The sequence below is a fragment of the Clostridium sp. AM54-37XD genome (genome assembly GCF_003478225.1).
In the GTDB taxonomy this organism is placed as follows: domain Bacteria; phylum Bacillota; class Clostridia; order Lachnospirales; family Lachnospiraceae; genus Coprococcus; species Coprococcus ammoniilyticus.
In genome coordinates this window covers 1-57,671 of record NZ_QUEV01000014.1, presented here as the reverse complement: position 1 = coordinate 57,671, position 57,671 = coordinate 1, and the positions used below count along the sequence as shown (strand labels likewise).

Annotated in this window: 50 protein-coding genes, 2 tRNA genes and 1 riboswitch (1 of these 53 running past the window's edge); of the genes, 45 read left to right on the top strand and 7 right to left on the bottom strand. The window is 42.4% G+C overall.

What is annotated here, in order from left to right:
• The 18 genes from DXA07_RS11795 to DXA07_RS11710 all read left to right on the top strand — a co-directional run.
• Positions 1 to 922, top strand: the 3' portion of a protein-coding gene (locus DXA07_RS11795; RefSeq protein WP_117808570.1) for a hypothetical protein. 38 nt of this gene lie to the left of the window's left edge; the window shows 922 of its 960 coding nt (coding positions 39–960); its start codon lies off the left edge, out of view; its stop codon occupies positions 920 to 922.
• A gap of 50 nt (positions 923 to 972) precedes the next feature.
• A complete protein-coding gene (locus DXA07_RS11790) occupies positions 973 to 2,133 on the top strand; it encodes a CpaF family protein (protein ID WP_117808571.1) in 1,161 nt (386 codons plus the stop codon).
• Between the two features lie 18 nt (positions 2,134 to 2,151).
• Entirely contained in the window at positions 2,152 to 2,895 is a 744-nt protein-coding gene (locus DXA07_RS11785) for a type II secretion system F family protein (RefSeq protein WP_117808572.1), read from the top strand.
• A 3-nt stretch (positions 2,896 to 2,898) separates the two neighbouring features.
• Positions 2,899 to 3,531, top strand: a complete 633-nt coding sequence (locus DXA07_RS11780; RefSeq protein ID WP_118484735.1) for a hypothetical protein — start codon at positions 2,899 to 2,901, stop codon at positions 3,529 to 3,531.
• A gap of 65 nt (positions 3,532 to 3,596) precedes the next feature.
• Positions 3,597 to 4,214: a type II secretion system F family protein gene (locus tag DXA07_RS11775; RefSeq protein WP_118484734.1), complete on the top strand. Its 618-nt coding sequence runs from the start codon at positions 3,597 to 3,599 to the stop codon at positions 4,212 to 4,214.
• A 57-nt stretch (positions 4,215 to 4,271) separates the two neighbouring features.
• A complete protein-coding gene (locus DXA07_RS11770) occupies positions 4,272 to 4,442 on the top strand; it encodes a Flp1 family type IVb pilin (protein WP_117784748.1) in 171 nt (56 codons plus the stop codon).
• An 18-nt stretch (positions 4,443 to 4,460) separates the two neighbouring features.
• Positions 4,461 to 5,849: a DUF5702 domain-containing protein gene (locus DXA07_RS11765; protein ID WP_021943397.1), complete on the top strand. Its 1,389-nt coding sequence runs from the start codon at positions 4,461 to 4,463 to the stop codon at positions 5,847 to 5,849.
• Positions 5,850 to 6,102: 253 nt separating this feature from the next.
• A complete protein-coding gene (locus DXA07_RS11760; protein WP_118484732.1) occupies positions 6,103 to 6,855 on the top strand; it encodes a TadE family protein in 753 nt (250 codons plus the stop codon).
• 39 nt (positions 6,856 to 6,894) lie between these two features.
• Positions 6,895 to 7,368 (top strand): hypothetical protein, encoded by a 474-nt coding sequence (locus DXA07_RS11755; protein ID WP_117808574.1) that lies wholly within the window; start codon positions 6,895 to 6,897, stop codon positions 7,366 to 7,368.
• Positions 7,352 to 8,725, top strand: coding sequence for a DUF6382 domain-containing protein (locus DXA07_RS11750; protein ID WP_117808575.1), 1,374 nt, complete (start codon positions 7,352 to 7,354; stop codon positions 8,723 to 8,725). The genes DXA07_RS11755 and DXA07_RS11750 overlap by 17 nt, the downstream gene beginning before the upstream one ends.
• 41 nt (positions 8,726 to 8,766) lie before the next feature.
• The gene (locus DXA07_RS13115) at positions 8,767 to 13,365 is read left to right on the top strand and encodes a prealbumin-like fold domain-containing protein (protein WP_173783998.1); all 4,599 of its coding nucleotides are present in this window, start codon (positions 8,767 to 8,769) and stop codon (positions 13,363 to 13,365) included.
• Positions 13,366 to 13,610: 245 nt separating this feature from the next.
• On the top strand, positions 13,611 to 15,350 hold the full coding sequence (gene dnaX / locus DXA07_RS11740; RefSeq protein ID WP_117822531.1) for a DNA polymerase III subunit gamma/tau: 1,740 nt from the start codon (positions 13,611 to 13,613) through the stop codon (positions 15,348 to 15,350).
• A 40-nt stretch (positions 15,351 to 15,390) separates the two neighbouring features.
• Positions 15,391 to 15,741: a YbaB/EbfC family nucleoid-associated protein gene (locus DXA07_RS11735; protein ID WP_008400312.1), complete on the top strand. Its 351-nt coding sequence runs from the start codon at positions 15,391 to 15,393 to the stop codon at positions 15,739 to 15,741.
• Entirely contained in the window at positions 15,741 to 16,337 is a 597-nt protein-coding gene (recR, locus tag DXA07_RS11730) for a recombination mediator RecR (protein WP_021944222.1), read from the top strand. Before DXA07_RS11735 ends, recR begins: the two co-directional genes overlap by 1 nt.
• A gap of 50 nt (positions 16,338 to 16,387) precedes the next feature.
• On the top strand, positions 16,388 to 17,461 hold the full coding sequence (locus tag DXA07_RS11725; protein ID WP_021944221.1) for a 6-phosphofructokinase: 1,074 nt from the start codon (positions 16,388 to 16,390) through the stop codon (positions 17,459 to 17,461).
• Between the two features lie 89 nt (positions 17,462 to 17,550).
• Positions 17,551 to 18,051, top strand: coding sequence for a hypothetical protein (locus tag DXA07_RS11720; protein WP_021944220.1), 501 nt, complete (start codon positions 17,551 to 17,553; stop codon positions 18,049 to 18,051).
• Positions 18,048 to 20,387 carry a hypothetical protein gene (locus tag DXA07_RS11715; protein ID WP_118484728.1) on the top strand — a complete coding sequence of 780 codons (2,340 nt, stop codon included), beginning with the start codon at positions 18,048 to 18,050 and terminating at the stop codon, positions 20,385 to 20,387. The genes DXA07_RS11720 and DXA07_RS11715 overlap by 4 nt, the downstream gene beginning before the upstream one ends.
• Positions 20,300 to 20,719, top strand: coding sequence for a hypothetical protein (locus tag DXA07_RS11710; RefSeq protein ID WP_147352514.1), 420 nt, complete (start codon positions 20,300 to 20,302; stop codon positions 20,717 to 20,719). Before DXA07_RS11715 ends, DXA07_RS11710 begins: the two co-directional genes overlap by 88 nt.
• A 125-nt stretch (positions 20,720 to 20,844) precedes the next feature.
• On the opposite strand, the gene DXA07_RS11705 is transcribed toward DXA07_RS11710, so the two are convergent.
• Positions 20,845 to 21,015 carry a 4Fe-4S binding protein gene (locus DXA07_RS11705; RefSeq protein ID WP_004852414.1) on the bottom strand — a complete coding sequence of 57 codons (171 nt, stop codon included), beginning with the start codon at positions 21,013 to 21,015 and terminating at the stop codon, positions 20,845 to 20,847.
• Positions 21,016 to 21,264: 249 nt separating this feature from the next.
• Here DXA07_RS11705 and DXA07_RS11700 point away from each other — a divergent pair, with 249 nt between their 5' ends.
• Positions 21,265 to 21,486 carry a DUF1858 domain-containing protein gene (locus DXA07_RS11700; RefSeq protein ID WP_021944218.1) on the top strand — a complete coding sequence of 74 codons (222 nt, stop codon included), beginning with the start codon at positions 21,265 to 21,267 and terminating at the stop codon, positions 21,484 to 21,486.
• Positions 21,487 to 21,586: 100 nt separating this feature from the next.
• Here DXA07_RS11700 and DXA07_RS11695 read toward each other — a convergent pair whose 3' ends face one another.
• On the bottom strand, positions 21,587 to 22,444 hold the full coding sequence (locus DXA07_RS11695; RefSeq protein ID WP_117784703.1) for an adaptor protein MecA: 858 nt from the start codon (positions 22,442 to 22,444) through the stop codon (positions 21,587 to 21,589).
• A 582-nt stretch (positions 22,445 to 23,026) separates the two neighbouring features.
• On the bottom strand, positions 23,027 to 23,833 hold the full coding sequence (locus tag DXA07_RS11685; protein ID WP_021944216.1) for an N-acetylmuramoyl-L-alanine amidase: 807 nt from the start codon (positions 23,831 to 23,833) through the stop codon (positions 23,027 to 23,029).
• A 110-nt stretch (positions 23,834 to 23,943) separates the two neighbouring features.
• A riboswitch (cobalamin riboswitch) is annotated at positions 23,944 to 24,091 on the top strand.
• 76 nt (positions 24,092 to 24,167) lie between these two features.
• Between DXA07_RS11685 and DXA07_RS11680 the strand changes: the two genes are divergently transcribed.
• The 4 genes from DXA07_RS11680 to DXA07_RS11665 all read left to right on the top strand — a co-directional run bounded on the left by DXA07_RS11680 (position 24,168) and on the right by DXA07_RS11665 (position 31,707).
• Positions 24,168 to 29,525: a DUF4430 domain-containing protein gene (locus tag DXA07_RS11680; protein ID WP_118484724.1), complete on the top strand. Its 5,358-nt coding sequence runs from the start codon at positions 24,168 to 24,170 to the stop codon at positions 29,523 to 29,525.
• 110 nt (positions 29,526 to 29,635) lie between these two features.
• A complete protein-coding gene (locus tag DXA07_RS11675; RefSeq protein ID WP_118484723.1) occupies positions 29,636 to 30,973 on the top strand; it encodes an Ig-like domain-containing protein in 1,338 nt (445 codons plus the stop codon).
• A 163-nt stretch (positions 30,974 to 31,136) separates the two neighbouring features.
• A complete protein-coding gene (locus tag DXA07_RS11670; RefSeq protein WP_117808581.1) occupies positions 31,137 to 31,490 on the top strand; it encodes a hypothetical protein in 354 nt (117 codons plus the stop codon).
• Positions 31,474 to 31,707, top strand: coding sequence for a hypothetical protein (locus DXA07_RS11665; RefSeq protein WP_118484721.1), 234 nt, complete (start codon positions 31,474 to 31,476; stop codon positions 31,705 to 31,707). The genes DXA07_RS11670 and DXA07_RS11665 overlap by 17 nt, the downstream gene beginning before the upstream one ends.
• Positions 31,708 to 31,826: 119 nt before the next feature.
• Here DXA07_RS11665 and DXA07_RS11660 read toward each other — a convergent pair whose 3' ends face one another.
• The 3 genes from DXA07_RS11660 to DXA07_RS11650 are packed head-to-tail and all read right to left on the bottom strand — an operon-like array spanning position 31,827 to position 34,968.
• Complete coding sequence (locus DXA07_RS11660) at positions 31,827 to 32,888, bottom strand: hypothetical protein (RefSeq protein WP_021944213.1); 1,062 nt, start codon at positions 32,886 to 32,888, stop codon at positions 31,827 to 31,829.
• Positions 32,881 to 34,302 carry a HAMP domain-containing sensor histidine kinase gene (locus tag DXA07_RS11655; protein ID WP_117808582.1) on the bottom strand — a complete coding sequence of 474 codons (1,422 nt, stop codon included), beginning with the start codon at positions 34,300 to 34,302 and terminating at the stop codon, positions 32,881 to 32,883. Before DXA07_RS11655 ends, DXA07_RS11660 begins: the two co-directional genes overlap by 8 nt.
• 12 nt (positions 34,303 to 34,314) lie before the next feature.
• Positions 34,315 to 34,968, bottom strand: a complete 654-nt coding sequence (locus tag DXA07_RS11650; RefSeq protein WP_117784708.1) for a response regulator transcription factor — start codon at positions 34,966 to 34,968, stop codon at positions 34,315 to 34,317.
• 539 nt (positions 34,969 to 35,507) lie between these two features.
• Here DXA07_RS11650 and bioB point away from each other — a divergent pair.
• The 5 genes from bioB (at position 35,508) to DXA07_RS11630 (ending at position 38,511) form a co-directional block, all read left to right on the top strand.
• Entirely contained in the window at positions 35,508 to 36,503 is a 996-nt protein-coding gene (gene bioB / locus DXA07_RS11645; RefSeq protein WP_118484719.1) for a biotin synthase BioB, read from the top strand.
• A gap of 157 nt (positions 36,504 to 36,660) precedes the next feature.
• Positions 36,661 to 37,236, top strand: a complete 576-nt coding sequence (locus DXA07_RS11640) for a hypothetical protein (RefSeq protein ID WP_021943113.1) — start codon at positions 36,661 to 36,663, stop codon at positions 37,234 to 37,236.
• Positions 37,237 to 37,255: 19 nt separating this feature from the next.
• Complete coding sequence (locus DXA07_RS11635; protein WP_118484717.1) at positions 37,256 to 37,597, top strand: hypothetical protein; 342 nt, start codon at positions 37,256 to 37,258, stop codon at positions 37,595 to 37,597.
• Between the two features lie 35 nt (positions 37,598 to 37,632).
• Positions 37,633 to 37,773 carry a hypothetical protein gene (locus tag DXA07_RS13110; protein WP_182427543.1) on the top strand — a complete coding sequence of 47 codons (141 nt, stop codon included), beginning with the start codon at positions 37,633 to 37,635 and terminating at the stop codon, positions 37,771 to 37,773.
• A 21-nt stretch (positions 37,774 to 37,794) separates the two neighbouring features.
• The gene (locus DXA07_RS11630; RefSeq protein ID WP_021943115.1) at positions 37,795 to 38,511 is read left to right on the top strand and encodes a response regulator transcription factor; all 717 of its coding nucleotides are present in this window, start codon (positions 37,795 to 37,797) and stop codon (positions 38,509 to 38,511) included.
• 68 nt (positions 38,512 to 38,579) lie between these two features.
• On the opposite strand, the gene DXA07_RS11625 is transcribed toward DXA07_RS11630, so the two are convergent.
• Positions 38,580 to 41,177 (bottom strand): GH25 family lysozyme, encoded by a 2,598-nt coding sequence (locus DXA07_RS11625; protein WP_118484715.1) that lies wholly within the window; start codon positions 41,175 to 41,177, stop codon positions 38,580 to 38,582.
• Positions 41,178 to 41,401: 224 nt separating this feature from the next.
• On the opposite strand from DXA07_RS11625, the gene DXA07_RS11620 reads away from it, so the two are divergent.
• The 17 genes from DXA07_RS11620 (at position 41,402) to DXA07_RS11540 (ending at position 57,538) form a co-directional block, all read left to right on the top strand.
• Complete coding sequence (locus DXA07_RS11620) at positions 41,402 to 42,310, top strand: hypothetical protein (RefSeq protein ID WP_021943117.1); 909 nt, start codon at positions 41,402 to 41,404, stop codon at positions 42,308 to 42,310.
• A 41-nt stretch (positions 42,311 to 42,351) separates the two neighbouring features.
• Positions 42,352 to 44,088 (top strand): pyruvate kinase, encoded by a 1,737-nt coding sequence (pyk, locus tag DXA07_RS11615; RefSeq protein ID WP_021943118.1) that lies wholly within the window; start codon positions 42,352 to 42,354, stop codon positions 44,086 to 44,088.
• 174 nt (positions 44,089 to 44,262) lie between these two features.
• Entirely contained in the window at positions 44,263 to 45,645 is a 1,383-nt protein-coding gene (locus tag DXA07_RS11610; RefSeq protein WP_021943119.1) for a C40 family peptidase, read from the top strand.
• A gap of 311 nt (positions 45,646 to 45,956) precedes the next feature.
• Entirely contained in the window at positions 45,957 to 46,484 is a 528-nt protein-coding gene (gene raiA / locus DXA07_RS11605; protein WP_021943120.1) for a ribosome-associated translation inhibitor RaiA, read from the top strand.
• Positions 46,485 to 46,770: 286 nt separating this feature from the next.
• Complete coding sequence (secA, locus tag DXA07_RS11600; protein WP_021943121.1) at positions 46,771 to 49,344, top strand: preprotein translocase subunit SecA; 2,574 nt, start codon at positions 46,771 to 46,773, stop codon at positions 49,342 to 49,344.
• A gap of 45 nt (positions 49,345 to 49,389) precedes the next feature.
• A protein-coding gene (gene prfB, locus DXA07_RS11595) for a peptide chain release factor 2 (RefSeq protein ID WP_117822541.1) occupies positions 49,390 to 50,503 on the top strand; the annotation gives its coding sequence in 2 pieces (ribosomal slippage) (positions 49,390 to 49,464 and positions 49,466 to 50,503; 1,113 coding nt in all).
• A gap of 36 nt (positions 50,504 to 50,539) precedes the next feature.
• Positions 50,540 to 51,754, top strand: coding sequence for a homoserine dehydrogenase (locus DXA07_RS11590; RefSeq protein WP_021943123.1), 1,215 nt, complete (start codon positions 50,540 to 50,542; stop codon positions 51,752 to 51,754).
• Positions 51,755 to 51,853: 99 nt separating this feature from the next.
• Positions 51,854 to 52,333, top strand: a complete 480-nt coding sequence (locus DXA07_RS11585; protein ID WP_021943124.1) for a dCMP deaminase family protein — start codon at positions 51,854 to 51,856, stop codon at positions 52,331 to 52,333.
• The gene (tsaE, locus tag DXA07_RS11580; RefSeq protein WP_021943125.1) at positions 52,330 to 52,761 is read left to right on the top strand and encodes a tRNA (adenosine(37)-N6)-threonylcarbamoyltransferase complex ATPase subunit type 1 TsaE; all 432 of its coding nucleotides are present in this window, start codon (positions 52,330 to 52,332) and stop codon (positions 52,759 to 52,761) included. Before DXA07_RS11585 ends, tsaE begins: the two co-directional genes overlap by 4 nt.
• 4 nt (positions 52,762 to 52,765) lie before the next feature.
• Positions 52,766 to 53,476: a tRNA (adenosine(37)-N6)-threonylcarbamoyltransferase complex dimerization subunit type 1 TsaB gene (tsaB, locus tag DXA07_RS11575; RefSeq protein WP_021943126.1), complete on the top strand. Its 711-nt coding sequence runs from the start codon at positions 52,766 to 52,768 to the stop codon at positions 53,474 to 53,476.
• Entirely contained in the window at positions 53,469 to 53,972 is a 504-nt protein-coding gene (gene rimI, locus DXA07_RS11570; protein WP_021943127.1) for a ribosomal protein S18-alanine N-acetyltransferase, read from the top strand. Before tsaB ends, rimI begins: the two co-directional genes overlap by 8 nt.
• A 108-nt stretch (positions 53,973 to 54,080) precedes the next feature.
• Positions 54,081 to 54,299 carry a hypothetical protein gene (locus DXA07_RS11565; RefSeq protein ID WP_021943128.1) on the top strand — a complete coding sequence of 73 codons (219 nt, stop codon included), beginning with the start codon at positions 54,081 to 54,083 and terminating at the stop codon, positions 54,297 to 54,299.
• Between the two features lie 94 nt (positions 54,300 to 54,393).
• Positions 54,394 to 55,302 carry a ribonuclease Z gene (locus DXA07_RS11560; RefSeq protein WP_021943129.1) on the top strand — a complete coding sequence of 303 codons (909 nt, stop codon included), beginning with the start codon at positions 54,394 to 54,396 and terminating at the stop codon, positions 55,300 to 55,302.
• Positions 55,303 to 55,332: 30 nt separating this feature from the next.
• Entirely contained in the window at positions 55,333 to 56,364 is a 1,032-nt protein-coding gene (gene tsaD, locus DXA07_RS11555; protein ID WP_117808589.1) for a tRNA (adenosine(37)-N6)-threonylcarbamoyltransferase complex transferase subunit TsaD, read from the top strand.
• Positions 56,365 to 56,491: 127 nt separating this feature from the next.
• Positions 56,492 to 57,193, top strand: a complete 702-nt coding sequence (gene ispD / locus DXA07_RS11550; RefSeq protein ID WP_021943131.1) for a 2-C-methyl-D-erythritol 4-phosphate cytidylyltransferase — start codon at positions 56,492 to 56,494, stop codon at positions 57,191 to 57,193.
• Between the two features lie 123 nt (positions 57,194 to 57,316).
• Positions 57,317 to 57,402: transfer RNA gene (locus tag DXA07_RS11545), tRNA-Ser, on the top strand.
• A 47-nt stretch (positions 57,403 to 57,449) separates the two neighbouring features.
• A tRNA-Ser gene (locus DXA07_RS11540) sits at positions 57,450 to 57,538 on the top strand.
• Positions 57,539 to 57,671: the final 133 nt, after the last annotated feature.

Genomic DNA, 57,671 nt, shown 5'->3' with positions numbered 1-57,671 from the left:
AAACTATGTGATCGGGTTGATGAATTACATTAATGCAGATAAAAGAAATCCATTCTTCGCAATGGCATTTTCGACAGAAGAACGATTGGAAAATTATCTGAAGGAGCACACATTAGATGCGCTGTTGTATGAAGAAAGCATGATGCCTGTGATCGTAGGACTTCCGGAAGGAAAAAATATTTGTACGATCAAGCTGGCGGAGCAGGCACCGGATAAGACGGAGAAAGAAGCAATTTACCGGTATCTGAGTGTGGAAGAAATACTGAAGCGGGTGTTGAGGATCATAAAAGCGGAGGAGGCAGAAGGAAAATGGGAGTTATTTGCGACTTATGCAGTTATCTCCCCAATCGGCAGGTCGGGTAAGACCAGACTGGCAAAAAGCATCTGCCTGATGGACGAGGTACGTGGTGGGCTGTATATCGGGATGGAAGCATATGGAGAAAGGAAGCAGGAAACTTCGGAGACAGTAACGGATAAGACTTGTGGTATGTCTGAGCTTGCATATTTGATCCGAATACAATCAGGGCAGATTTTTGAATATCTGGATAAAAGTGTGGTTGTGGAAGGAGGGATTAGCATGATCGCGTCACCGGAAGTATATCTGGATATCAGAGAACTGAACCGGTCGGATGTGAGCTGGTTCATAAAGAAGCTGATTGCATATGGACGATACACAACGATCGTATTTGATATTGATGGCAGCGTGCTTGGAGATATTACGATACTTGGTGAGTTCGATCATGTATTTGTTCCGGTTCTGGATGGCGGGTATGCAGAAGAAAAGGTTGCGGCATTTCAAAGATTGTTGGAGAAACAGGAATTACAGAAGGTAGTCATGCGGATGCAGCAGGTCGTTGTACCGGATCATGCATATGACAGTGCGGAGATGATGCAATTGGCGGGAAGGCTGGTGGGGATATAAGCCCAGAGGACAGAAAGAAATTAAAAGAGCACGTTCTGGAAGAACTGGATATGTCTCAGGAGATCATAGATGAGAAGGTTCTGGAACTGATCGACCGATCGCTTCTGGAACATCCGGATATCGGATATGTCAGTCTGGAAGGACGGATTCGGTTGAGAAAGGAATTGTTCAATGCGGTCAGACGGATGGATGTGTTATCAGATTTGTTAGAGGATGACAGCATAACGGAGATCATGATCAATGGGTACGATCAGATCTTTGTAGAGAAAGATGGACGTATTCAGTCCTTTTCCCAGAGCTTTGAGAGCGAAGATCGTCTGGCATCGATTATTCAGCAGATCGTAGCCGGATGTAACCGCTTAGTGAACGAAGCAGTCCCGATCGTAGATGCCAGACTGCCGGATGGTTCCAGAGTGAATGTGGTGCTGCCACCGGTCGCCCTTGATGGACCGACCATGACGATCCGTAAGTTCCCAAAAGAGAAAATGACGATGGAAAGGCTGATTGAACTTGGGGCTTTAGATGAGGAAACTGCCGGATTCCTGAAGCTGCTGGTAAAGGCAAGATACAACATATTTGTATCAGGAGGAACGGGAGCAGGAAAGACGACATTCCTGAATGCGCTGTCGGATTATATACCAAAGACCGAACGGATCATCACGATCGAGGATTCGGCAGAACTGCAGCTGCGTGATGTGGAGAATCTGGTACGGATGGAAACCAGAAATTCCAATGTGGAAGGCGAAAATGCGATCACGATACGGGATTTGATCAAGGCAAGTCTTCGTATGCGGCCGGACCGGGTGATCGTAGGTGAAGTCCGGGATTCGGCAGCGATCGATATGCTGACAGCAATGAATACCGGGCATGATGGAAGTCTTTCGACCGGCCATGCAAACTCAGCATATGACATGATCACAAGGCTGGAATCTATGGTGCTGATGGGAATAGAACTTCCGATGGAAGCTGTTAGGCGGCAGATCGCTTCGGCTGTGGATATTATCATTCATCTGGGAAGACTCCGGGATGGATCCAGAAAGGTAACAGAGATCTGTGAAGTAACAGGAATAGAGAATGGACAGGTTCAGTTGACGTCACTTTATGAATTTGAAGAACAGGCAGAGAAAGGCAGGAAAACCGTTCAGGGATATTTGAAAAAGAAGGCAGCTTTGCAGAACAAGGAGAAATTGAAACGGGCAGGGCTGGAATAGGAAAGGAGGGGCCAGGATGTGAAAACAGATTATACACGATACCGGTTATCTTTGATGGAAAACATTGTTTTTGGAATGGGATATCTGGTTGCGGCAGCAGTGGTATGCATTATATTTTATGATTCATTTCTTCCGCTGATTCTGATGCTGCCCACGGGTGTATATGTGCGAAGGCTGTTTGAAGAATACAAAAGGAAGAGGAGGCAGCAGGAATTATATCTTCAGTTTAAGGATATGGTGCAGGCACTTGCCGCCAGTCTCAGCGTCGGATATTCATTTGAGAATGCTTTTATAGCAGCACATGAGGAGCTGACACGGACATACGGAAAAGATGCGCTGATCGTCCGGGAGCTTGTATTGATCATGCATGAGATCCGCTTACATAAGAACATAGAAGATGTTCTTGCGGATTTTGGAGAACGCTCCGGTATCCGCGAGATCCATAATTTTTCCCAACTGGTTGCTGTGGCAAAAAGGACAGGCGGCAATATGGTACAGATCATGAAAACGACTGCGGCTGGAATTGCCCGAAAGGTAGAAGTGGAAATGGAGATTGCGACTATGATCGCAGCAAAACGGTATGAACAGAGGATCATGCTGGTCATTCCTTTTCTGATCATTGGATATCTTCGTATGGTGAACCAGAGTTATATCTGTATTTTATATGAAGGAGTGGCAGGTCGGATCGTGATGACATTATGTCTGCTGGCAGGAATCATTTCATATTTCTGGAGCAGAAAACTGATCAATATTGGAGTGTGATGGATGATGAGAGAATTAAAAAGACCGGTTGGCAGCTTTCTGTACCGGAAGATACATAGGTTTTTGAATATGAGAACGATCCGGGAACGGATGCGAAAGATCCATGTTGTACCGGAGGATGAACTGACTCGGTTATGTGAGGAATATTGTATCCGAATCCTGTCGAACAGTCTGCTGGTATTTTTTGGAACATTGGTCTTATCCGTTGGTCTGGCAGTATATATGAACCGGACAAAGACTTCGATTGTATTGAACAGGGAATCCTACGGTGGAGATGAAACAGTCACGCAGTTGGAAACAGAGATCAATGGTGAAAAGCAGATGATATCTGTGGATGTGCTTCCGTTGACCTATGATGCAGAGAGCATTGAAGAGGCTTTTGATAAAGGATTTGCTTACATTGATTCCGTATATTTGGGAACAAACGAGAATGCAGATCATATTACGGAGGATCTGGAGCTGATCGATTCTGTTGATGAACTGGGACTCCGGGTTTCATGGGAGATTGAAGATGAAAGCGATATTGTTGATTACCGAGGCGAGATCATTGATCATCGGCTGGATGAACCGGTTCTTGTAAATCTGGTGGCAACTCTGTCTTATGAAGATTTTTCGGCATCCAGAACTATCCTGTAAAGGTTGCAGGCAGGGAAAAGAATGAGACGGAAAAGGCAATAGAGACGATTCAGGAGGCGTTAGATATGCTACAGCGTAAGTCAGATACTTCATCATTGGTTCTTCCGGAGACAGTTGCGGGATATCATCTGCAGCATACCGGTACGATGCGGCTTCCGGTACTGGTATTTGTTCTTGGAGGGATATTCAGTATTTTGCTCGTCTATAAAGAATATTCGGATATACGGACGAAGGAGAAAAAGAGAAATGAGGAGTTGCTTATGGCGTACCCATCTTTTGTGGATCTGATGAGCCTTTATATGGGAGCCGGATTAACGGTGAAGGGGTCTCTGAGTAGAGCTGTGGTGCAAAGTGACAGCCCGGTTCTGGCAGAGGAGCTGAATTATACATTGAATGAGATACAGTCGGGAATTCCGGAAACAGAAGGCTATTACCGGCTGAGCAACCGGCTGGGCCTTCCGGTTTATCAGAAGATATTTACTCTTTTGTCACAGAATATCAAAAAAGGGACAAGGGATATCCTGAATCTGCTGGCAGAAGAGGAGGCTGCTGCATTGCAGTTAAAAAAGGAGCTGGCAAAACGAAAAGGAGAAGAGGCGGGAACAAAGCTTTTATTTCCGATGATTCTTCAGTTAGGAATTGTAATGATCATAGTGATAGCCCCGGCATTGCTGGGATTTTAAAAGAACAAAAAGAAGGAGGAAACGGCAGTGGAATAGTCATTGCTGACAATAAAGAGTATGAGAAATGTGAAGAATTTTTTATTAGATGAAAGTGGAATGGGAGTTGTAGAGATCCTTTTGATCACAGTTGTATTGATCGCCATGGTACTTATCTTTCAGGAGAAGATTACAAGTCTTGTGAACAAGATCTGGACCTCGATCGGTAAGAGTGCGAAGAAGATTTATTAGTAAGGAGACTCTGCAGATTTGAAAAATAACGGACAGATTACAGTATTTTTAAGTCTGGTGCTGGTCAGCCTGCTGGGATTATTTCTGGCAGCAGTTGAGATTACAGGAATCTACATGAACAGGGCACGGGTGGCAGAAGCTGCCCGTGGTGCATCCCTCCATATACAGGCAGAGTACCAGTCCCGGATATTTGATCGGTATCACTTGTTATTACTGGATAAAAGCTATATGGGTTATGGTGAAGGAATGCTGGAGGAACGGGTATCTGATTATATGGACTATACACTCTCCGGCTATGGATTTGCTGTAGAGGATGCCTGCCTGACAGATGTGAGAACGGTGGTTGCTGATGATTGCTATGACTTAAAAAAACAGATAGAGGAATATATGACGCTGTATTTGGAAACAAAGGCACTGGAAACGATAAGTGAAGATCTGGCATATGACAATGCGGATGCTGAAGAGGTAGCAGAGGAGATACGGAATGGAAAGAGCGAGGAAACAGAACAGGAAGGTAACTGGCAGGGAGAGGATCCCAGAAAACTGTTGGAACAGGAGCTTGGGATCGGATTGCTACAGCTCGTTCTTCCATCCGGAAAATCTGTATCACAAACGAAAGTATCCATGCAGGATGTACCATCGACTGCATGTGGAAAGGAAAATGTTCAGGAGAGCATGGACACTTCTTTTTCGGATATTGACCGGTTGGAAGCAGAGCTTGGAAAGGTTCGTGGGACAGGAAAATCGGAATTAGGCACGGATATCAATGGGATTCTTTACGCGATGGAGTGCTTTAAAAATGTTACGGACGCGGAGCTGGATAACTGCGTATTCCAGTGTGAAGTGGAATATCTGATCGCAGGGAAGGACAATGACTATGATAATCTGACCTGTGTTGTAAACCAGATCATACTTCACAGACTTCCGGTTAATATGGCGGTACTGTTATCGGATGCAGAGAAAATGGCGGAAATAAGCAGTATGGCAGCGACACTTGCACTTGTACCGGGCATTACATATGGAGCAGCAAAATATCTGCTTGCAGCCTGTTTTTCCTATGGAGAAACGATACTTGAGATACGGACATTGTTGGCGGGAGGAAAGATTCCCCTGATCAAGAAGGCAGCAGACTGGAAGCTGGATCTTGCGCATATAGGGAATCTCACCAGTGTAGAGCCGGCATCCGGTCAGACAGAAAAAGGACTGGATTATGAAGCGTTTCTGATGCTGTTATTAGCAGAGAAGAATAACAGAATGTACTATCGGATGTGTGATCTGATCCAATTAAATACTGCACTTGTCCAGGATGGATTTCTTATTACAAACTGTGTGGATGCATTTACGATCGATATTGATATTACAAAAGGGAAACGGTCGTATGCAACTTCGGTCAGTGCAGTTTATTAAATATAAAACATAGAAATATCAGATGGAAAGGATGGTGTTATATGCTCTCTTATTATATATTTTGGCTGCAGTCTATTATCCATGCGGTGGCATATTCCATTTCCAAAAATAATAAAATCAAAAGAATTTCTCCGTCTCTCCAAGACCTGAACAGAAAACATTTGAGCAGACAGTATGGTAAGAGAGTGTATAAGACCATTCCTTTCTTTCAGAGGATATTTTGTATATGGAACAGGCAGGAGGGTAGTGCACGGTGGAGGCAGCCCTGATCCTGCCGCTTTTTATCATGGCAGCAGTTGTGTTTTTCTGGATGGGAAATCTGTTGCAGACACGGTTGATCGTCTATGATGCCATGCAGGACACTGCGCAGTGCCTGGCGGAATATCAATATGCGTATTCATATGTACAGGATGAAAAAACAGTGGATTTACCGGGGAACGGTGTCAATGTTCTGACAGCAAAAGAAAGACTGCAGCATTATCTGGATATATCCCCGGTGGATGCTTCCTGTATTGTGGGTGGAACCGGAGGGATTCTGGTTACAAGATCAGCTTACAGTGAAGCAGATGGCTGCATTGATCTTAAGCTGCGATATAAACTGCAGATCAATGTCCCATTTTTTGGAGAACTGACTTGGAAGGTTCAGGAACAGATCCGGCAGCGTGCATTTATCGGTATGCAATTAGAAAATAATGAGACAGAAGAAAATAGATACGTTTATATCACGGAGACCGGAGAGGTCTATCATACCAGCAGAACCTGTTATCATATAAAACTTACGATCCGGCAGATTCCGGATGGAGAGCTTTCTGATAGGTATCAGAATCTGTCTCCTTGTGAGCGGTGTGCGGAGGGCAGGACGACGGATGGAACGGTATATATAACGGAGACGGGAGACCGATACCATCTCTCTGTTTCCTGTTCTGGATTAAAACGAACGGTTATGCGTGTCAAACAAAAGAATGTTGGAAACATACCACCATGCAGCAACTGTGGTAACGGATGAAATTCTTGTAAGGGTGCAGGAACAGGAAAGGTGAAAGATATGAATTCTGGGAAAAAGGATGATCGTGGAACGATCGTGATCGAAATGTGCATTATTATGCCAATCGTGATCACTGTTATATTTGTTGTTATCAATATGATGATTGTGCAGTTGAATAACGGAATTGCAACCGGCGAGGCATATCATGTGGTCTGTAATCGGGAACGATATATGTCTGGAAGTGGAAACAGCGCAGAGGATACATTGAATCAGGCGTTAGATCAGATGGTCAGGCCATCCATGCAGCATCTGGATGAACTGGAAACAAGCGTGCGCTTTCGTCCTTCTGGAAATGCGTTACTTTCCGGTATAACAGGAACCATAGATGCAGTTATCAAATATGAAGAGCTGCACCCGGGAATTGGACTGCTGACAGATAAAAAGGCAACACAGAGAAAAGTAAAGATTGAGAAAGAAATCCGGGATATCAGCAATAATCTCAGGAGGTGGCAGTTGTATGGAAAAACATTATGACACTGATGGGATAAATGTATATCTGATGCTTACCGACACCGATTATCAGGTCTCCTATGAAACCAAAATGCTTCAGAACAACTTCATCCCATATGTTCTTCCATTTAACGTGATGTTCATAGATGGAGATGCGATTCCTTGTTATGAGGTTAACGGACTGACAGAATTTGCAGTAATAGAGCAGACGATCACGATAACTCCGGTGCTTATATTACAACTGTTTCAGGAACTGGTTATGGTATTTCACCAGCTTGGCAGATATTTGCTGTCCGTTAATAATCTGATCCTGGTGGAAGATTGTATCTTTTATGATATAGCGCAGAAATGCTTTGGTTTTATCTATCTTCCGGGATATCAGAGTGGGGTCCGGGAGCAGATGCGGAGGCTGTTAGATCAGATGATATGCAGGATGGATCATGCAGACCGGGCGGGCAGTGACCGGGTATATGATCTGTATCAGAAGATCATGGATGCAAATTATGATCTTGAAAAGCTGGTAGATTTTTTTACAGAATTCCGCACGGAAGAAAGCGGCGATACAGATGGTACGGGAAATACAGATATATATAGAACGGAAGAAACGGGCAAAACTGAGGAAGAGGAAGAGGCAGCAGGACTGGCTGCATTTTTGAGAAAAGAACCAAACCGGAATAAATGGAAGAAATCGAACCGGAACAGGACGATAGTACAGAGTGACATTGACGATGATAAGACATCGGTTCGGACGATCGTGTATAAGACGGTCGTTATTGCCTGTATGCTTGCAACGGCGTTGTTTGGGATCAGCTATGGATGGATGCAGTACCGGGCAAATGGACGGATCCAACATATGAAACCTTTATTCGGTGTATGCATCTTACTGGCAGTGGAATTATTTGTCTGGATGGAGCTGTTCTTAACAGATCAGACTGAAAAAGAAGAGGAGGTTGTTGAACCTTGTATACAGGAACAGGATATAACTATATTTCCGGCAGCAGCGGATGGAAATGGACAACCCACAGCCGGTGATACACAACAGGAGACAACCATACTTCCGGCAACCGATCCGGTATGCATGTTAGTTCCGGTTGGAGGGCAAGCGGAAGCTACATCGAATCCGGTGATCTGTCTGGATACACTTCCAAGATTGATTGGACGTGGGGATATGGCAGATTTTTGTATTTCCGATAAGTCTGTGAGTCGGGTTCATAGCAGGATCCGATATGTCGATCATAAATATGTACTGGAGGATATGGGTTCGACAAATGGGACATATGTAAATGGTTATCCACTGCGAGTGGACTATCCGGCAGTGGTATTGCCCGGAGATATTATTTCATTTGGGAATATAGAATATGAGCTGCGGGCTCAAATATAGGAAGGAGGAAACAGCTTTTTCTGGGAAGCTGACAGAAATATATGAAACAATACGGAAATAAAATTTTACTGATCGTACTGGTGGGAATTCTTCTGCTGATAAATCTGCCATTCCATGCGATCCTTCAGACAGCATCCATGGGAGGAGATGCGGAGCAGGCGGTAACGCAGTTGTTTGAAAAGAATGCGACAGCAACGGATACGGATGCAGACAGGGCAACTCCGGAGGATGCAGACAGAGCAACTGTGGAAGATGCAGATGGGGTGGCTGCGAAAGCTGTAGATGGGGTGGCTGCAGAAGATACCGACAGAGCAACCTCGGAAGATGCAGATGCGATGACCACGCAGGATATAGCATTATCATATGAAGATCAGGCAAAACAGATCGCTACGATCTCAGATGCTATATCGAGAGATGTATATACTCCGGATATGAAAGTAGAAATAAAGAAAGAGAAAAAGTCGTATATATTTAATATAGATGCATTGGCGACGGTAATGTCCTTTCCGATGTTATATTCAGAATTTGTCGTTGGATACAGACTGGGAAGAACAAAAGCGGGAGATACCTGCAGAGATTTCCGGATCTTCAGGTATCATAGTATTACGGATTGTGAGAAGCTGTTTTCCGTATATTGTGGAGACAAGGAGCTGGATGTTCCGTGGTATGGAGAATATGTTTCGGATGGAAAGCATTTGCAGGGAACAGCAGCAACTGTATACAGTGATGATACGACAGATGGTTATATACATGCAGGCAGCGGACTGTTAACAGCCGATATCCGGAAAGCATTGTATCAGGGATATAAGAACAGGCAGTCTCAAAGCGCATTACAGGATAATCTGAATGCTATCCGGCATCATGGAAAAAGCATGAGCGGAGAAGTTCCATATACGAGAGCACAGGCAGAGATCCGGATCGGAACAGAAACTCCAAAGACAGAGCAGATTGATATATCACCGGGGCAGCCGGAGACGCGATGGAAATACCGGTATACCATACACATGGAAGAAGAGAGTTTGTTAAGCACTGTGTCTCCGGATGGAGTATATGCAAAAAGAACGAAGATGCGTACGGTCACAGGAGGTCAGAATGCGTTTCGTATCATAGTGCCGGATACAGATATTAAACTGTGGGTATGTACGGACTGGAAAGGTTCGATTGCAGATACGGACTGGAAAGCATACCGGTCAGGAGAAGAAGCTGTATTAAAGGCAGGAAGCAGATATTTCTTTACTGCCGGTACGGATAAGAAGGGTGTGAGCAGACTGTCAAAGACCTTTGCCGAACGGGATGGGTTTACAGCTTATGCTGTCTGCCCGGACAACAAAGAGATTCAGACCTGCTTTGCAGGTGTGCTTTATGAATATGCAATGGAGATGGTGATTAACTGGGGAAGTGAATTAAAAACCGGAAAACTGCATCTGACAAAGCTTGGTGATGGTTCCTTGAATAATCTGAAAGGAATAAAATTTTACCTTTATAAACTGGACGAGCCATTTGCAGATCTGTCAGAGGGGAAAGCGGTAAAGATCGGAACATATACGGTTAATTCCAAAGGAAAAGGTGTGCCAACTTATATTACGGAAAAAGGCAGATTTTATGGAGCAAAAAGTAATTATGCCGGAGAGGATATAGATGGATCCACATGCCGGAATATCTACAATCTGCCACCGGGCTATTATATGCTGCATGAGGATGCTGAACTGGCACTGGCAAGAGGATATCTGCCCGCGATAGACCATTATTATGAAATTACAGATAACCAGCTGGAATATGAGTTTGTCATTCAGAATGTCCGGGGCGGGCTCAGTCTTCAAAAAACCAGTGACTCTCCGGAACTTACAGGAGCAGATGGCAAAACGGATGCATATAGTCTGCAGGGAGCCAGATATAATGTGTATAAGGTTGGGAAAAAGAATGATACATCAACCGATGCTTATGTCTGCACCTTTACAACCGATGCATCCGGAAAAGGAATTGTTACAAAATATAATTCGGATGCAGGATATTATCCGGTATATGGTTCTGATAACCGGATATATGAAGTGCGCGGAGTTCCGGTTGGTTGCTGGTATTACATTGCGGAAACAGGGAAAAAGAAAGGGTGGAATGGAAATGAATATTCCTATGCCGGAGGTTATATTGTAAATAAAGAGGATAAAAAAGCGGCTTCCTACTATCAGAAGTGGATCTATCTGGATAAGGAGGATGGTGGAATCGGAGTTTCAGAAAATTTGGAGAAATATCCCAAGCAGCAGATCGATGTACTGGAATCGCCGATTACGATCGGAATTCAGCTTCATAAAAGCAGTGCGATGAAAGAAATTTCCGATATGGGTGGATATACATTTGCCGATATTCAGTATCAGGTATACATGGCGGACAAGAATGGAAGGCCGGGAACCGGAAATCTCTATGTAGGTACATTTACAGTGCAAAAGGATGGAACGGGAATTGTTACAGATATAAACACGAAATTTATTCCGACCGGAGGAAATAAAACGATCGTTTCGCTTAAGAAAAAAGGGACAGATACGATCTCCGGACTACCATGTGGAAGCTATTATGCAAAGGAAACAAAAACAAACCGCTATTACAGGCTGAATACAGATCCGGTAAAAAAAGAATGTCTGTCCAGTGGCGGAAGAGAAACAGGAAAAAAAGAGATCGAGCATGTGATCGAAGTTACAGATCAGCCAAATACCGGAGAACTGTATCTGGAAAAGAAGAGCGCCGGTGAAGAATGGACGGATGAAAATACAGCATATTCGTTATTACATGCAGAATATAGTGTTTATATGGTGTCAGGAAAGAATGCTCCATATAAAGAAGAAAATCAGGTTGGCATATTTACGACAGAAAAAATGAATGCGGCAAATACCGTGATCGGAATACCGGAGATTAGGAATTCCTGCGGAACCGGAAATGCATTCCGAATGATATCAGGAGAGGTCGTTTCCATTCAGGCAGATAAGAGTAAGCATTGTTTTACCGGATTGCCATTTGGCTGGTATGCAGTAAAGGAAAAGCGTGCTCCAAAAAATTACAAACTGGATGCGGATGTGCATTATATTTGTATATCCCCGGATACGGTGGAAAACAAGATTAATGCAACCATGCAGCTTGCAGAGAAAGAAATGGTATATCAGGGAAAACTGTCACTAACAAAATATGACAGAGAGAATGGAACCGGAACTGTAAAATATGGAGCATCTCTTGCGGATGCAGTCTTTCAGGTGCGGTATTATAAGGGACTCCTGCAAAAAACAGAATTGGCAGCATCTGCTGCATACCGAACCTGGTATATTAAGACAGTATATAACGAGCAGACCGGAAGTTATGAGGCAAAGCTGGATGCAGCTTATCTTACCGGACAGAGTGATCCTCTATTTACGGATAAAAAGACAGGTGCAGTAATTCTTCCGGCTGGAACCGTGGTCATAACAGAATACCAGCCACCAAAGGGGTATATGCTGCCGGGACATGGACAGGGGTATATCGAAGTAACCGGACTGACAGGAGAGAAACAGCAAATTACCGGAAATGAAATTGTACTTCATCTGGATGCAGGAAATCCGAATAAAGAGCTGCAGACTTTTTCTGTGGAGAGTGGGAATGTCATAGAAGCGGAACTGATAAAGGTGTACGAGCAGGCAGAACGGGTGGATATTGCATTTGACAAGATCAATGCAGGAACCAGAGAATCCATGCAGGGAATCGTATTTCGTATTTCGTTGCTGGATGAAGCAGGAAATCCTGTTGAGAGCCATATTGCGGTAACCGGAGCAAATGGACGTTTTGATTCGGCCGGACGCAAGGAAAGTGGTAAATTCAATATCAATGATGTTATCTATGAATACAACCAGACGCAGGAAGAAAGTGCATGGAAGGAATATGATATGACAGCCGGGATCTGGTTTTGTGGAGATGAGAGTACACAGAGGGAAGTTTTCGATGAAGATATTATGGCAGACGGAGCTACAAAAAGCGAAGAAAACACATCCATAAGAGAAGCTTCAGAAACAGAAAAAGCGGATCTGGGAGCGTTGCTGCCGGGAACTTACATGATCGAGGAGCTGCCTTGTAAAGGTAACCGGGGATTTGTAATAATGCAGCGTCAGATCGTGGACATTGATAATGCAGAGACAATCCGGGAGCTTGGTACATATGAAAATCAGTCTTCGGAAGATACAACAGAACAGACGACAACCGAAACCACGACCGGGGACACAACGGAGACAACAACCGAAGCTACGACCGGGGACACAACGGAAACCACAACCGAGTCTACAACCGAACAGACGACGGAGATCACGACCGAATTGACAACAGAAACCACAACTGGGGAGACAACCGAGATTACGACCGAGGACACAACGGAAACCACAACCGAGTCTACAACCGAACTGACGACTGAACAGACGACGGAGATCACAACAGAAACTACAACAGAGCTGACGACCGAACCGGACACCGGGGACAGGAAGAAACCACCGGTCAGAACCGGTGACTCGTCAGGAGTGATCCTGTTTTCATATATCGGGTTTGGAGCAATGCTTGGCGCAGTAATTCTTGTGATCATAAAAAGACGGCAGGGAAAACATGGAAAAGATAGACCGGGAAACAGGGAACATTGACAGAATGAAAACGGTACTTTTAAAATTATATAATATGGCTCGTTCGTGAACTTCATGTTCATCTCCAATGCCGGATGCCTGAAACAGAGGCGTCCGGCATTTTTACTATATAGAAAAGGCTGCCCTGTAAAGTAAATAAGTGCGCTATTATGGATATATTATTTAAAAGAGGACAAAAACTAATAATTGCTATCAATCACCATTTCGGATATAATATCTTTAGTTGTATTTTGGAGGAAACCGTCATGTCTTATATGGCATTATATCGTAAATGGAGACCGGATACTTTTGAAGAAGTAAAAGGCCAGGATCATGTTGTAACAACACTAAAGAATCAGATTATAAATAACAGGATCGGACATGCATTTCTCTTCTGCGGAACAAGAGGAACCGGAAAGACATCGATAGCAAAGTTGTTTGCAAAAGCAGTAAACTGTGAGCATCCGGTAAACGGAAGCCCATGCAATGAATGTGCGGCATGTCGTGCGATCGCAGATGGATCATCTATGAATGTGATCGAGATTGATGCAGCATCAAACAATGGTGTGGATAATATCCGTCAGATCCGGGAGGAAGTACAGTATTCACCATCAGAAGGAAAATATAAGGTATACATTATAGATGAGGTTCATATGCTGACACAGGGAGCGTTTAATGCTCTGTTAAAGACATTGGAGGAACCACCGTCTTATGTCATTTTTATACTTGCAACAACAGAATCCCATAAGATTCCGATCACAATATCTTCCAGGTGTCAGAAATACGAGTTCCGGCGGATCTCGGTGGAAACAATCAGTGACCGTCTGATGGAGCTGCTTGGAAGAGAACAGATTGCGGCAGAGAAAAAAGCAATTGATTACGTTGCCAAGGCTGCAGATGGATCAATGCGTGATGCACTCAGTATTCTGGATCAGTGTATCGCATTCAACATTGGCAAGGAGCTTACTTATGAAAATGTACTGGATACGATCGGAGCAGTTGATATCGATGTATTTGCCAGATTGTTAGATTGTGTGATTCGGCTGGATGTTGTCGGTGCCATCGATCTGGTGGATGAGGTAGTATGGCAGGGACGGGAATTGTCCAGATTTGTATCAGAATTTACATGGTTCCTTCGAAATGTATTGTTGGTGAAGGTTTCACCGGAGGCTGATCAGAAGCTTGATATGTCGGCGGAGAATCTGGAACGGTTAAGACAGCTTGCTGCACAGCTCGAAACAGATGCACTTATCCGGTATATCAATATATTTTCGGATACCTCTGCAAATATCAAATATGCAGTACAGAAGCGTATTGTTTTAGAACTTGCAGTGATCAAATTATGCAAGCCTGAGATGGAAACCGATTACAGCGCGCTTCTTGACCGGGTCAGAGTTCTGGAACAGAAGTTAGAGAATGGAGCCGCCGGATCGGTGGTTAGCGGGAATAATAACGGTGAAGGAAGCTCGGCATCGGCAGGCGTTACAGCATTGGCAGGCGAGGCAGTGCAGGGAGCCGGAGCAGTATCACAGGAACTGCTGGATCAGATCTGTGCAAGACTGAAGCAGGAAGGAATGCAGATAGGAAATGCACCTGCGATGGGAGGTGCAGAGATAGAAGCGGCATCGAAGAAGCTGTCCGAGCAACTGAAAAAAGAACTTCCGGAAGCAAATTACAATGAATTAAAAGAATTCGTAGAACAATGGGATATCATTATGGAAGGATATCAGAATATTACGAAGAAGTTTCTGGAAAAAGCAAGGATCAATATGAACGAAGCCAGAGATGGTCTGTATCTGGCATATGTCCAGAATGAAGAGAACAAGCAGGCAATCGCTTATTTTGAAGGAAAAGAGCGGATGGCGGCATTGCGAGAGCACATCGAACAGGTGACCGGCAGACAGGTGAAGATCGAACTGAAGGTCGTGTCGAAGAATAGTGAAGCGGCACAGGAGATCGAGGCGAATGACTTGTCGAAGATTAATTTTGCTATTCAGTATGAATAAAAATATAAAAAAGAGCTAAGAATCAAGGAGGATATATAAGATGGCTAAAAGAGGCGGCTATAACATGGGTATGATGCCTGGCAATATGAACAACTTAATGAAGCAGGCACAGAGAATGCAGAAGCAGATGGAGACAACAACCAAGGAGCTGGAGGATAAGATCTATGAATCTTCCGTTGGTGGCGGCGTTGTAACAGCAAAGGTTTCCGGTAAGAAAGAACTGATGGAGATCAAGCTGGATCCGGAGGTTGTTGATCCGGATGATATCGAGACATTAGAGGATCTGATCATTTCTGCAGTAAATGAAGCATTCCGTATGCAGGATGAAGATTATCAGGAGAATATGAATAAGATCTCCGGCGGTATGGGTCTTGGAGGCTTACCGTTCTAATGGATATATATGGTGGAGAAGTAAACCGTCTGATCGAAGAGCTTGGCAGACTTCCCGGTATCGGAGCAAAGACAGCACAAAGGCTGGCATTTTATATCATCAGTATGCCGGAAGAACGAGCACAGGCACTTGCCGATTCAATCGTAAATGCAAAGAAGAAGATTCGATACTGCAATAACTGTTATACGATCACAGACAGTGATCTTTGTCCGATCTGCAGATCTGCAAATCGGAATCATAAGGTGATCATGGTGGTAGAAACACCGAGAGATCTTGCAGCATATGAGCGGACGAATCAGTACGATGGTGTATATCATGTTCTTCATGGAGTGATCAATCCGGCACTCGGAATCGGACCTGCGGATATCAAGATCGCAGAACTGATGAAGCGGTTGCAGGGGGATGTGGATGAGCTGATTATTGCAACAGGCTCCGGTCCGGAGGGAGAAGCAACGGCGATGTATATATCAAAGCTGGTCAAACCGGCAGGGATCAAGGTCAGTAGGATCGCAAGCGGTGTACCGGTTGGCGGAGATCTGGAATGTATTGATGAAGTGACACTGCTCCGGGCATTGGAAGGACGCGTATATTTATAGGGACAATTAAATAGCATTTTACATAAAAAAGAAGAAAGAGGTGTTTAGGGATGTTGCGAGTTGGATTACTTACCAGTGGTGGCGATTGTCAGGCACTGAATGCAACCATGCGTGGTGTAGCAAAAGGATTGTACGAGTTATTTGATGAAGTAGAGATCTATGGTTTCCTGAATGGATATAAGGGCTTGATGAGAGCACAGTATATCAAGATGATGCCGGATGACTTCTCAGGCATTATGACAAAGGGTGGAACGATTCTTGGAAGTTCCAGACAGCCATTTAAGCTTATGGGTGAGCCTACAGAGGATGGTCTTGATAAGGTGAAATCCATGAAGGACACATATAAAAAACTCAAACTGGACTGTTTATGTGTATTAGGAGGAAATGGTTCCCAGAAGACAGCAAATCTGTTAAGTGAAGAGGGCTTAAATGTAATTGGTCTTCCAAAGACGATCGATAATGACCTCTGGGGAACCGATATGACATTTGGTTTCCAGAGTGCGGTAGATGTGGCAACACAGACGATTGACTGTATCCATACAACAGCAGCATCCCATAACCGTATCTTTATCGTAGAGATTATGGGTCATAAGGTTGGCTGGATCACATTACATGCCGGTATTGCAGGTGGAGCAGATGTTATCCTGATCCCTGAGATTCCGTATGATATCAAGAAGGTATACGAGGCAATCGACAAGAGAACAAAGAATAATAAAGGATTTACGATTGTTGCAGTAGCAGAAGGAGCAATCTCCAAAGAGGTTGCAGAGCTTCCAAAGAAGAAGAGAAAAGAAGCAATTGCAAATTCTCCGTATCCATCTGTTGCATATGAGATGGCGGACAAGCTCAAGGAGTTCACAACACAGGATATCCGCATTGCGATTCCTGGTCATACACAGCGAGGCGGAAGCCCATGTCCATATGACAGAGTGATTTCATCCAGATTCGGGGCAAAGGCAGCCGAGCTGATCAAAGCAAAGGATTTTGGAAAACTCGTTGTATTCAAGGACAATAAAGTAACTGCGATTCCGTTATCAGAGTCAGCAGGAAAACTCAAATATGTATCTCCGGACGATGATACCGTTCTTGCAGCAAAGACATTAGGTATCTCATTTGGTGATTAATTTCAGTTCAAATAAGAAATGGCAGTAACATAATCTCTCTGTCTGCATATATACTATATAGGAATAAGAATGCAGGCAGGGAGATTTATATGCAGAATGAATTTAAATACATTCCATATGACAGAAAGGATACGAATATCCGTGGATTGATAAAAAATGGAAATGTATATAATCTGACACGGAGCATGTCGGGGCTTTTGCTGCCGGATGATCCAAATGAGGAACAGTCAAGAGCAGAAAAGGACTGGGCCTATCTGAAGGAAATGTATCCGGAACGGGTACGGCGTATCAGTGCAATGGTGGAAGAAGAATGTGATAAATTAGAATATGCAGGAAGCCCGATGTTTGCGGAATATCCAGATCCGGAGGTGATCCGTAAGATCGCACGGGATGTCTATGCAGAGCTTCCGGATCCATATGTAGATATTCATCTGGATATGGAGGCTGCGCCATCTGAACCACCGTATGTTCCAAAAGGAAAAGGCTGTGGTAACTGCATGATGCGGAATCTGATAGAAACATTGATCTGTAATGAATTTTACTGTAGACGGGAACGCTACAGAAGATGTAGGAGACGATTTTACCTGTGAAGAAAATAGGAACACTTGTTATAAGAATAATAGTAATGGCAGTTTTCTTTGTGATTACTATTTTTTTAGTTGATAAATTTCAGAATAGACAGTATAAGAATCTGGCAATGGAGATGGAAAATGCCACCTTGCCTTTAGTATATGTAGACTATGAGGGCAGATATATCAACTGCCTTCATGGCTATACAACCGTAGTCGATACAACGATGCTTCGTGACTGTATTACTCCGGTGACAGATGACAAAAAAGTAACGTTTGCAGTAGATGACAAAAATGGTTATGCAAAGACCTACAGCTATGAGCTGCGGTCGATCTCAAGCGATTCTCTGATCGAGAACGGAGATCTGACATCCGATACAGAGGAGAATGGATACCGGATATTTGATATTGATATCCGTATGGATATCAAGCCGGATACGGAATACATGCTGATATTCAAATTAGATGGAGCGGATGGACAGACCGTACGCTACTATACCCGTATCGTTGTAAATGACAATTATCATGCGTCCGAGCTTCTGGACTTTGTGGAACAGTTTAATGCTTCGACATTTGACTACGAGGCAAATGAAGAAGGATCCTTTATCTATCCATACATGCAGGCATACAAAGGACAGGATGATGACAGCCTTTCTATGGGACATCTGAATCTGACAAGCAGCTACAAAGAGCTTGTCTGGAGTGGAGTGAATCCGGTTCGGATAACTTCGATCATTCCACAGATCAAGGAAATTGATGTCAATTATGCAGTAATTGAACTGGATTATGTGACCATGGCAGAAAACACCGATGGCGAGTCAGATTATTATTCGGTCAGGGAATATTATCGTGTCAGCTATAAAGAGCCAGAGACAGAAGACGATACAGAAACAGCCACCGGAGCAGAGGATGCTGAAGCATCAGAGGATACCGGGGAAGCAGATAACGCAGGCACAATATCCGTTATGAACTTTGATCGTTATATCGACGAGTATTTCAACCGGACAGGTGTCGATAATAAAAATAATGTGTATGAGATCGGGGTTGTTCTTGACGAAAAGCTGGATTATCGTTACAGCTCAGATAATAAGAAAATCGGTTTTGTCAGAAACGGACAGCTCTGGCTGTATAATTATTCAGAAAATCAGATCTCCATGGTATTTGGATTCTGGATGGATGATGTGGAAAATGTCAGAAACACATACAACAATTATGGTATCAATATGATCTCCATGGACGATGATGGCAATATGATATTTGCAGTATATGGCTATATGAACCGTGGTGCTCATGAAGGAAAGCTGGGAATCAGTCTGTGTTCTTACGATGCAGCAGAGCAGGAGGTTACGGAGCTGGTATTTGCAGAATGTAATGAACCATATGCAGCCATGAAAGATGAAGTGTCCAGACTGACCTATTATGATGGAACAAACTTTTATTTTATGCTTGGCAACAAGGTGAACTGTATTAACGTGGAAGCAAAACAGTTATCCTATTATGTAGATCATGTATCGCTCGATCATGTATATGTATCCGATGATATGCAGGTAATGGCATATGATTCATCGGATCAGGCAGCCGATAATGCGACATTGACGCTGGTTAATTTTGCAACCGGACAGACCTATACGCTGGATGCGGGAGCAGGAAAGAGTCTGGTCTGCTATGGATTTAAGAACCGGGATCTGATATATGGGATCTGTAATACGGCTGACAGTGATATTTCTATAGATAAAGATTCCTTTGCAAAAAAGAATCTGAGTGAAAAGGTATACAGCCGGATCCCATCATACAAATTATTTATCGTGGATGAAAATGGAAACCAGATCAAAGAATATCAGAAGGACGACAATTATATCATAGATATCAGCGTAGAGGATGATCTGATCTATATGACCAAAGGATCCAAGAAAACAGACAGATTCCGGTTGGCAGAGGATGACTTTATCACCTATAAAGAAAGCGACGATGTAAAACGAGTTGATATCACGACAAAAACAACATCAGGAATTGCGAAGCTGTATTTTACAGTACCGTCAAACATATATCTGACCTATATTCCGTATCTGAATATCACAAAGAACACGGTGGGAGATCGTTCATCAGATATGCTGATCACGGTAGAAGATGAATATGCAGGCTATATGGTATATGATAATCTGGGACTGACCGGAATCTATGAAAAGGCAGGAGATGCAATCAACTGGGCAACGCAGATCGCAGGTATTGTTGTTTCCAAGGATGGAGAAATCGTATACAGCAGTCGGAGATGCAGGCTTATAATACGATCGCATCGTCAATCTATCACCAAAGCTCCGGCAGTGTGGATGCATCCTTGTGGGATTGTGTATATATGACACTGATCTATGAGGGTGTGACTGATCTCACATATGAAGATATGAAAGCATCCGGTACAGATCCGGTACAGGTGCTGACAGAGCTTGGAAAATATCCGGGAGCAGATATTTCAGGAATCTCGCTGGATCTGGTATTTGGATATATCAGTAATGGTATTCCGGTTATCAGTCGTATCAATGATGGAAGATATGTAATGGTCGTAAGCTATAACAGTGAAGCGGTTCGTTATTATGATCCGGTACTGGATACAGAAGTCCGGGTATCAAGAAAAGAATATGAAGCTGCCATGAGTCAGGGAAATAATGAACTGTATTCCTATGTTCAGGAGTAGAAATAAAAAGATATACAGAAAAACAGATCCGTCGGAGGACATCATTGTTTTTCTGTATAAGACAAAAAGAAAAGCTGCCGATTCCGGCAGCTTTTCTATATTATGATAACAACGTTCTGTGTGGATTACTCCTCTGAAATTGTTCCAACAGGACATGAACCTGCACATGCACCACATGAAATACACTGTGAACCATCAATAACGAAAACACCACCGTTATCGCTAATAGCTCCAACAGGGCATGAACCTGCACATGAACCACAACCGATACATGAATCACCAATTACGAATGCCATATGATTGTCCTCCTTTTAGTAATAATAATCACATCTCGTTACCTATTTTAAATCAAAAAGTTTCTTATATCAAGTGAATTGAGATGATTTGTAAAAAATTAGTTCCTGCTAACTTGAGTCTGCCTATCTTTTCCTATAAAGGGATAGACATTTAAAAATGTGTATACTATAATGGTGAAGATATTTTTAAAATCGAAAAATGTCATATCAGATTAAGAAAGATTATAGGAAACAGGAGGAAATATACACATGGCAAAGATCAGTAAAGATATGCTTATAAATGATATTTTAGCAGTAGATGCAGGAAATGCAGCAATTCTTATGGCAGCAGGTATGCATTGTATCGGATGTCTTGCAGCAGCAGGTGAAACTCTTGAGGAAGCAGCAGCCGTTCATGGTCTGGATCCGGTAGAGCTTGAACTTGAGATCAATGACTACCTTGCAAAGAAAGAAGAACAGGCACAGGCATAATTCATATAGAATATGTATCTGGCCAGACGAAAAATACGGCGGAATCCAATGAAAAAAAGGATCCGCCGTATTTGTTTTGTCAAATCAGTTTTCTTAAAAATTACAGAGCAGACAGAGTCTGAACTGCTTCCTCTTCAATGATCGTTTTAAAATGCTCTTTGAAATGATATGGCATGGCATCTGTTATTTTCTGTGCTGTGCCGTATTCTCCAAGAATGTAACATACCCGGTTGAATTCGGGAATAGTATTCTTATCATTTGTAAATAACAGATAAAAACGTTTATTAACCGGATTCTTATAGAGTGTGTTGCTGCTGAAGTAAAAACTTGCAACCTGTTTGGATGCGTTGATAACGGTATTTAACGAGTCGAATACAAGCAGTCTCGTTAAAGTCTGTGGAGCATCCTCTTCCTGTTGTGTCTGTTTTACAGGTGCTTTTGCGCTGGATGGAATATCGGTTGAAATCTCGATATTCTTACCTGCAAGACCTGTCAGATTATTTACAAAACCTTCCAGAGCATTAAAAATTGCCTCCGGAATCTGGGATTCATCGCCATTTATACCGATATCGATATGACCGGATATTACATTATCATCAGATGGGGGATAGTCCTCATCTTCGTATTCATCATCCATATCATCGTCATAATCGGTGTCGTCATCGTCATTATTTCTGGTAAATCTGGAAAAACGTGTATCCAATTCTTCCGGATCTTCTACCTTTGTGACAATTAAAATAAGACAATCTGATGAAATCGGTATAGCTTCGATCATCAGTGGTATATCATCAACCTCAAATCCGAGTTCGTTTGATGCCTGCTGCATCATCTCACGAAACAGTTCTTTTGCTTTTGGAGATCCATAAGCCAGCTCGGAAATCTTTAATTGTTTGTCTGCTAAATCTGCTTTATTCAAAGTACATCTGATCTGATTTTCACTTAAGCGTTCAATCTTCAATAGAATCACCCCATTTCTGATAGAATACCCATGAAGGGTAGAAAATAAGTCATACAATTGTGTATTAAAACGCACCTATAGTTTACCATATTTAACTGACAAGTAAATAGGATATAATGTGAAAAATTCAAAAATAATTTATAAAATCCTGTCGAATATGAATAAAAAATAATTCCACAGTATAAATTATGTATATATGGATCAGAATGTGAAAATGAGCAGAATAGGACAGAAAATATCAGAAAAGATTAATTTTTCATAAAGTGATTGGCAGGCGTACAAATATAATGTAATATAAGAGCAGACATCTTATGAACCCTTCATCGGTTCGCTGCAGACAGATTCCGGTCTGCATAATTCCGTTTCTGGCAGACAGATATTGCTTATTACATATAGATATGAAAAGAAACACGAAAACAATGGTGTATTTGTGCCATTGGTTTGTATATAAGATTAATATTGACACATCACAGCACGAATATGTAAAAAAGCAAATGGGAATAAAATGAAAAAATGTATCGATAAAAAAGAACCGTTACATTCATGCACAAAATAACAGTGGCAGGGGTTACAGCCCCCTGCCTATTCTGTGCCCGCCTGGATATGATTAACAAGCCCATCTGCGATCGCAGCGGCAACCTGTTTTTGATAGTCTGGAGTATTTAAACTGCTGCATTCATCCGGATTACTTAAAAAGCCACATTCAACGATAACAGCAGGACAGGGGCTTTTTTTCAGAATAAGATAGTCCAGATTACCTTTGACCGGACGCTCATTATCAGAATCGAGGATCGCATGGATCGAGGCCTGGATTGATTTTGCAAGCTGTTCACCGTCTGAAGAATTCGCATAGTAAAAAACCTGAGCTCCATGTACGGAAGAATCAGAAAAGCTGTTCTGATGGATACTGATAAAAAAGTCGGAGTTATGGGATGCCACAATCTCAATCCGATGATTCAGATCGGATGTCTTTAAGCTTTCGGCAGTTTCTGTATTCAGTGAGGAGTCATCCGTTCTGGTCATATAGACTTCAAAACCGAGAGAATCCAGAATCTCTTGCAGATAAGAAGCAATCTGAAGATTAATGTCCTTCTCCTTTGAATCGTTAATTCCTATTTTCCCAGGATCGTATCCGCCATGTCCGGCATCGAGTGTGATAATATAGCCGGAAAATGCAGTTTCTGTGGTGTCACTTTGTGTTTCGTCATTTGGATCAGACTCTGAATCTCTGACACCCGGCAGCGTGGCTTTATTATCCAGATCGGACTGAGGTGATTTTGACGATATTGGATACAATAGCAAAAATACAGAAAGAGAGCAGATAAATACAAGGAGTAGAAGAAGATAACGATTTAGTTTTGGAATAAGAGACCGGAGTTCAGGTTTCATAAAAGGATCACCTGTCAGAATTCTTCTTTCTATAAATATGCAGAAACATTCCGGTCAATGCCTGTGGATTTTGTTGACATTCCGCATACAAGGCTATAAGATAAACTATGTATGTTCTATATTGGATCTGCTCGGACGTGTCTTTAAATGTCCGATCAGGGGGAAATTCGGTGAGAATCCGGTGCAACCGCCATTACTGTGTTAAGATCATAAGATGGTCTTTCAGTCAGAATACCCGCAGATTTATTCTACATACAGCTTTTGGGCGAGGGAAAAGCAAGATTTAATTCCCAGCTTATAAAAAATATACAATAGAAGAAAGGAATCGAAACGAATGAAACGAATCAGGACACTGGTGCTTTCGTTTTTATTTGCGTGCGCAGTTTTATTCGTGCCATTTGCAGTAAATGCAGGTTATGGTATTCAGAATGTTGCGGCAGCGGAAGAAGATGAAAGTACGACCGATTATAGCACAAAATATGTTGTGCTGTCTCTTGAGGGCTTTACGATCGGACAGGGATTTTATATCACACCGACTCGTATGTCTTATGAAGAGATTGGAAATGTCTGGAAACAGGAAGGGATAGACATTGATCTGTCTAAATTGACCGTTTCACAGGCAACTTATGCATTTTTCAAGAAAGCAGGACTTCAGACAGAGCCTGCAGGATCAAGTGCCTATAATGACAGCAACTTTTATCTGGCAAATATCAAAGGCATTGATAAAGGAACTGTAAAAGTTCCAACAGCACTCTTGGATGCATATAAGACACGTAACAATGGAAATGATCTGGAACTGGAGGAGAAGACAGGTACAGACCTTGCAGAACATGATTACACATCATGGTCCGGCTGGATGATCACAGTTGATAATGTGCCTTGCAATACAAGCGCAGGCGCATATCTTGTAGATCAGGGAACCGGAGCAAATACCAATGTTCTCCGTTGGCAGTTTACACTTGCCGGTTATGGAGCAGATATTGGATGTGGATTTGAAGGCTATGAAGCATATTATGTAACCCAAGACAAGACAGAGTTATATACACTTTATGCAGAGAATGAAGAAGAGATCGCAAAGGATGCCTCATTAAATGCGGAACTTCAGGCAGTTATGGCAGATCTGGATGCATCAGCAGATGATGTGGCAGCTGCTGTAAAGAAGATCAAAGCATTAGGAGAAAAACAGGTATCGATCAAGATGAACAGCAGTGTTCCATATATGACACTTACAGATGCAGATGGAAATACAGTGGCGGCTGGAGATCCGGATAGTAATTATGTATACACAGTGAAGCTTGCAGAAGGTACTTATCGCTTATCAACATATAAAATGAGTGGTATTAATAAAGTTGATATGGGTTCAATTGATCTGATCGTAACCGATGAAGCAGAGCAGTCATATGCAGTATATAGTCTGTCAGGTATTGCATGTACAAATAAGGATGCCAGCAGTGGAAAATTTTGGCAAGAAGGAGAAGATTTTACTTTTAATGTAAAGGTAGTATCTCCAGATAATGTTGATCGTCATGCTACACTTGGTTTGATGCAGGCGGAAACAAGTCAGAAAGCAGCTCAGTATGCAGTGCCTTTTTATTATGCGGATATGGTATCTGTAACTGTAACACCTGAGGGAGACCATGCACAGAATTATATAGAAAAGACAGTTTCAAAAACACTTACAGCAAACAGTTCATATGGGTATTCGATCAGTGCACCGGAAGCCAGAAAAGTAAGTGTGACATTCCCGGAAGGAGCAGAGCTTAGACTGGGAACATTGTCTACATATTATATTTATAAAGATGAACCGGGAACAAAGATAGAAGCCAAAGAGCCGGGATATGAGACATATGAATTTACGGTCGGAGCTGGTATTACATATTACTATCGTGTGACAGGTGCCGGTGGTGTTACCTACTGGGATTGGTTCTCTACCAATAAAGATGCAGATTATATGGTTAGTAAGGCGGATATGTATATCGGGGATGACTCTTTTAATCCGGATACTATATATCATGATATGTCTCAGAATAAGTATGATGTAGCAGATATTTATCTTACATCAGATGAACATGGATACCTTTCTATGAAGAAGGGTGAGACATACAGTCTGGAATGTTTCCGTAATTGGCAGGCGATCGAAGGTACTTCGAATGCTAAGAGTGCAGAACCGGATTATCATTACACGGTTATTGATGAGAATGGAAATCCATCAAATGATGTGATCACAGTTACACCGGGAGCACATTCAGAAATAGCGGAGATTCAGGCGAAATCCGAAGGAACAGCAATTCTGCTTGTGACCTACGATGCACAGATTAATATGCAGGGATATACGAAGTATACCAAGTTTAGTGCAATATGGCCTGAAAACACCGGTGTTGTAGTGGTTACTGTTGATAAGGATGGCACAGCTATTCAGACCAACATGACCATAAATGAAGGTAAAAATAAAAAAGAGGAAAAAGTAACTGGCGACAGACTGGATGCACAGTTGGATGTTCTTTATTATGAGGCAGGAACAGACGGAGCTGAGTATACATTTACACCGGAGAGTGGAGTATCCGTATCTGTCCTTCGTCCGGAGATCATAGACAATAAGCTGACATACGGCGGATTTTCTGCAAAGAACATCACAAGAAATTCAGATGGCAGTTATACAGTCGCAGGGCTTACAGAAGGACCAAATATTGTTAAAGTTACAAAGAATGGTGTCAGTACTTATCAGGTGATACGTGCAAAAGAAGTTGCAGTATCATACAAATATAAAGATGCAGATGGAAATGAAATAACCGCAGATGAATTGACAGCGGGTGATTCCATTGAGATCAGCTATGGAGAAAGAAGTGAAGACGGTAAGCGTTCTTATAATGGCTTATACAATCCTGCCAGTAAATTAGCAGGTGTGTATAATATGGATGCAGCAATCTGCTTTTTTGACACAACAGGAACAGAATATGTTGGAAAACTAAACCAGTATATGTTTGCATCAACACCGGCTTCACAGACGATTACGGTTACGATCCCGACTTATTTTGCAGGTGATACATTCCGTCTGACAGGATGTCTGAAAAACGGAATAGGTGGATGGAGTGCTTATGGTTCACCATACGGTTCTCATCGGGCAGTTCGCCATGACACAGGTGTACCGGTACAGATGGCAGCCAGCCGTCATACCGCTTATATGTGTAATCTTCCGGATGTAGAATTCAAGCTTGTAGCTTCTGATTTCGTACCGGTAACATTGAATATAACAGACAGTCAGACGAAAAAACCGGTTACAGATTATACAATTCAGATCTTAGATGAAGATAAGAAAGAAACAAAAGTAACGGATGGAGTTTTCAAGGGATTTGTAGGAAAAACATATTCATATGTCATTTGTGCATCAGGTTATATATATAAGACAGGAACGATTGAGATTCCGGAGGATACAGACAGTATTACAAAGACGATCCGTCTGACACCTGCCGATGCTCAGGCGTGGGATGGACAGACTATGACTGAACCGAAACAGTCAGATGGTGTATACCAGATTGGAACCGGAGCAGAACTTTACTGGTTCGCAAATGAAGTAAAGACAAAATACACGATCAATGCGGTTCTGACTGCAGATATCGATCTTGCAGGATATAAGTGGATCCCTGTCAAACCGAATAGTTCAAGTTATGGTTATGCAGGAACATTTGATGGACAGGGGCATACAGTCAAGAATCTGTATGTGGACAATGTTCAGGATGCAGGTTTATTCGGATCAGTAACAGGTCAGATCAAGAATCTGACAGTAGAAGGAAATATTTCTGCAAGCACAGCAACACATGCCGGCGGAATTGCAGGTATGCTTAAGGAAAATGCAGGAAAAAATGTATTGATCTCAAATTGTGTTTCAAAGGTTAATATCACATTTACAGGAACTTCAAATTATGTTTATGCAGGTGGTATCGTTGGATATTGCGGAGCAAATTCAGATACCAGTACAAATGTGATTGACAACTGTAGCTATTACGGCACGATCACTGCTAAAAATGGCAGTTGCGCAGGTGGTATTCTTGGTGCAATGACAAATAGAAATGTTACAATCAAGAATTCCTCAAATTATGGAACGGTTATAGCAAAGAATAACGTAGGTGGTATTCTTGGTATTCATAATGAAGCCAGTTCAAAAGCACCTGCCGGTAAGATCATTGACTGCTATAATGCCGGTTCAGTATCAGGTCAGACAAATGTAGGTGGAATTGCCGGATGCTTTAAAGGCAAGGCAGCAAACAACGCAGGTGTAGAGATGTCAGGTTGTTATAGTGGCGGAGAAATTCTGAGCACCAGCCAGACAAAGGAACAGACAATATTTACAGGACAGTCAGCATATATGACATTATCTGATTCGGTTTATTCATGTGCAGATGAAGCAAGCAGCACATTTACAGAGGATCAGGCAGTATATGTATCTCCTGCTGATATAGCAGCAGTAAAGAAGCTGACAGCAGAAACAGTTTCAAAGAAAGCTGATAAGGATACGCTGGATCGTATAGCTCCAGTTATCAATGTGCTTGCAAATGTTCCGTTATCAGCAGAAGATCAGACATTTGTAGATCTTTATAAAGAGTTACAGGCAGCGGTTGCTGATCAGAAGCATGTTAAAGTCGGTGTATATGACTATACAGCAACAGCAGCGGGAATTAAGGGTGCATCTGAAAATGGTGTGATCCTTGATGACGTAGAAGTTGATGCAGCGACTGCAGTGGATGCTGTTGAGAAGGCGTTAAAGGAGAACAACATTCCATATGTTCTGGCAGATACAGGATATGGACCATATATGGAATCCATCAATGGACTGACAGTTCAGGCTGAATATACGATGTCAGGATGGATGTTCTCATACAACAAAGATGATTTCTCCAATATGGGCTTATCAGCTACAACGATCCAGGATGGAGATGTATTAGAATTCCACTATCAGCTTACAGGTGGCGATGTTGCATCTGCATATTCAGGTCTTCCAACATTGAAAGAGCTTATAATTGGAAGTAGTCAGATGAACTTTGAGGTATCATCTACATACGATGCTCAGTGGAATCAGATCATTACTTATAGGATGAATGGAGAAGAACTTGCCGGAACCGGTACAGAGAATGATCCATTTATTGTAAACGTAGATTTATTCAAGGACACAGACCTTACAGCTCTGCCAGTCAGCTACAAGACAGAGGCAGATTCACATTATGTAACAGTTGATGGACTTTCCAATGTTATGGATCTGACAGATGGAGTGCTGTGTCATGTAACATCCGGAGCAGGAAGAACTGCATGGTACAAGATCACTGCGACAGCAGAGACAGAAAAGGCATTGACAGATGCAAATACAAAGGTAGTAGTTGCAGATGCAGTTTATACCGGAGAAGAATTAAAACCGGAAGTAAAGGTATATGTAAACGGTAATCTGATAACAGAAGAAAACTATGATGTCGTATTTGAAAATGCGCAGAATGCCGGAACAGCTACCTGTACGGTAACAGGTAAGGGCGAATTCTCCGGACAGGTTCAGACAACCTCGAGATCAAGAAAGCAGAACAGCAGATCACAAATGTACCGGAAGACCGGAAGGTCGTATACGGACAGAAGGCAGATATCGAAGTTGCAGCAGGAGCAAAGACAACTCCTGTATTATCATCTGATAAAGAAGCTGTTGTATCAGTAACAGAAGATGGCAAGCTTCAGATCAATGGTATCGGAACAGCAGTTATTACAATTACAGCACCGGAGAGTGACAATTATCTGGCAGCTACAGCTTCCTTTAAGGTTACAGTTATGGGAGATCTGAGCAAGGCAACAATTGCTCCGGTTGCTTCTGTAGAATATACCGGAAAGGTGATCGTACCGGAACTTACAATCACAGATGGCACATATCAGCTTGTAAAGGATGTTGATTATACGGTTTCAGGACAGCGTGTATCTGTCGGAAAGGCTACAGCAACGATTCGTGGAATCGATGGAAGATATGCAGGTTCACGGACAGTTACATTTGAAATTGTGAAGGCAAAACAGGAAATCCAGGTTGCATCTAAGAGCATAGAGGTAACAGAAGGTACAGATCCGTTTGTTCTTGCAGCCGATGGTCATGGTACATTGACATTCGTTTCATCGGCACCTGCAGTTGCAGAGATCGATGATACAGGTCTTGTAACAGTAAAGGCAGCAGGATTTACAGATATTACGATCAAGACTGCCGGAACAGCAAATTACGAAGCTGCAGAAACAGTAGTTCGTCTGACTGTTAAGAAAAAGGCGGATACAGAAGATCCTGATAAGACAACAGAAGATTCTTCTGATTCAACTACAGAAGAACCGACAACAGAGAAACCAAGTACAGAAGAGCCAACTACAGAGACTCCGGATCAGAAGGTTACACTGACTGCCAAAAACACTGTTGTAACAGTTCCAAGTGTTACATATACAGGTAAGGCACAGAAACCGGCTGTAAAGGTTACAGTATCCGGCAAGGCATTATCAACCGATGATTATTCTGTAGCATATTCAAATAACAAGAATGCAGGAATCGCAAAGGTAGTTATTACCGGTAAGGGCAACTATACCGGTAAAGTAGAAAGCACATTTGTGATCAAGAAAGCATCACAGACGATCCAGAAGCAGACAGTATATGCATACAGTAAGTATGTGAAGATGAAGGCTTCTGCAAAGGGCAAGGTTACTTATACATCTTCTAATAAGAAGATCGCAACTGTAAATAAGAAGACCGGCTTTGTTACCGCAAAGAAGCCAGGTAAGGTACAGATCAAAGTAACAGCCGCAGCAACAGCAAATTACAAGAAGAGTACAGGAACGATCACCTTGATTGTTGTACCTGCAACACCGACTGTAAAGAAGGCTGCTGCATATAAGACCAAGGCAATCAAGGTTTCTTACAAGAAGGTATCAGGTGCAAGTGGTTACCAGATCACATATGCAACAAATAAAGCATTCAAGAATGCAAAGAGTACATATGTAAGCAGCAAGAAGTCAAGTGCTGTGATCAAGAACCTGAAAAAGGGTAAGAAATATTATGTCAAGGTAAGAGCATATAAGAAGATCAATGGAAAGAAGTTCTACAGTGTTTACAGTGGTAAGACGTCTGTAAAGACAAAATAATAAAAAAGATACATGAAGCCGTAAGGTGATATGTATTACGGATAAACATTGATCTGTCAGTAAAAGGAATACCGGCTGCTATCCGGAAGCGTTGTAAAACGAACGGATGGCAGCCGGTATTTGCAATATACCGGGAAACATTGTATGGTATAGAAGATAATCTATGAAGACAGATACAGCATATAGCTGTAGGAAAATACAGGAAAGAGGAAAGCTGATTATGGCAGAAAACGATCTGACAAAAGAAAACTGTATGGAAATGCTGCGTGCTACATATAAACAACTGGAACGCTATCCGAAAAAATCAGACTTCACGGTGGAGGAGGTAGCCGCGGTAAAATCCTATTTTGGACCCTGGCCAAGAGCACTTGAAGCGTGTGGAATACTGCCGGATCGTTCGGCGGAACGGGAGGCAGCAAAGCTGCAGAAACGGATTGCTGCGAAAAGGCGGCAGACACAGTATAAGCTGGAACGTCAGGGCAGATTAAAAGAGCAGACAGATGATAAGAAACAATGAAAAACTCCAGATGCCGGGAAACGCATCTGGAGCTAGTCTGAAATATGAGGGGGCTCAAGAAATCACAGATGGTACCTTTGAGCAAAATGGCAACAAACAAAATAAAACAACATGTGGCAAAGATACCAAACTTAACTTTGAGATAATTGCAGCGTGTAAAAGACCTCTCTGTCTTAAAAAATGTGCTGCGCTCAATCCTGTTCTGTTCTCTGCTTGAATACTTCATAAGCACCATCCCTTGTCTTGATGATGTTACTATAAAGGATGGATGCATCATAATTTGCAAAAAAATGCATCTATTCTGCATATTTCTTCTAAAGAAGTATTAAGCATCTGTTAATTATAAAAATATCGATTCATCTGGTAGAAGAACAATCCGTTTTTCATATAAAAGTTGTATTCTTCTGTTGTATCGGCTTCTAATTCCATACTAATCTCAGTAGTGTAAGTATAATAGGTATGAGCGGTCAGAGGTGTTCCTGTCAGCTTTTCAAATAACTGCAGATCAGAATCCGGTATCTCTGTTGGAGTCATACCTGCACCGTTTCCGGATCCTTTCTCAAAGCTGAGCTCATAATAAGAGACTAATATATCGTATAGAGTGTCAAAACAAGTGTCACTGAACGTAGTTGAATTACCGACATGGCTTCCTAAAAAGTTATACAGTGGAAGTATATAATCATTGTAATATTCCAGTTCTACCAGACTTTCTTTATTGTAGAAAGTGTTAGAATTAGGGTCCAGATTCATTGTAAATGTAATCAGTTTGTTCGTGTCATAATCCAGAAAACAATTCATTTCAAATCCAAAATAGTAGATATTAACCACCCATATCGTAAAACTGCGGTAAGAATTTTCGTCTGACGTTGCAAGATATTTGGATATATACATCTCATAGATACCATTTACAGTGAAATCACAGGAGAAATAATCAGAGAAATACGATGTCAGTTCATTTACGGTTACATCATGGATCTCACTGTAGGAATGTTTGTCCGTATAATCAAAGTTCAGATCGGTGTAATAACATTCTCCGTTTATGATGTTGATCTTCTCAAGCAGTGTCAGTTTATTTGTTACATCGAGATTGTTCGGACTGATCTCGTGGCTGGATACGGAATTCAATGTTTTCCTGTCCTGAATACGAAAATACAGATTCGAGGCAATGATACAGATCACAAAAATTGCAATGCATATTATAAACCAGAGAAGATTCTTGTATAGGAAATGAAGAATACCGCGTGCTTTTCCGGTATGTTCGACAGAGGGAACAGTACCTTCTTCACTCTCATTTATCATATCATTTACTTCTGATTCAGAGATATCATCGTCTTCCTTATGGGCAGCGGTCAGTTCATAGGAAGCAATGACAGATTCTTTATTTTCTTCGTTACTCATGATGTGCCGCCTCCTTTATATTTGGTAATGTAATAGTGACAACCGTACCGCGTCCGACGGCACTCTTGTATTTGATCTTAGCCTGATGGATCTCTGCAATCTTGCTGCAAATAGCAAGTCCGAGTCCGGCTCCGCCCTGCGCACGGGATCTGGATTTGTCGATTCGGTAGAAAGCTTCACTGATTCGTGTGATTTCTTCCGGTGGCATTCCCCGTCCGTTATCTTTGATAATGATTACATAATTATCATCCCTTACAGTTCCGGCTACATGGATAAGACCATTGTCGTCGATCGCTTTTCTGGCGTTATCAATGATATTGATGATCAGAGACTGAAAGAGGTCGATGTCCATCATACAGCAGCCCTTTCGGCAGCTTGACTTTAATGTTATATGTTCCTTTGCCAGCTCCGGCTTCATAACATTGATCACATTCTGGATCGCGAGGGAAGGATCGGTCGGTGTTAATATGGTTTCCTGATTTTTTACAACCAGAAGATCCAGTAATTTTAAAGATAAGCTCTCCAGACGTTTTCCTTCTGAGAAGATATAGTTGGCTGCTTCATTTGTTTCGTCTTCACTCATATTCTGGCTTCGCAGAAGATCGGCATAACCGATGATCGAAGTCATTGGGGTCTTTAATTCATGTGCGAAGCTTCCCATAAACTGTTCCTGTTTTTCCATAGAGAAATGAAGTTCTGAGATGTTATCTTCGATAGTATCTGCCATGTTGTTGAAATCATTTGCGAGTGCCTCAATCTCATCGCCGGAGTGGATGTGCAGACGGGCAGAGTAATCACCGTGGGAGATATGCTGCGCAAGTGATGATAATTTTTCCAACGGCTTTGTAAGCAGGCTGGCTGCGATCATGGATGTGATACTTCCGACAACGAAGATCGCGATCAACAGCAGACGGAATGTATTCTGTTCCTGCGCACGAGCAGCATACACGGAAGTGATGTCATAGACAATGTCCATCTGTGAGATGTCCAGATTTTCTGTATTGATATCCATGGAACTGCATAATTGCAGATAGTAGTTATTATTTTCTCTCCAAATGATCGAATTACAGGTATTTTCATCCGATGGTTTCATTTCTTTATATGTAAAGGATGAATTCATGATGCTTACGACTTCCATATCCGAATTTCGAAGAATGATATTCTTACGGTTGGAGTTTCCCTGAGCTGAAAGCTGGTTAATGATATTAGACATGTCGATATAAGATGATACAGAATTTGTATCAACAGCAATCAGCAGAGTACTCTGAATACTCTCATAATTTTGCAGGTCACTGTCGATGGTGGAAGATAACGAGGTTTTGAATGATCGGTGGATCAGCATGGTTCCTCCGAGACCGAAGGACAGTCCCAGAAGTGCAACCATACATAATACAAGTTTATGCTTAAATTTCATAGAAACTCCTTTTTAAATCTCCAGACGGTATCCGATCTTGTTGATGGTCTTTAAGCAGTCTTCCAGTCCGAGTTTTTTTCGCATACGCTGGACATGAAGAGCAACCGTCCGGCTGTCACAAGGATAGTCACCACCCCAGATACGCTCATATATCGTTTCACGATAGAGCGCAACTCCCGGATTTTGTGCAAATAACAATAACAGCTCATATTCTTTGTTCGTCAGTGGAATCTCTTTTCCATTTTTTGTGACGCTCATCGCAACTGTATCAATAACAAGATCGCGGACGGTGATCGTTGTATTCAGCTTATTATATCTCCGGAGAACAACTTCAATCCTTGCAAGAAGCTCAACGATCTCAAATGGTTTTACAATATAATCCTCGGCTCCCATCTTCAGACCCATGACACGGTCGTTCAGGGAGTTTTTTGCTGTAATAAAGATAACCGGTATTTTTAATGGTTTGATATATTCAAGAACATCATAGCCGGATGCACCCGGAAGCATGATGTCGAGCAGAACCAGATCAAAAGGGGTTTCTTCCAGTATGTCTGCGGCAGCAAGTCCGTCATAAATACAGGTACAGGAATAGCCTGCCTTTGTCAGACTCATTTTGATCAGGTTTGCAATAGGTTTTTCGTCTTCAACTACTAGTATATTAATCATAGATATAACCTCCAAAGGGGTTCGCCTTCCAATGACCCCATACCCTGTAATTCTACTATATTTTACAAAAACTTGAAAGAGAATAATGCCGAAAAAAAGAGATTTAAGGTTTCGCCCGGCTCCTCCCGGTTGTGTATTGCCCCGCTTCATGTCTGCCCCTTCCGGCTGGATTCTTTGCATATAAACTCGCATATTTTCTATGAATTGTACCTGCCTTATTTGCTCATGCTCCTGCGCAAACTCGCCTTCGGCTCAAACATGCACCCGCATTCGCTGGCAAGGTACAAGTTCATAACGAAAATATTGCTTTATGTTTATATGCAAAGAATCCAGCTGGTAGTAGGCAGGCGCGAAGTTGGGTAATACATAGCCGGTAGTGGGTAGGTGCGAGGACAAGCCGGGCGTGGCAATGCGGAACATTGGGTAGTTCACAAGATGTTGTTTAGATGGTATATTAATAAGGAATTGGATGAAAAACGAATACGCTATGTGTTTTATAGAAAAGGGCAATATTTCTTAATAAAGGACAATGATGAATTATGACAAAGGATGAACTTCAGAGATTGGAACATAAGATAATGGATGGATATCGTATCAGCAGGGAGGAAGCAGAGCGGCTTATCGATGTAGATCTGTCAGAACTTTCTGAAGCGGCAGACCGGATCCGACTGCATTTCTGTGGAAATGTCTGCGATGTCTGTTCTGTGGCGGCTGTTAAGGTTGGACAGTGCGGTGAGGACTGTCTGTACTGCGCACAGTCAACCAGAGCAAAGGAGAAGGTCCCGGCGGAATGTGTACTGGGTGAGCAGATCCTGACCGATATAGCGGTTCAGGATAAGAGCCGTGGTTCTTACCGGTACGGGCTTGTATCTGTTGGACGGCGGCTGTCGAAACGGGAGGTAGCACTGGCAGTTCAGAATGTGGAGGATATCAGGAAGACAGCAGATATCCATGTCTGTGCATCTCTTGGTATGCTGGATGAGGAGGATTTCATAAAGCTTCATGAAGCTGGTATGACAATGGTTCATAATAACATGGAAGCATCGGATGCGTTCTTTAAGACCTTGTGCACGACGCATACATCAGATGATAAGAGAAAGAGTATCCGTGCAGCTAAAGCTGCTGGGATGAAAGTATGCAGTGGTGGACTGATCGGACTGGGAGAGACGCTTTCGGATCGGATCGACCTGGCATTTTCGTTAAGAGAGCTGGATGTGGACTCGGTTCCGATCAATATGCTGAATCCGATTCCGGGAACGTATTTTGAACATCAGGAGCCGATGAAGCAGGAGGAGTTCCTCCGGACGGTGGCTGTTTTTCGTTTTATCCTTCCGGATACCTTTATCCGTCTGGCGGCAGGCAGAGCCTATTTGCCGGATAATGGCAAGGCAGCTCTTCGTGCCGGGGCAAATGCCGTGATCAGCGGTGACTTTCTGACAACGACCGGAATCACATTTGAAACTGACCTGCAGATGATCCGTGAACAGGGCTACGAGATTGGAGCACCAGAGCCCGGCACCCGCATGGACTTTTAAAATGAAATTACCGGTTGTTGAATTTTCTGAGAGAAACATATATTATGAATATGATTGGAACATAGAATCAGGTTTAAATGTGATCAGGAAAATTATTCAGATATATTTAATTGAAAATCAGGCGATTTTAATAATTATAGAAAGAAAGAGGTACAATATGAATATTTATGACAGAATGATGGCGATAGGAACAAAGATGACGGAGATGGATGCATCGACATATCAGGGAGCATTTATCGGCAAGATCTCATATATGGCAGAGAAGGAACAGGCTGGACAGGCAGACAGTATCCGCTATGAATTCGGGGCTGTAAAGGAGAATGCATTTATGTACATCCTTCCGATCCTCGGTTATGTGGATGGCGTAGAGACACCGGTAGAGAAATTTACCGTGACACTTGTAAAGCCATCCGATAAAGAGAAGGAATTGAAGCGCGTAGAGGCTGCATCATATGATAATGCAGAGGAGTTCCACACATTTTCAAAAGAAGAGGTTTACAGCTTCAGCAAGGAGACAGGTGATCAGAATAAGATTCATCTGACCGATCATCCGGTTGTTCAGGGTATGTTGCTTCTTCGTACAGCGGCTGTAAAATCAGAGGACGTATCCAGAATTGATGTTAAATTTGTAGAGCCATCTTATGCAGAAGAAGAGTTAAAGTGGGCATTTGACGGAAGAGATCATGTGCTGTTCGCAGATGGTTATGTAAAAGCGACGTTCCGTATCAAATAATTGCTGGCATGGAGGGTGTATGAAGGTAAATAAATTCAGCCTGACGTATCTGGCTGGGATGGTTATGATCCTGATATCCGGATGTTTCCCATTCCTGGGATACCAGTTTACCATGAAGGATTATCAGGATGTAAAGGAATGGTTTCCGCTTTTAAATCTGAAAAAGCTTGCAGACCGTTATCAGGCGATGGGAGATATCAATCTGTTTGTCCGGATATTGCCTTATCTGGCAATCCTTACCGGGATAGCGGGAATTGTACTGGTTGTGATCTATCTGCGTGGAGACCGGGATACCTGGGACATCTTCAATCTGATGTTTTTATACCGGCTGTTCTTTCCGGTATTGAATTATTCCTGCTGACACACAGTAAGACGATTCGGGCGATTCATGGGATTATGGAAGAAACAACACGCAGTATGCAGGAAAATGGCTATAAAGGCTTTGCAGGATACCGGCTGGGCTTCTATCTGTTTCTGGCAGGTATCATTATCAGTCTGGTCAGTGCGGTGTGTTTCTTTGCACTGGATCGTGAATAAAATAGAACAGGGGTGTGAGAAATGGCAAATGAGAAGATCCTGTTAGTTGAGGATGATTTTGCTTTGGCAATGGGGACGGAATATACATTAAAGACAGAGCATTATGAAGTGGTGCATGCTTCGGATCTTAAGACTGCGAGAAAGTGTCTGCAGCCGGATATCGATCTGGTGCTGCTTGATGTTATGCTGCCGGATGGAAATGGTTATGATTTCTGCAGAGAGATCCGTGAGGCAGATAATTATGTTCCGGTCATATTTCTTACAGCAGTATCAGATGAAGTGAATCTGGTACAGGGACTGGAGCTTGGTGCAGATGATTATATAGCAAAACCATATCGGGTAAAGGAACTGCTGACACGGATCTCTGTGATCCTGAGAAGACAGCGGTATAACAATATCAAAAAAACAGATTTGGAAAATGAAGCAGGAGAAGATTTCATTTTCGGACACACCAGACTAGATAATAAACAGTATAAGATCTACCGGAATGAACGGAATATCGACAGTACACCAAGTGAATTTCGTTTGCTTCGGGAACTGACGCTTCATGAGAATCAGGTTATGACACGGAGACAGTTGATCGAACGGTTGTGGGATGTCGATGAGTCATTTGTGGATGATAATACCTTGTCGGTATATATCAAACGGTTGAGAGATAAGCTGGAAGAGGATTCGGTATATATCCGTACTGTCCGGGGGATTGGTTATATGTTTGTTCCGGACTCAGCAAATAAGTAAAAACAGTAATAGAAATAAACGCAGGAGTGCTTGGAATGCATTCCTGCCGTTTTATATATGGTTATTGCTTATTTCAATTTTACATAAGCGGCTGAAACATAGCCGTTGTAGGTTCTGCCGTCCTTTGTGAAGGAAATCTGATACCAGTCCTGATATAAGCCTTTGAGTGTAAGCTCTGTTCCATAAGAAACTGTCTGAATAATATCATATCCGGTTCCGGGACCTTTTCTTACATTTAAGACACTGCATATAACCTGCATCTTCTGGCTGCCTTTCTTGCTAGCGGTAAGTGCAGATCTGGTTCCCTTGTAAGCCTTTCCATTTGACTTGTTGTAGGCAACGATGCAATAGCTGTATTTGGATGATCCGGCTTCATTGATAATATAGGAAGAAGCGGCGGAGTTGGTGATCGTTTTTAGCTTTGTATACTTCTTTGTTTTATTTGTATAACGATAGATATAATACCCATCTGCATCTGTCTGAGCCTTCCATGTCATTAACTGCTTGGAACCGTAGCTGTTTACAGCTACTCCTGTTACCTTTTTCGGTGGGATCTTAACGGTTATCGTAGCTGCATCACTGATCGAAGTAGCACCGTTTCCGCGGTAATAGGTTTTAACCTTGAATTTATAGGTTCCGTTTGCGGACAGTCCCTTCTGTGTCCAGGAAGTCTTATCGGAAGATAATTTTGCAATCCGTTTCCAGGAAGAACCTGTGGTTCCGTTTTTCATATAAACAAGATAACCTGAAATATTCTTAGAAGATTTCCAGGAAATACTTACAGAGTTATTCTTGGATGGGATAACGGACACGCTTCTGGCATTTGCTGGTTTTGTCATAATAGATACTGTTTTGGAACGATCTGTACGGACATTGTTGCCGGATTTCTTGTAGTAAGCAACAACACAGTATTTGTAAATGGTATTGCCACTTAATTTTTTATCTGTATATGAGGTTGTGTTTTTATTTGTGATCGTTTTAACGCGTACCCATTTACCATTGTCATTTAAACGGTAAACGATATAGCCGGCAACATTTATCTGACCATTCCATTTAACGGTTACGGTATTCTTTGTAGAGGAAGCAGTTACACCTGTGGCCTGTCCGGGACGGGTGTTTCCGTTTATGGAAGAGGAGTATTTGAAAAATGCGCGGCGGCTGCCTTCTTCAAAGTAAGCACGCACTTTATAAGTGTAAGTTGTTCCGCTTGCCAGCTTGGTATCTGTGTAAGTATTGTTTTTGGCTCCTTTTACATAAGCAACGGTTTTGTATTTACCGGTTGCCGGATTGAAACGTACGATGTGGTAGCCGGAAACTTCGGTCTGCGGAGTCCATTCTAAAGTAAGAGAATCCTTTGCCCGTTTGGCGATTGATACCTTATCAATATTCTTTTCCTGTGTAGCGGCATGAACGATATTGGACTCTCCGCCGTTGTAAGCACCGGAATTTGTTCCGTAGAACGCAAGTACCTTGTAACTGTATAAGGTTTCTACCTCCAGACCCTTGTCTGTAAATGAAGTATTGCTTGCACCGACTGTCGTTCCGACATGCTTATATGTATTTGTGCTCTTGTCAAGACGATAGATCTTATAACCATATACATACGGTACTTTATTCCATTTCAAGGATGCCTTCTGCATGGAAGTTGAAGTGATATGCAGATTCTTAACGGCTTCCGGTTTTTTGATGTACCGGAAATTCATATCAACATTACCGCTGATGCCGGCTACAGAGCCGGAAGATGTGTACTGCCAGTAGGAATATTTACCTTCGTAAGATGCATGCACACTGTTGGTTGCAGAATCCCATCCCGGATATTGGGCGAGCCAGATCGGGAACCGTTTTGCCAGTACATCTGCATATACATCATCTGTGAGTAAAGATTTATTTGCATAGACCATAGCGGTGTAATTATTTTTCTCTACCTCTTCACAGAAAGCAGTACAGATCGTAGTTGCGGCAGCAGGGCTTAAGTTTGCCCGTGCAAGTCTGCCGGAATGATTGATGTAGTATTCGTAGTCCATAACAACCGGAAGCTTTATGTTATAGCCCTTGATCAGCTTCATGGTGTAGTTGGCCTCTGCTCTTGCTTCGGCCGTTGTGATCGCCTGGGAATAGACATATACGCCGACATCCAGTCCTGCGGCGAGAGCACCTTCGATGTTTTCCTTATATAATGCGTCTGCTTCCAGCACACCGGATTCTGTGGTACGGAGTGCGACACGAATCAGAGCAAAATTAATTCCGTCTGCCTTGACCTTCTTCCAGTCGATATTGCCCTGCCAGCGGGAGATATCAATACCATTTATAATGTCATAGCCCTTGAACTGTGCATCATGGGCATAGATGCTGGTATCAATGGAAGCCAGAGAAGGATTCTTGATGCTGTCAGATTTTTTCTGAAGCTCCTGAATTGCCTGTGGATCTTCTCCGTATTTTTTATTGATAAGGGCAATCTGTTCCTTTGTTAATGAAGAACTGTCAAATGTTCCTGTTTCTACCATTTCATCAATCTCGTCAGCATATGAAATGTTGGATGACTGGGTAGAAACTGTTGTGTACGCATATTGTGACTGCGCATAGGTCTGACCGGCGATCTTAGGTGCGCTGAAGATCGTGAGACCGGCGACAGCACTGCACAATACCGTGGTAATAAGTTTTTTCACGATAAGCAACCTCCAATTTTTATTTATCCTTAACTAATTTATAATATTTTTTTTACATATAAATGTCAATAATCTGGGGAAATTTAAGAACTATGAAAAAAACAGGTAAAAGATCAGATAAAATCTTTACCAGAAATTTGCACAAAAAAAGCATTTTTGTAGTGCCAAGTCAGTCGATGACGTGTTATAATCAACACGGTAATAAAAAATGAAAGGAACATCATATGGAGAAAAAAACAAGATTTTTTGGGGCATTAGGCGGTATGTTAAAAGGACTGGTCCGCCCGGCAGAATATATTAAGACAGGAAAAAGTGCAACATGGTTTTCCATCCATTTGTTGGTGATCCTTGTATGCGTGATTCTTCCGACGTTAGTATTTTATATGCCGGTCAGCAAGAGAATCGGATATAACCGCCTGGCAGATGCGATCGATGACAGAATTGCATATTTCAGTGTAAGTGAAGACGGATTTTATTGTAAGAAGCAGTATGAATTAAAACGTCCGGGAGAAGCATATATCAGAATCGATTCTACGGATTACGATACGGAATCAGATGAGATCGATGAACTTCTTGAGGTTGGACATTATAAGACAATGGTAGTGGTCAGCAATCAGGAGATTCTGCTGTACAGCGATGATTCACCGACCAGGATCAGTTGGAACAGTGTTTATTCGCACCTGCGTTCGATCGAGAAGCGGGATGTATATGATAAGGATACATTATTAAATCTGACAAGAAAATATGATACTCCGTTATTGATTGGGATTACACTTGTGCTGGCGGTATTGCTGATATTTGTCTACTATGTCGGAACCCTGATATGGGGATTTATCATAAATGCACTCAAGCATGTATTTGGTATCAGTGATGAGATCGGTTTTTCGGATATCGTAAAGGCGTCCACACTTATCAGAACTCCGTGGTTTATAGCGGCGATCCTGATCGCAGGATTTGTATTAAAGGGACAGTTTGTATTTATGTATATTCTGTGTGTGATCATAACATTTGTCTATCTGATCGCAGCAGTCAAATTATATGCAGATGAGATCCTACGGATACCGGAGAAACCGGAAACAAAAGCGGGAGAACAGGAAGATCATGTGCCGGATGAAGAGTATTATGGAGACTGATAATAGTTTCTTAGTATAAAAACAACAAATTAGGAGGTATTATGCGTAAAACTAAAATTATATGTACATTAGGGCCATCAACAGATGATGATGATATTTTGAGAAAGCTTATGATCGAGGGAATGAATGTTGCCCGATTCAACTTTTCACATGGAGATCATGCACAGCATAAACGCAACATGGAACGTATCATGAAGTTCAGAACAGAGCTGAACCTTCCGGTTGCAACACTGCTGGATACAAAGGGACCGGAGATCCGTGTAAAAGATTTCAAAAATGGAAAGATTGAACTGAAGCCGGGGCAGACATTTACATTTACAACCGATGAGGTTGAAGGTGATGAGAAGATGGTTTCAATCACATATAAGAATCTTGTAAATGATGTAAAACCGGGGAATACGATACTGATCGATGACGGTCTGATCGAGATGACGGTAGAGCAGGTATCCGAGAATAAGATCGTCTGTCGTGTAGTAAATGGCGGTCCGGTATCCAATCGCAAGGGCGTAAATGTACCACGCGTAAATCTGTCCATGCCATACATCAGTGAGCAGGATCGTGCAGATATCATATTTGGTATTGAGAATGACTTTGATTTTATTGCAGCGTCCTTTGTAAGAACGGCAGATGATGTATTGGAGATCCGTAAGATTTTAGATGAGCATGGCTGTGATAATATAAATATTATTTCCAAGATCGAGAATATGCAGGGTGTGGAAAATATCGACGAGATCATCCGTGTATCAGATGGTATCATGGTAGCACGTGGCGATATGGGTGTAGAGATTCCGTTAGAGGATGTTCCTGTAATCCAGAAAATGATCATCAAGAAGGTTTACAATGCAGACAAGCAGGTTGTAACAGCAACCCAGATGCTTGATTCCATGATCAAGAACCCAAGACCGACAAGAGCAGAGGCAACAGACGTTGCAAATGCAATCTATGATGGAACCAGCGCGATCATGCTTTCCGGTGAGACAGCCGCAGGCAAGTATCCGGTAGAAGCACTCCATACCATGATTAAGATCGCAGAACGTGCAGAAGAAGATATTGATTATACAAAACGTTTTTATGAGAGAGGAAATATCCAGAATCCGGATATCACCAGCGCAATCTCCCATGCAACCTGTACAACAGCAATCGATCTTGGCGCAGCAGCGATCGTAACCGTAACAAAATCAGGAAAAACAGCCCGCATGATTTCTAAATACAGACCGAAATGTCCGATCATCGGATGTTCACCGGTTGAAAAGGTATGTCGTCAGTTAAATCTGTCATGGGGCGTTCAGCCGCTTCTGATTGCAGAGGAGAATAATACGGATGATCTGTTTGAGCATTCTGTAGAAGCTGCGAAGAGAAATCATTACATCAAGGATGGAGAGATCGTTGTTATCACTGCCGGCGTTCCACTTGGTGTTGCCGGAACAACCAACCTGATCAAGGTACATGTTGTTGGACATATCCTTGTAAAAGGTACTTCTGTAAACGAGAAGTCGGTATGTGCTCCTTTATGTGTAGCAGAAACAGAAGAAGATCTTCAGAAAAATTACAATCCGGGAGATATTATTGTAATGAAAGAGACCAGCAATAATATCATGGAACAGTTAAAGACTGCATCTGCGATCGTGTGTGAAAAGGATGGGAAAAATTCACATGCTGCGATCGTAGGCCTCAGCCGTGATGTTCCGGTTATCATCGGAGCAAAGAATGCGACCCAGATATTAAAAACAGGTGCCATCGTTACAGTAAAAGCCAAAGATGGAGTAGTTGTTTCTTAAGTTTGTAACAAATGTAATAAATCTTAATTTTTAAAAAAACGCTGAAAAACAAGCAAAAACACGGGAATGCCATGTTGACAAGCATTTGAATTGTTGTTATAATGAACCAGAAATGTAACAATTTCGTAACAAATGTTTGATGACATGGCATTTCCATGTCAGGGAGGTAATAAGATGTCCAAAGGAACCAGAAAGATATCCGTTGCGGTAGTAACAGTCAGTCTGGCAGCTACAACGGCATTTGGCGTGATCAAAGCAAATAACATATATGATGATTCAACGATCGGACTCTCATCAGCGCTTGACAGATATGTAGAATCTGTTCAGCTTGAAACGGCTTCAGCCGGAGATGGAAGTACACCGACGGATGCTTCTTCTGAAACAGTTAAGACAGAAACAGCAAAGACTGAGACAAAGAAGACATCAAAAAAGAGTACCAAGAAAGAAGAAAAAACAACAGAAGCTGCGACAGAGGAAACGGGAGCGGCAGAGGAAACCTGTAAGTATCCACAGTTTGAAGGAAAGTGTCTTACAACTGTAACGGATGAGGTTAATATCCGTGCTACAGCAAGTGTAGACGGTGAACTGGTCGGAACACTTGGAGCAAATGGTATTGCCCTTGTAAAGGAAAAAGGTGATACGTGGACAAAGGTTGCATCCGGTAGCTGTGAAGGATACATAAAGAACGATTTCCTTGTATATGGTGACGATGCAGGTGCTTATGCAGAAGAACATTGCAGCAAGTTGGCAACTGTTACAACAGAAACCTTGAATGTACGTGCCGAGGCAGATGCAGACAGTGAATGTCTTACAATGATCCCTGGTGGAGAATCATATTCAGTAATCGGTCAGGCAGATGGCTGGACAGAAGTAAAGGTTGATGATGAGACTGCCGGTTATGTAAGTTCGGATTATGTTGAAATTTCATATAATACAGTAAAGGCTATCTCGGTAGAAGAGGCTGAAGCTGCAAGAGCAGCAGAAGAGGAAGAATTGAGAAGACAACAGGAAGAACAGCAGAAGCAGCAGGAGGAAGAGCAGCAGGCAACAGAAGCCCCTACGGAAGCTTCGACTGAGACTCCTACAGAAGCACCAACTGAGACACCAACAGAAGCCCCTACGGAAGCACCAACTGAGGCTCCTACGGAAGCTCCTACAGAAGCACCTTCTGAGGATCCGGTGCCATCCAGCGGTTCAACTGGTGTAGACCTTGCAAATTATGCATTACAGTTTGTTGGCAATCCTTATGTATATGGCGGTACAAGCCTTACAAATGGTGCTGACTGTTCAGGATTTACATTATCCGTATATGCACACTTTGGAATTTCACTTCCACATTCCGCAACTGCTCAGTCTTATTACGGAACAGAAGTAAGTCTTTCAGAGCTGGAACCGGGTGATCTGTTATTCTACGGAACAGACGGAGATATCGGACATGTTGGAATCTATACAGGTGGCGGCATGATCGTACATGCAAGTACAGAAGCAACAGGAATCAAGACATCTGTATATAATTACAGAACTCCGATCAAGGCAGTCAGACTGCTTGGACAATAAAGGATAAACAGAATAGAAGAAAAGCCGGTACATGGTGAGTGAACAGGTTCTTGTTTCTCCCGGTATGTATCGGCTTTCTTTTTTTGCATTCGATGAATACAAGACTGTAAATTAAGGAAATATGGGAGATAGAAAAAAGATACATATGCATTTGTGTAGTTTTCATAAATTATATAAATTAATTGTTAATTTGACTAAAAAATGAAAAGTAAACGGTTCCCTTTTGTTTAAAATGACTTGAAAAAATGGTGGTTTATGTTATAATAAGACTATCAATTCGGGGACACCCGAAAAAGAAGGAGTTGGGCAACATGAATTACATAATTAGTGGAAAAAACATCGATGTTACTGAAGGTTTAAAGAATGCAGTATATGACAAGCTGTCCAAGCTTGAGAAATATTTCGCAGAAGATGCTGTTGCACAGGTTACATTTAGTGTAGAGAAAGACAGACAGAAGATAGAAGTTACGATCCCTATGAAAGGACATATCATTCGTGCAGAACAGGTAAGTGATGATATGTATGTATCGATCGATCTTGTGCTAGAAGTAATCGAGAGACAGGTGAACAAGCATAAGAAGAAATTGATCGACAAGGAGCAGAATGCAGCATATCTCCAGAATTCATTTGTAGAAGAAGAAACAGATGAAGATGACGAGATTAAGATCGTTAGAAGCAAGAGATTTGCAGTAAAGCCTATGTATCCGGACGATGCATGCATCCAGATGGATCTGCTTGGACATAACTTCTATGTATTTAGAAATGCAGAGACAGAAGAAGTAAATGTTGTCTACAAGAGAAAGGGTAATACATACGGATTGATCGAACCAGAATTTTAATCTCGTACCTGCTGAGCAGGGACAGATATTTTCAGAAGCTATAGTCTGAAGAATGTCTGCCTGAGATTTTCGGATAAAAAGAAGGGTCGCCAGACAATTAACGCTGGCGGCTCTTTTTTGTGGTCAGATTTAAAGAATGAATGTTGATTATTCATCATTATTTCATAAATGCTTTACCAAAGCTTTTCAGATTCATTCTTGATATAAATTTCATATGATGGTATTATGTACCCTGAGTAATAAGATTTGGATATGAAACCAAGAAAACAGTTAGGAGAATAATAGAATGGGATTATTTGAAAAAGTATTTGGCACACATAGTGAGAAAGAACTGAAGAAGATCGCTCCTATTGTGGACAAGATAGAAGCACTTGATTCTGACATGCAGGCATTGTCCGATGAGGAATTAAGAGCAAAGACAGCAGAATTCAAAGAGAGACTTGCAAATGGGGAAACGCTTGATGATCTGCTGGTAGAAGCATTTGCAGTTGTAAGAGAGGCTGCATACAGAGTGCTTGGCATCAAGCATTATAGAGTACAGTTGATCGGTGGCGTTGTATTACATCAGGGACGTATCGCCGAGATGAGAACCGGTGAAGGTAAGACCCTTGTGTCTACACTTCCTGTATACTTAAACGCACTGGAAGGCAAAGGTGTTCAGGTCGTAACAGTCAACGATTATCTGGCAAAGCGTGATGCTGAATGGATGGGTAAGGTTCATGAGTTCCTTGGACTTACAGTTGGTATTATTTTGAATTCATCTACAAATGATGAAAGACGTGACGCATATGCATGTGACATTACTTATGTAACAAATAACGAACTCGGTTTCGATTACTTAAGAGATAACATGGTTATCTATAAAGAAAAGCTTGTGTTAAGAGGACTTCATTATTGTGTAATCGACGAGGTCGACTCTGTATTGATCGATGAGGCGAGAACACCTCTGATCATTTCAGGACAGAGCGGCAAATCGACAGAGCTTTATAAGATGTGCGATTACCTTGCAAGACGTATGAAGCGTGGTGAAGGTGATGGCGAGATCTCCAAGATGGATATGCTGATGAATACAGCAATTGAGGAAGACGGAGATTTTCTTGTAAATGAAAAAGACAAATACGTTATGCTGACAGCAAACGGTGTGAAGGAAGTAGAGCAGTTCTTCCATATCGAGAACCTGTCCGATCCTGAGAATATCGAGATCCAGCATAACATAATTCTTGCACTTCGTGCACATAACCTGATGTTCCGTGACCGTGATTATGTTGTAAAGGATGACGAGGTTCTGATCGTTGATGAATTTACAGGACGTATCATGCCGGGCCGTCGTTTCTCAGACGGACTGCATCAGGCGATCGAAGCAAAGGAAAATGTAAAGGTTAAGAGAGAGTCCAAGACACTTGCTACGATCACATTCCAGAACTTCTTTAATATGTTTGAGAAGAAAGCAGGTATGACAGGTACAGCAAGTACAGAGGAAGAAGAATTCAGAGAGATCTATGGTATGGATGTTGTAGAGATCCCAACCAACCTTCCGGTACAGAGAATTGACCACCCGGATTCTATCTTCAAGACAAAGAAAGAGAAATTAAACGCTATTGTTGAGCAGATCAATGAGAGTTACAGAAAAGGACAGCCTGTTCTGGTTGGTACGATCAATATTGATGCATCTGAGGAACTCAGCCACATGCTCAGCAAGAAAAAAATTCCACATAAGGTATTAAATGCAAAGTTCCATGAGCTTGAGGCAGAGATCGTTGCAGAAGCAGGTCAGAAGAATGCAGTTACGATCGCAACGAACATGGCTGGTCGTGGTACGGATATTAAGCTTGGCGAGGGCGTTGCTGAACTTGGCGGACTTCGTATCATTGGTACAGAACGTCATGAGTCCAGACGAATCGATAATCAGCTTCGTGGACGTTCCGGTCGTCAGGGAGATCCGGGTGAATCCAAGTTCTACCTGTCTCTAGAAGATGATCTGATGAGATTGTTTGGTTCTGAGAGAGTTATGAGCCTTTATGATACATTGAAGATCCCAGAGGGCGAAGAGATCCAGCATAAGACAATCTCGAACTTCGTAGAGAAGGCCCAGAAGAAGATCGAAAGCAACAACTTCGCGATCAGAAAGAATCTGTTAGAGTATGACCGTGTAAATAATGAACAGAGAGAGATCATGTATAAGGAGCGCCGGAGAGTCTTAGACGGTGAAGATATGCATGAAGTTATCCTGAAGATGCTCAAGGATGATATCAATGCATGTGTAGATACTGTATGCTCATCAGAAGTTGCACCGGAAGAGTGGAATATTGTAGAGCTTGACAATATGATCCGTGAGATCATTCCATTTACAGAACCAATCGCACTTACTGAGCATGAGATCAAAAAGGGTGACACAGAAGAACTCAAAGAGAGACTGTATAATGAGGCTGTGGAACTCTACCATGAGAAAGAAAAAGAATTCCCAAGTCCGGAAGATATGCGTGAGATCGAGCGTATTATCCTTCTGAAGGTAATTGATAGAAAATGGACTGACCATATCGACGATATGGAACAGTTAAAGCAGGGTATCGGGCTTCAGTCACTGGGCCAGAGAGATCCTGTTGTAGAATACAAGTTTGCCGGTTATGACATGTTCAATGAGATGACAAGAGCAATTCAGGAGGATACAGTAAAACTGCTTCTCCGTGTTAAGGTTGAACAGAAGGTTGAACGAGAGGAAGTAAATAAGGTTACAGGAACAAACAAGGATGATACTGTATCCAGAGGACCTGTAAAGAAAGCAAAAAAAATCGGAAGAAATGATTTGTGTCCATGCGGCAGCGGTAAGAAATATAAGAACTGCTGCGGACGGAACGAATAGAAATAATGTGTTGCAGCTGCAACCGATAAAGTAGGTGAGAAATTAATGATAGAGACAGACCAGTTTAAGTTCACATTGAATCAGTACAGACAACCATTAATGGAAGTAAGGGATTCACTTTGACATCGCTGGCAGAAAAGACAGCATAGGAAAATTACAATATGAGATGGAACAGCCGGGCTTCTGGGATGATGTAGCAAAGTCAACCAGCGTTTCCAGACAGTTAAAGGAGCTGCAGGATTCGCTGGAGGAATATCAGAAGCTGGAACAGGATTTTTCAGATATTGAAACCCTGATTCAGATGGCGGAAGAAGAGGGCGATTCCTCTATGATAGAGGAAATCGGTGAGATGCTGACAGCATTTCAGAAGGAATTCGAAAATTACAGGATCAGTCTTCTACTGTCGGATGAGTTTGATGGTTACGATGCCGTTATGACGCTTCATGCAGGAGCCGGCGGGACAGAGTCCTGTGACTGGACATCGATGTTATACAGAATGTATACCAGATGGGCGGAAAAGCACGGTTTTAAGGTGGAAGTGCTTGACTATCTGGAGGGTGATGAGGCTGGCATTAAGTCGGTTACGATACAGATCAGTGGACAGAATGCTTATGGATATCTGAAATCAGAAAAAGGAGTACATCGTCTGGTTCGTATTTCACCGTTCAATGCAGCAGGCAAGCGACAGACTTCATTTGCTTCCTGCGATGTGATACCGGAGATAGAGGAAGACCTGGAAGTGGATATCAATGAAGATGATCTCCGGATCGATACTTACAGATCGAGCGGAGCCGGTGGACAGCACATCAATAAGACATCATCGGCGGTTCGTATCACGCACATTCCGACCGGTATCGTAGTACAATGCCAGAATGAGCGTTCACAGCATATGAATAAGGATAAGGCTATGCAGATGCTGAAGTCTAAGCTGTATCTGATCAAGAAACAGGAGAATTTGGATAAGATTTCGGATATTCGGGGTGAGATACTGGAGAATGGATTTGGAAGCCAGATCCGGTCTTATGTTATGCAGCCGTATACGATGGTGAAGGATCACCGGACAGGTGAAGAAAGCGGAAATGTTGCCGCAGTTTTAGATGGAGAACTCGACGGATTTATGAATGCATATTTAAAATGGTGCAGCCGGAGTGAGTCGTAATATACAAAAAAGAATGCAAAAAGGAGAGACACCCACATGGTAAATATAGCAGTATTAGGTTATGGTACAGTTGGTTCAGGCGTGGTTGAAGTAATCAATACAAATCACGAGATCATTAATAAGAGAGCGGGAGAAGAGATTAACATCAAGTATGTTCTTGATCTGAGAGATTTCCCGGGAGATCCTGTACAGCAGATACTGACACATGACTTCAATGACATCTTAAACGATGATGAAGTAAAGGTTGTTGTTGAAGTAATGGGAGGAATCAATCCTGCCTATACATTTGTAAAACAGTGCCTTGCAGCAGGCAAGAGTGTAGCAACATCCAATAAGGAACTGGTAGCTTCTCACGGACCGGAATTACTTGCGATCGCAAAAGAGAACAATGTGAATTTCTTATTTGAGGCATCTGTTGGCGGTGGTATTCCGATCATCCGTCCATTAAATACCTCTATCACAGCAGATGAAGTAACAGAGATCACAGGTATCTTAAACGGAACAACAAATTATATCCTGACCAAGATGGATCAGGAAGGTGCATCTTATGATGAAGTGCTGAAGCAGGCACAGGATCTGGGATATGCAGAAAGAAATCCGGAAGCAGACGTAGAAGGTGGAGATGCGTGTAGAAAGATCGCTATCCTGACTTCTATCGTATATGGAAAGCATCTGGATTACACTAAGATCCATACAGAAGGAATCACAAAGATCTCAACAGAAGATTTCAAATATGCAGATGCACTTGGTGTATCGATCAAATTAGTAGGTACGACTAAAAAGGAAGGAGATACCTTATACTCCTTCGTTGCACCTATGATGCTGGACGAGAACCATCCATTATCCGGTATCCATGATGTATTCAATGGCATATTTGTACATGGAAATGTTGTAGATGATATCATGTTCTATGGAAGAGGAGCCGGAAAGCTTCCAACAGCATCCGCCGTTGTATCCGATGTTGTAGACGAAGTAAAACATATGGGTAAGAATATTATGGCAAGTTGGGATGCAGAAGCACTTCCGATCGGTGATTTCAGAGATGCGGTTAATCGTTTCTTCATACGGGTAAGTGCAGATGCGATCACAAAAGATGAGATCCAGAAGCTGTTTGGTGATGTGACATATGTAACAGCAGAAGGTGTGGACGGAGAGCTTGCATTTATCACTTCGTCCATGACTGAGGGCAGTTTTGCTGATATTACAGCTAAAATTGATAAAATTTTCAGCATAATCAGAGTAGCATTTTAGAGAAAAAAGTTGTATAACCATAAGATGGCCGATGTAAAAACGGGTTATCACTATATGGAAATAACCGGATGATCAGATGAAAAGAAAAGGAGGACACCGATGAAAAGAGCCGACTACATTAGCTGGGATCAGTATTTTATGGGTATTGCACTGTTGTCAGCAGAGAGAAGCAAAGATCCTTCCACTCAGGTTGGTGCATGTATTGTAGACGATAATAATCGTATTCTGTCGGAAGGGTATAATGGTATGCCTGCCGGATGTGAAGACGATATCATGCCATGGGGAAAAATCGGTGATCCTTTGAACAATAAATATTTCTTTGTGTGTCATGCAGAATTGAATGCCATCCTGAATTACAGAGGCGGTAGCTTAAAGGACGCAAGACTTTATTCGACCTTATTCCCTTGCAATGAATGTGCGAAAGCAATCATTCAGTGTGGGATAAAAGAGGTGATCTATCTGTCGGATAAATATGCCAGTACCGACAGCACGATGGCATCCAAGAGAATGTTTGATATGGCAGGAGTTACTTATCGGCCATATGAAGTAAAAGGAAAGAAGATAACGATAGATTTATGATGATTGTAAAAGAAAGCAACAGCAGAGAAGACACATACAGGATCGGACGGGAGCTTGGCGAACAGGCGGTTCCGGGACAGGTTTTCTGTTTCTTTGGAGATCTGGGCGTAGGAAAGACGATATTTTCACAGGGATTTGCCAAAGGTCTTGGAGTCGATGATATTGTGAACAGCCCTACATTTACGATCGTGAAAGAATATGATAACGGACGGCTTCCGTTATATCATTTTGATGTCTATCGGATCGGAGATGTGGATGAGATGGAAGAAATCGGCTACAATGAGATGGTATACGGTGATGGAGTATGCCTGATCGAATGGGCAAATCTGATCGAAGAGATCCTTCCGGATCATTATCAGAAGATAACGATTGAAAAAGACCTTGAAAAAGGGACAGATTATAGAAAGATAACGATAGAAGAGGTTTAAAGATATGAAGATCCTCGCTCTGGACAGCTCAGGGCTGGTTGCATCCGTTGCCTTATTAGAGAATGACAATCTGGTTGCAGAATTTACAGTAAATAACAAAAAGACACATTCACAGACCTTGCTTCCGATGCTGGACGAGGTTGTAAACGCAGCAGGTATTGAGCTTGATGCAGTAGATGCGATCGCGATCGCAGCAGGTCCGGGGTCATTTACCGGACTGCGTATCGGAGCAGCAACGGTAAAAGGACTGTCGCTTGCACTTGATAAGCCGGTTGTGCCTGTTCCGACACTGGAAGGACTTGCATACAATTTCTGGGGAAGTGACAGGCTGATCTGTCCGATCATGGATGCCAGAAGAAATCAGGTCTATACTGGATTGTACAGATTTGACGAAGCAGGTAATCTGGTTACAGAGATGGATCAGATACCGATGGATGTAAATGAGTTGATCGATCTGCTTCTTGAAAAAGATGAAGAAGTGCAGTTTACAGGTGATGGCATACAGGTGTATGGATCTCAGATCCTGTCAAAGATGAAGCATGCACGTCTGGCACCGGCACATCTGAACAAACAGAAGGCTGGATCAGTCGCATATGCCGGCGCTTACCGGTATGCGCATGAACAATATATAAATGGAGATGATTTTGCTCCTGAATATCTGAGAATGTCTCAGGCAGAAAGAGAAAGAAAAGAGAAAGGTGAAAGAAATGAGTAATAGCGTCAGTGATGGCGGGGCGGCGGGGCCCTATTTAGACAACATTGAGATAAGAGAAGGCGATGAGGAACAGTTGCTTGATATTGTTTCTCTGGGAGAAAAAGTATTTATGAGTTCCTGGAATGAGCAGATGGTTGCGACATCCATGTATGGAACGTATGATACCGTGCTTACAGCAGTTGACACAACGAAGGATGACAAGGTGGTTGGTTATTGTATCTTTACTGCACCGTGTGAGGATTGTGAACTGCTTCGGATTGCTGTTGATAAAGATTACAGGAAATGTGGAATCGGACACAGACTGATGAAAGAAATGATCCGCATGTGTGTAGAAGACAATGGAGAAAAGATCTTCTTGGAGGTTCGTGAGTCTAATGACGCAGCAATATCAATGTATGAATCACTAGGCTTCGATGAGATTTCCAGAAGGAAAGATTATTATAAAAAACCAACAGAAGATGCTGTTATCATGGAACTGAAGTGTTCACATTCATAATACATAGATGACAGGAATTCCCACTACAAAAGATGCATTTTTTCTATTATAATCGACAATAGAAAAGATACAGAGATCGCCGGGAAACCGGAAGATCAGGAGGAAATTATGATGGATGTAATACGTTGCAATATGTGTGGGAAAGAATTGTCAGTCAGAAATGACATTTTGATGGAAGATGCAATTATAATTTCAAAAAAGTGGGGATACTTCTCAAAGAAAGATGGAGAAACCCACAGGATCTGTATATGCGAAGATTGTTATGACCGGCTGGCAGACAGCTTTGCAGTACCGGTACAGAGAGACGAAACGGCAGAATATATGTAGAACCAGAGAGTCATTTGAATATAAAATGACTCTTTTTTCCTTACAGGAGAAATGGTTTACAGACAGAGTGGAAACAGAAGTTGGAGGATAGAATATGTTAGATGTATGTTTGCTTGGTACAGGCGGAATGATGCCACTTCCGTACAGAGCGTTGACATCCATGATGATACGATACAATGGCAGCTCTATATTAGTTGATTGTGGTGAAGGAACGCAGGTAGCAGTCAAACAGCAGGGATGGAGCTTCAAACCGATCGATGTGATCCTGTTCACACATTTTCATGCAGATCATATCAGCGGATTGCCTGGGCTACTCCTGACAATCGGAAATGCAGAACGAAAGGATCCGGTTCTGATGGTTGGACCAAAACGGTTGGAACGGGTAGTGAACTCTCTGCGCGTGATCGCACCGGAGCTTCCATTTGAGATACAGTTTAAAGAACTGACAGAGGAAGAAGAAGAATTTGAAGTGTGTGGCTTACGTGCAAATGCGTACCGGGTAAATCATAATGTTACCTGTTATGGATATTCATTTGAGCTTGACCGTGCTGGTAAATTCGATGTGGAACGTGCACGTGCACAGGAGGTTCCGATGCAGATCTGGAATACATTGCAGAAGGGCATGACGATAGAACTGGACGGCAGGCTCTATACACCGGATATGGTTATGGGACCGGATCGGAAAGGGCTTAAGGTCACATATTGTACAGATACTCGTCCGACACCACTTATTACAAAACATGCGGCAGGCTCAGACTTGTTTATCTGCGAAGGAATGTATGGTGAACCGGACAAATACGAAAAGGCAGTTTCCCATAAGCATATGACAATGTATGAGGCGGCGGAGATTGCGAAAGAGGCAGAAGTAAAACAGATGTGGCTGACACATTATAGTCCGTCCCTGATCAAGCCGATGCAGTACATGGATGAAGTAAGAAAAATATTCCCGGCTGCGGTTGCAGGAAAAGACCGGATGGAGACAACGTTAAAATTTGCAGACTGATACAGACGGTAAAACAGGAAAAAGAGGAAGATGAAAATGGAGAAAAAAGATATAAAGATTCTGGCAATTGAATCATCTTGTGATGAGACTTCAGCGGCTGTCGTCGTAAACGGTAGGGAAGTATTATCAAATATCATATATTCACAGATTGACATTCACACACTGTATGGCGGCGTTGTTCCTGAGATAGCGTCAAGAAAACACATCGAGAAAGTGAATCAGGTAATAAGGGCTGCACTGAAAGAAGCAGACTGTACTCTGGATGATATAGATGCGATCGCAGTTACATATGGGCCGGGCTTAGTAGGAGCTTTGCTGGTTGGAGTAGGAGCAGCAAAGGCGATCAGCTATGCAAAGAATATCCCATTGGTAGGCGTTCATCATATAGAGGGACATATTGCCGCTAATTTTATAGAAGATAAGACATTGGAACCGCCATTTATGTGTCTGGTTGTATCCGGCGGGCATACCCATCTGGTAAAGGTGACAGACTACGGGCAGTTTGAGATCCTTGGTGTGACCAGAGATGATGCGGCAGGTGAAGCATTTGACAAAGTAGCAAGAGCTATCGGACTTGGATACCCGGGTGGACCGAAGGTAGATAAGCTTGCAAAAGAGGGAAATCCGGATGCAATTGAATTCCCTAGAGCAAAGATTTCCGATTCTGCATATGATTTTAGCTTCAGTGGTCTGAAGTCTGCAGTTTTAAATTATATCAATCAGAAGGAAATGAAGAATGAGGAGATCAACCGCGCAGATGTAGCGGCATCCTTCCAGAAAGCGGTAACGGATGTACTGACAGAACATACCATCTATGCAGCCAGGAAATATGGCATGGATAAAGTTGCGCTGGCAGGCGGTGTTGCATCCAACTCAGCACTTCGTGCATCGATGAAAGCGGCCTGCGAAAAAGCAGGAATTCAGTTATATTATCCGGCACCGATCCTTTGCACCGATAATGCAGCCATGATCGGAGCGGCTGGTTATTATGAATTCATAAAAGGTACCAGACACGGGCTGGATCTGAATGCAGTTCCAAATCTGAAATTAGGCGAGCGGTAGAAGGATACAGTAAGAAGTGAATGCAGATTGCTCTGCTGCTTTGTGAGTGTTTGTAAATATATGGTGAAAGAATACAATATGAAACAAATATTAGAGGCAAAAAAGATAAAAGGATAGAAGAGAAAACATGAAGACAACGGCGATCATACTTGCGGCAGGAAAAGGCAGCCGAATGCACAGTAAAATTGAAAAACAGTTCATGGAGCTTGGAGGCTATCCTGTAATTTATTATGCATTAAAAGCTTTTGAAGAAAGTCCTGTGGATTCCATCATTCTTGTAACAGGAAAAAACAGTGTGGAATATTGCAGGCATGAGATCATAGAGAAATATCATTTTACAAAGGTTGTATCTGTAGTAGAGGGCGGTGAAAATCGGTATGATTCTGTATATAATGGTTTGTGTGCATGTCCGGAGACCGATTATGTCATGATCCATGACGGCGCAAGACCATTTGTGACACAGGATATGGTCGTTAGATCGATCCAGACACTGGCAGATTACAAAGCGTGTACGGTGGGGATGCCTGTAAAGGATACGATAAAGATCGTAAATGAAAATCGGATTGGAATGGCGACTCCTGCAAGAGAGTACCTGTGGCAGATCCAGACCCCACAGAGCTTTGATTATAAATGTCTGATGAAGTGTTATCAGAAGATGATGAAGAAACGGGCAGATGGGGCAGCAATAGCAGTGACGGATGATACGATGGTGGTCGAAGAATACGGTAAGATACAGGTGAAAGTGATTGAGGGCAGCTATACAAATATAAAGATTACGACACCGGAAGATATGCGTATTGGACAGGAATTTCTGCAAAAACAGGGGTAAAGAAGTACTTGAAAATACCAGTCACAAAAAAATGAAATAATTTGAAAAAATGTGTTGACATAGAAAAACAGAAGTGCTAATATATACAAGTCGCCGGTCAAAAGGAGACTTAAACAACTGGATGGAGAGATATCGAAGTGGTCATAACGAGGCGGTCTTGAAAACCGTTTGTCCGAAAGGGCGCGAGGGTTCGAATCCCTCTCTCTCCGCTGACTTTTCAATAAACAAAGATGGAAAGTTCAAGCGCTTGATACTAGGAGAAGTACCCAAGCGGTTGAAGGGGCTCCCCTGGAAAGGGAGTAGGCCGTTAATAGCGGCGCGAGGGTTCAAATCCCTCCTTCTCCGTTAAGTTTTACTGGTACAGGCGAAAACAAAGAACCTTGAAAAATTAACAACATGACAACCCTGAAATTCCAAATAAAGAATTTCAAAAAGAACGTAACAGACGCAAGTCTGATACAAACCAAGAACAGTAAAG

What these genes read in the sequence shown, in the direction of transcription:
- DXA07_RS11790 (WP_117808571.1), top strand. Translation starts at nt 973, where the DNA reads ATGTCTCAGGAGATCATAGATGAGAAGGTTCTGGAACTGATCGACCGA.
- DXA07_RS11780 (WP_118484735.1), top strand. Translation starts at nt 2,899, where the DNA reads ATGATGAGAGAATTAAAAAGACCGGTTGGCAGCTTTCTGTACCGGAAG.
- DXA07_RS11775 (WP_118484734.1), top strand. Translation starts at nt 3,597, where the DNA reads ATGCTACAGCGTAAGTCAGATACTTCATCATTGGTTCTTCCGGAGACA.
- DXA07_RS11770 (WP_117784748.1), top strand. Translation starts at nt 4,272, where the DNA reads ATGAGAAATGTGAAGAATTTTTTATTAGATGAAAGTGGAATGGGAGTT.
- DXA07_RS11755 (WP_117808574.1), top strand. Translation starts at nt 6,895, where the DNA reads ATGAATTCTGGGAAAAAGGATGATCGTGGAACGATCGTGATCGAAATG.
- DXA07_RS11750 (WP_117808575.1), top strand. Translation starts at nt 7,352, where the DNA reads ATGGAAAAACATTATGACACTGATGGGATAAATGTATATCTGATGCTT.
- DXA07_RS13115 (WP_173783998.1), top strand. Translation starts at nt 8,767, where the DNA reads ATGAAACAATACGGAAATAAAATTTTACTGATCGTACTGGTGGGAATT.
- dnaX (WP_117822531.1), top strand. Translation starts at nt 13,611, where the DNA reads ATGTCTTATATGGCATTATATCGTAAATGGAGACCGGATACTTTTGAA.
- DXA07_RS11735 (WP_008400312.1), top strand. Translation starts at nt 15,391, where the DNA reads ATGGCTAAAAGAGGCGGCTATAACATGGGTATGATGCCTGGCAATATG.
- recR (WP_021944222.1), top strand. Translation starts at nt 15,741, where the DNA reads ATGGATATATATGGTGGAGAAGTAAACCGTCTGATCGAAGAGCTTGGC.
- DXA07_RS11725 (WP_021944221.1), top strand. Translation starts at nt 16,388, where the DNA reads ATGTTGCGAGTTGGATTACTTACCAGTGGTGGCGATTGTCAGGCACTG.
- DXA07_RS11720 (WP_021944220.1), top strand. Translation starts at nt 17,551, where the DNA reads ATGCAGAATGAATTTAAATACATTCCATATGACAGAAAGGATACGAAT.
- DXA07_RS11710 (WP_147352514.1), top strand. Translation starts at nt 20,300, where the DNA reads ATGCAGGCTTATAATACGATCGCATCGTCAATCTATCACCAAAGCTCC.
- DXA07_RS11705 (WP_004852414.1), bottom strand. Translation starts at nt 21,015, where the DNA reads ATGGCATTCGTAATTGGTGATTCATGTATCGGTTGTGGTTCATGTGCA.
- DXA07_RS11700 (WP_021944218.1), top strand. Translation starts at nt 21,265, where the DNA reads ATGGCAAAGATCAGTAAAGATATGCTTATAAATGATATTTTAGCAGTA.
- DXA07_RS11685 (WP_021944216.1), bottom strand. Translation starts at nt 23,833, where the DNA reads ATGAAACCTGAACTCCGGTCTCTTATTCCAAAACTAAATCGTTATCTT.
- DXA07_RS11680 (WP_118484724.1), top strand. Translation starts at nt 24,168, where the DNA reads ATGAAACGAATCAGGACACTGGTGCTTTCGTTTTTATTTGCGTGCGCA.
- DXA07_RS11675 (WP_118484723.1), top strand. Translation starts at nt 29,636, where the DNA reads ATGGGAGATCTGAGCAAGGCAACAATTGCTCCGGTTGCTTCTGTAGAA.
- DXA07_RS11670 (WP_117808581.1), top strand. Translation starts at nt 31,137, where the DNA reads ATGAAGACAGATACAGCATATAGCTGTAGGAAAATACAGGAAAGAGGA.
- DXA07_RS11665 (WP_118484721.1), top strand. Translation starts at nt 31,474, where the DNA reads ATGATAAGAAACAATGAAAAACTCCAGATGCCGGGAAACGCATCTGGA.
- DXA07_RS11660 (WP_021944213.1), bottom strand. Translation starts at nt 32,888, where the DNA reads ATGAGTAACGAAGAAAATAAAGAATCTGTCATTGCTTCCTATGAACTG.
- DXA07_RS11655 (WP_117808582.1), bottom strand. Translation starts at nt 34,302, where the DNA reads ATGAAATTTAAGCATAAACTTGTATTATGTATGGTTGCACTTCTGGGA.
- DXA07_RS11650 (WP_117784708.1), bottom strand. Translation starts at nt 34,968, where the DNA reads ATGATTAATATACTAGTAGTTGAAGACGAAAAACCTATTGCAAACCTG.
- bioB (WP_118484719.1), top strand. Translation starts at nt 35,508, where the DNA reads ATGACAAAGGATGAACTTCAGAGATTGGAACATAAGATAATGGATGGA.
- DXA07_RS11640 (WP_021943113.1), top strand. Translation starts at nt 36,661, where the DNA reads ATGAATATTTATGACAGAATGATGGCGATAGGAACAAAGATGACGGAG.
- DXA07_RS11635 (WP_118484717.1), top strand. Translation starts at nt 37,256, where the DNA reads ATGAAGGTAAATAAATTCAGCCTGACGTATCTGGCTGGGATGGTTATG.
- DXA07_RS13110 (WP_182427543.1), top strand. Translation starts at nt 37,633, where the DNA reads ATGGAAGAAACAACACGCAGTATGCAGGAAAATGGCTATAAAGGCTTT.
- DXA07_RS11630 (WP_021943115.1), top strand. Translation starts at nt 37,795, where the DNA reads ATGGCAAATGAGAAGATCCTGTTAGTTGAGGATGATTTTGCTTTGGCA.
- DXA07_RS11620 (WP_021943117.1), top strand. Translation starts at nt 41,402, where the DNA reads ATGGAGAAAAAAACAAGATTTTTTGGGGCATTAGGCGGTATGTTAAAA.
- pyk (WP_021943118.1), top strand. Translation starts at nt 42,352, where the DNA reads ATGCGTAAAACTAAAATTATATGTACATTAGGGCCATCAACAGATGAT.
- DXA07_RS11610 (WP_021943119.1), top strand. Translation starts at nt 44,263, where the DNA reads ATGTCCAAAGGAACCAGAAAGATATCCGTTGCGGTAGTAACAGTCAGT.
- raiA (WP_021943120.1), top strand. Translation starts at nt 45,957, where the DNA reads ATGAATTACATAATTAGTGGAAAAAACATCGATGTTACTGAAGGTTTA.
- secA (WP_021943121.1), top strand. Translation starts at nt 46,771, where the DNA reads ATGGGATTATTTGAAAAAGTATTTGGCACACATAGTGAGAAAGAACTG.
- DXA07_RS11590 (WP_021943123.1), top strand. Translation starts at nt 50,540, where the DNA reads ATGGTAAATATAGCAGTATTAGGTTATGGTACAGTTGGTTCAGGCGTG.
- DXA07_RS11585 (WP_021943124.1), top strand. Translation starts at nt 51,854, where the DNA reads ATGAAAAGAGCCGACTACATTAGCTGGGATCAGTATTTTATGGGTATT.
- tsaE (WP_021943125.1), top strand. Translation starts at nt 52,330, where the DNA reads ATGATGATTGTAAAAGAAAGCAACAGCAGAGAAGACACATACAGGATC.
- tsaB (WP_021943126.1), top strand. Translation starts at nt 52,766, where the DNA reads ATGAAGATCCTCGCTCTGGACAGCTCAGGGCTGGTTGCATCCGTTGCC.
- rimI (WP_021943127.1), top strand. Translation starts at nt 53,469, where the DNA reads ATGAGTAATAGCGTCAGTGATGGCGGGGCGGCGGGGCCCTATTTAGAC.
- DXA07_RS11565 (WP_021943128.1), top strand. Translation starts at nt 54,081, where the DNA reads ATGATGGATGTAATACGTTGCAATATGTGTGGGAAAGAATTGTCAGTC.
- DXA07_RS11560 (WP_021943129.1), top strand. Translation starts at nt 54,394, where the DNA reads ATGTTAGATGTATGTTTGCTTGGTACAGGCGGAATGATGCCACTTCCG.
- tsaD (WP_117808589.1), top strand. Translation starts at nt 55,333, where the DNA reads ATGAAAATGGAGAAAAAAGATATAAAGATTCTGGCAATTGAATCATCT.
- ispD (WP_021943131.1), top strand. Translation starts at nt 56,492, where the DNA reads ATGAAGACAACGGCGATCATACTTGCGGCAGGAAAAGGCAGCCGAATG.